This window comes from Rhizobium sp. Pop5 (assembly GCF_024721175.1).
Taxonomy (GTDB): Bacteria; Pseudomonadota; Alphaproteobacteria; order Rhizobiales; family Rhizobiaceae; genus Rhizobium.
Genome location: NZ_CP099399.1, coordinates 1245832 through 1302342, shown reverse-complemented (window position 1 = coordinate 1302342; position 56511 = coordinate 1245832). Strand labels below are relative to the sequence as shown.

The following is a 56511-nucleotide window of genomic DNA, read 5'->3' as shown; positions in this document are numbered from 1 at the left end:
CTGCAATCGTCGCCGGCAGAAGCAGCAGCGAGGATGCGAAGATCGCCGGAATGACGCCGGAAGTGTTCAACTTCAGCGGTAGGTGCGAAGTATCGCCCTGGAACATGCGATTGCCGACCTGGCGCTTCGGATACTGGATCAGCAGGCGGCGCTGGGCGCGCTCGACGAAGACGATGACACCGATGACGAGGATCGCGACGACAATGACGAGCAGGATGAGGCTGGTCGACAGCGCGCCGGTGCGGCCGAGTTCGAGGGTACCGGCAAGAGCTGTCGGAAGACCGGCTGCGATACCGGCGAAGATGATCAGCGAAATGCCGTTGCCGATGCCGCGCGAAGTGATCTGCTCGCCGAGCCACATCAGGAACATCGTGCCGCCGAGCAGTGTCAGCACGGTAGAAACGCGGAAGAACCAGCCCGGATCGACGACAAGGCCCTGGCCGCTCTCAAGGCCGGCGGCGATGCCGTAAGCCTGCAGCGCGCCGAGAATGACGGTGCCGTAGCGGGTGTACTGGTTGATGATCTTGCGGCCCTGCTCGCCTTCCTTCTTCAGGTTTTCGAGCGCCGGCACGACCGAGGTCATGAGCTGCACGATGATCGAAGCGGAAATGTAGGGCATGATGCCGAGCGCGAAGATCGCCATGCGCTGAACGGCGCCGCCCGAGAACATGTTGAAAAGGCCGAGAATACCGCCTGCCTGGCCGCGGAAAGCCTGGGCATAGGCTTCGGGATTGAGACCCGGAAGCGGAATATGGGTGCCGAGCCTGTAGACGAGGAGAGCTGCCAGTGTGAACCACAGGCGCTTCTTCAAATCCTCGGCTTTGGCAAAGGTCGAAAAATTGAGGTTGGATGCCAATTGTTCCGCTGCAGAAGCCATGCGATTCTCCGCGCTACCAATTCCGGCGTCTCTGGGGAAATAGCCGGCCCCGGAATCAGTATGAAAATTATTCAAAACCGGGTTTGGAACGGATTGCAGCGCAACCCCATGCCTCACCCTTGTTTTCCAGTCTTACCGGCATGACGCGGGCGCGCCAGCCAAGTTTTTGTGAGGCCCACATATGGGAGCAAAATCGCCCGGTGTGAAGCACCCCGGGCGATATATCATCAGATTATTATTCGGCAGCGGCTGCCGGAGCCGAAAGCAGAGTTACCTTGCCGCCGGCCTTTTCGATCTTCTCGACCGCAGGCTTGGAGGCGCCTGCAACTTCGAGCGTGATCTTCGCCTTGAGCTCGCCGTCGGCGAGAACGCGAACGCCGTCCTTGGCGCGACGGATGACACCGGCGGCCTTGAGAGCAGCTGCATCAACAGTTGCCTTGGCGTCGAGCTTGCCGGCATCGATCGCTGCCTGAATGCGGCCGAGCGATACAACAACAAAATCGGAAGCGAAAATGTTGTTGAAGCCGCGCTTCGGCAGGCGACGGTAGATGGGCATCTGACCGCCTTCGAAGCCGTTGATGGCGACGCCCGAACGGGACTTCTGACCCTTTACGCCGCGACCGCCGGTCTTGCCGGAACCCGAGCCGATACCGCGGCCGAGGCGCTTGCGGCTGTGGGTCGAGCCTTCGTTGTCCTTGATTTCATTGAGTTTCATGAGCGTTTCCTCCGTCTCACTTCTCGTCGACGACGCGAACGAGATGCTGGACAGCACGGATCATGCCACGAACGGAAGGAGTGTCCTCCAGCGTGCGGCGACGGTGCATCTTGTTCAGTCCGAGACCGATCAGCGTACGCTGCTGGACATCCGGACGGCGAATCGGGCTGCCGATCTGTTCGATCGTGACGGTCTTCGCTTCAGCCTTCTTGGTAGCCTTGGCCATTGGTCAGCTCCTCTTATTCTTCAGAGGCGTTGCCGGAGGCGCTACGACGAGCCTGCAGCGTTGCATACTTGATGCCGCGCTGAGCTGCGATGTCCTTCGGGTGAACCTGGTGCTTCAGAGCGTCGAAGGTGGCGCGAACCATGTTGTAAGGGTTCGACGAACCGGTCGACTTGGCGACGACGTCGTGCATGCCGAGCGTTTCGAATACTGCGCGCATCGGACCACCGGCGATGATACCGGTACCAACCTTGGCCGAGCGCAGCAGAACCTTGCCGGCGCCATGGCGGCCATGAACGTCATGATGCAGCGTACGGCCGTCACGCAGTGGTACGAAGATCAGCTCGCGCTTGGCGGCTTCGGTTGCCTTGCGGATGGCTTCCGGCACTTCGCGTGCCTTGCCATGGCCGAAGCCGACGCGGCCCTTCTGGTCGCCGACGACGACGAGTGCTGCGAAACCGAAACGACGGCCGCCCTTGACGACCTTGGCGACGCGGTTGATCGCGACAAGCTTGTCGACGAATTCGCTATCGCGCTCTTCACGGCTCTGGCGGTCTTCCCGCTGCGGCCTTCTTTCCTGTGCCATTGTCCTCTTCCTTTTTCTTTTCCGGGTGCAATCGGCAAACAAATGTGGACCGCATCAGCCTCCCCTTTCGGAGAGTGCCGCGGTCCGGCGAAAATCCGGCCGGCGCTTGAGGCGTCCGGCCGGAAACTGATCAGAAGGTGAGACCGCCTTCGCGGGCAGCATCGGCGAGGGCCTTGATGCGGCCGTGATAGATGAAGGCGCCACGGTCGAACACGACTTCCGTAACTCCGGCCTTGGAGGCGCGCTCGGCAACGAGCTTGCCTACGACGGCGGCGGCGGCGGTATCGGCACCGGTCTTCAGAGAACCGCGCAGATCCTTCTCGAGAGTGGAGGCAGACGCAAGCGTCTTGCCAGCCACATCGTCGATGATCTGGGCGTAGATGTTCTTCGAGGAGCGATGAACCGACAGGCGCGGACGGCCATTGGCCACCGACTTGAGATGACGGCGCACGCGGTTGGCACGACGTGCAAGTGCTTCTTTCCTGCTAGCCATTTCGCGTGATCCTTACTTCTTCTTGCCTTCTTTGCGGACGATCCGCTCGTCAGCGTACTTGACGCCCTTGCCCTTATAGGGCTCAGGACCGCGATATTCGCGGATTTCAGCGGCGACCTGACCGACCTGCTGCTTATTGATGCCGGAGACAACAATTTCAGTTGGCTTCGGAACGGCGATCGTGATGCCGACCGGCGGCTCATAGATCACGTCGTGGCTGAAGCCGAGGGCCAGCTGCAGGTTCTTGCCCTGCAGGGCGGCGCGGTAACCGACGCCGTTGATTTCGAGCTTGCGCTCAAAGCCGTCCTTGACGCCCTTGAAGATGCCTTCGATCATCGTGCGGGACATGCCCCACTTCGAACGCGCATCCTTGGTCTGGTTCACGGGCGTCACAACGACCGCGTTGTTTTCGAGCTTGAGGCTGATTTCGTCGTTAGCAACGAAAAACAGCTCGCCCTTCGGGCCCTTTGCGGTAACCTTCTGGCCATCGACCGTAGCCGTGATCCCAGCAGGCACCTGAACGGGCTTCTTACCGATACGAGACATGTTTCAATCCTGTCTGTTCGCTATGGAGATCCCTGCCCAATCTTAGAAGACCGAGCAAAGAACCTCGCCACCAACGTTCTGTTCGCGAGCCTGGTGATCGGCCATCACACCCTTCGGAGTCGAAAGGATGGTGATGCCGAGGCCGTTCGCGACCTGCGGAATGGACTTGACCGAGACGTAAACCCGGCGGCCCGGCTTGGACACACGGCCGATCTCACGGATCACCGATGCGCCTTCATAATATTTCAGCTCGATGCTGAGTTCCGACTTGCCATTGCCGAAATCGACAACGGAATAGCCACGGATGTAGCCTTCGGACTGCAGGACATCGAGAACACGTGCGCGGAGCTTGGACGCAGGCGTCGAAACCGACGACTTGCGGCGGGAAGCGCCGTTACGGATACGGGTGAGCATATCGCCCAACGGATCAGTCATTGTCATCTAACCTGCTCCTTACCAGCTCGACTTGACGATGCCCGGCACCTTGCCGAGATTGCCCAGTTCACGCAGCGCAATACGCGACATGCGCAGTTTGCGGTAATATGCGCGCGGACGCCCCGAAACTTCGCAACGGTTGCGAATACGGGTCTTCGATCCATCACGCGGCAGGGATGCCAGCTTGATCGAGGCCTTGAACCGCTCTTCGATCGGAAGAGCCTGGTTCATGATGATCGCCTTCAACGCAGCCCGCTTAGCGGCCTGGTTGGCGACCGTAGTACGGCGGCGCTTGTTCTTTTCAACTGCGCTTGTCTTCGCCATGTCAGGTTCCTTTTCTACGCTCGTCGTTACGGTTATTGACGGAACGGGAAGCTGAACTCTTTCAGGAGAGCCCGTGCTTCGTCGTCGGTCGTCGCCGTCGTGCAAACGATGATGTCCATGCCCCACATCTGATCAACCTTGTCGTAGTTGATTTCAGGGAACACAATGTGCTCCTTGATGCCCATGGCGAAGTTGCCACGGCCGTCAAAGCTCTTCGGGTTCAGGCCGCGGAAGTCGCGAACGCGCGGGAGCGCGATGTTGACCAGGCGATCCAGGAACTCGTACATGCGGGCGCCGCGCAGGGTGACCTTCGCGCCGATCGGCATGTTTTCGCGGACCTTGAAGCCAGCGATAGAGTTGCGTGCACGGGTGATGACCGGCTTCTGACCAGCGATGGCAGCCAAGTCGGCAGCAGCAACGGTCGGCTTCTTGGAGTCAGCCGTAGCTTCGCCCACACCCATGTTGATAACGATCTTGTCGAGCTTCGGGATCATCATCTCGTTGGCGTAGGAGAACTTCTCCTGCATCGCCTTGCGGATGCGCTCGACATATTCCTTCTTGAGCCGCGGCTCGTACTTTGCCTCAGCCATCGATCACTTCTCCAGAACGCTTGGCCACACGGACCTTCTTGCCGTCAACGACCTTGAAACCGACGCGGGTCGGCTTGCCGTCCTTGTCGACGATTGCAATGTTGGACAGGTGAACCGGAGCTTCCTTGGCGATGATGCCGGCTTCCTGGGTCTGCGTCTGGCGCTGGTGGCGCTTGACGACGTTGACGCCACGGACGACCGCACGATCTTCCTTCGGCATAACCTGTACGACTTCGCCGGTGCGGCCCTTGTCCTTGCCAGCGAGCATGACGACCTTGTCGCCCTTACGAATCTTCTGCATCGTTCGCTCCTTACAGTACTTCGGGAGCCAGCGAGATGATCTTCATGTGGTTCTTGGCGCGAAGTTCGCGCGGAACCGGTCCGAAGATACGGGTGCCGATCGGCTCTTTCTTGTTGTCGATGAGGACTGCTGCGTTGGTGTCGAAGCGGATGACGGAGCCATCCGGACGACGGATGTCCTTGGCGGTACGAACGACAACCGCCTTCATCACGTCACCCTTCTTCACGCGGCCGCGCGGGATCGCTTCCTTGATCGAAACGACGATGACGTCGCCGATCGAGGCATACTTGCGCTTCGAGCCGCCCAGCACCTTGATGCACATGACACGACGCGCGCCGGAATTATCCGCGACGTCGAGGTTTGTTTGCATCTGAATCATATCAGGTCGCCTTCTTGGTTTACCGGAATGGTTGGGCCCAAGCCCCCTATTCCGGCTTATGAAAATGTTCGCCGGCCGCTTGCCGAAACGGCAAGCAAAAACACGGCAATAGCTGAATAGCGCGGGGTCGATCGTGCCAGGGTGGTTTCCCGAACGGGACCTTCCGTGCGCTCAAAGCAAAAGAACGCCCGGCATTCGAGCGTTCTGACGCTGCTTCATACAGATATTTCCGCGAGACGCAAGGCCTCGCGCAAAATTCTGTTACTTGCCCTGGGCGGCAATTACCGTCCAGCGCTTGTCCTTGGAGATCGGCGCGCATTCCTCGATGGATACGGTATCGCCGATCTTGTACTGGTTGTTCTCGTCGTGGGCCTTGTACTTCTTGGAACGACGAACGGTCTTCTGGAGCAGCGGATGAGCGAAACGACGCTCAACGCGAACCACTACCGTCTTCTCGTTCTTGTCGCCAACGACGACGCCCTGCAGGATGCGCTTTGGCATATTTTTCTTCCTTTAGGCCTTAACTTCTGCCGCCTTCTGGCGGGCAATGGTTTTCACGCGGGCGATATCCTTGCGGACTTCATTGATGCGCGAGGACTTTTCGAGCTGGCCGGTCGCCTTCTGGAAGCGCAGGTTGAACTGCTCCTTCTTCAGCTTGGCAAGCTCGTCCTTGAGTTGGTCGGCGCTGAGCGCGCGAACGTCTGAGGCTTTCATGAGCTCAATCCCTTACTCTGCAATGCGCTGAACGAAGCGCGTCTTGACCGAGAGCTTGGCAGAGCCCAGACGAAGCGCCTCGCGGGCGATCTCTTCGCTGACACCGTCGATCTCGAACATCATACGACCGGGCTTGACCTTGCATGCCCAGTATTCGACGGAACCCTTACCTTTACCCATGCGGACTTCGGTCGGCTTTGCGGTTACCGGAACGTCCGGGAACACGCGGATCCATACACGGCCGGCGCGCTTCATGTAACGCGTGATCGCGCGGCGGGCCGCTTCGATCTCGCGCGCGTTGACGCGGTTGGGCTCTTGAGCCTTCAGGCCGAATTCGCCGAATGCCAGGTCGGAACCGCCCTTGGCAACGCCCTTGATGCGGCCCTTGAACTGCTTGCGGTACTTAGTACGCTTTGGCTGCAACATTTTCTTACTTCTCCGAGCTTATCTTTCGCCAGCGCTAATTACGCGTTGTCGCGTTCGCGGCGACGATCGCCACGGTCGCGTTCGCGGCTTGCCGGACCCTGTGCGTCGCCTTCCAGCGCGCGACGTTCGGAAGCCATCGGATCATGCTCAAGGATTTCGCCCTTGAAGATCCAAACCTTGATGCCGCAGATACCGAATGCGGTTTCTGCTTCAGCCGTGCCGTAGTCGATGTCGGCGCGCAGCGTGTGCAGCGGCACGCGACCTTCGCGGTACCATTCCGTACGGGCGATTTCTGCACCGCCGAGACGGCCGGCGCAGGTGATCTTGATGCCTTCGGCGCCAAGACGCATCGCGGACTGAACGGCGCGCTTCATGGCGCGGCGGAAAGCCACGCGGCGCTCGAGCTGCTGGGCGATCGACTGAGCGACCAGCGTCGCGTCGACTTCGGGCTTGCGCACTTCAACGATGTTGAGGTGCGTTTCCGAATTCGTCATGTCCGACAGCTTCTTGCGGAGCTTGTCGATGTCTGCGCCCTTGCGGCCGATGATGAGGCCCGGACGCGCCGAGTGGATCGTGACGCGGCACTTCTTGTGCGGACGCTCGATGACCACCTTGGAGATCCCAGCCTGCTTCAGTTCGCTCATGACGAACTTGCGCATCTTCAGGTCTTCGTGCAGCAGCTGGCCGTACTCGGCATTGTCCGCAAACCAGCGGCTATCCCAGGTACGATTGATGCCGAGACGGAAACCGATCGGATTGATTTTCTGACCCATTATGCGGCCTCCTCTGCTGCCTGCACTTCACGAACGACGATCGTCAGGTGCGCGAAGGGCTTTTCGATGCGCGACGCGCGACCGCGGCCACGAGCGTGGAAACGCTTCATGACGATCGACTTGCCGACATAGGCCTCGGCGACGACAAGAGCGTCGACGTCGAGATCGTGGTTGTTCTCGGCGTTGGCGATCGCAGATTCGAGCGTCTTCTTGACGGCGCCTGCGATGCGCTTGCGGGAGAACTCCAGCTCAGCGAGTGCGCGCTCGACCTTCTTGCCGCGGATGGCCGCAGCAACCAGGTTGAGCTTCTGGGGGCTGACGCGGAGCGTGCGGGCGACTGCTTGCGCCTCGTTGTCCTTCAGCCGGCGTTCGGCTTTTGCCTTGCCCATTGTTACTTCCTCTTCGCCTTCTTGTCCGCGCCGTGACCGTAGTAGGTGCGGGTCGGAGAGAATTCACCGAATTTGTGGCCGACCATGTCTTCATTGACACTGACCGGGACATGTTTGCTGCCGTTGTAGACGCCGAAGGTAAGACCGACGAACTGCGGCAGGATCGTGGAGCGACGGCTCCAGATCTTGATCACTTCTGCACGTCCGCCTTCACGAACCTTCTCAGCCTTCTTGAGAAGATAGCCGTCAACGAACGGACCTTTCCATACTGAACGAGCCATTGGAGACTTCCTCTCTTACTTCTTACGCTGATGACGCGAGCGCATGATCATCTTGTCGGTCGACTTGTTCGACCGGGTGCGCTTGCCCTTGGTCGGCTTGCCCCACGGTGTCACCGGATGGCGACCACCGGAGGTGCGGCCTTCACCACCGCCGTGCGGATGGTCGACCGGGTTCATGACGACGCCGCGGTTGTGCGGGCGCTTGCCGCGCCAAACAGTACGACCGGCCTTGCCGTCGTTGATATTGGCGTGATCAGGGTTGGAGACGGCGCCGATCGAAGCAAGGCAGGTGCCATGGACGAGACGCTGTTCACCGGAGTTCAGGCGAAGGATCGCCATGCCCTGGTCGCGGCCGACGAGCTGTGCGTAGGAACCGGCAGAGCGAGCGATCTGGCCACCCTTGCCCGGCTTCATTTCCACGTTGTGGATGATGGAGCCGACCGGGATGAACTGCAGCGGCATGGTGTTGCCGGGCTTGACGTCGACAGCCTTCTCGGAAGCGACGACCTTGTCGCCGGCAGCGAGGCGCTGCGGAGCGAGAATGTAAGCCTTCTCACCGTCGACATAGGTCACCAGCGCGATGAAAGCCGTGCGGTTTGGATCGTATTCGATACGCTCGACCGTGCCTTCCACGTCGAACTTGCGACGCTTGAAGTCGACCAGACGATAGCTGCGCTTGTGACCGCCGCCGATGAAGCGGGCGGTGATGCGGCCGAGGTTGTTACGACCGCCGCTCTTGGTCAGACCTTCCGTCAGCGCCTTGACCGGCTTGCCCTTGTAGAGCGAGGAGCGATCAACGATGACCAGCTGACGCTGGCTCGGGGTCGTCGGATTGAATGTTTTCAATGCCATTTTCTTATTCCTCAGAGACCGGTGGAGACGTCGATCGTCTGGCCTTCAGCCAACGTCACGACAGCCTTCTTCACGTCCTTCTGCTTGCCGACGAAACCGCGGAACCGCTTGGTCTTGCCCTTGCGCAGCAGAGTGTTGACAGCCGTGACCTTGACGCCGAACAGCGCCTCGACAGCAGCCTTGATTTCCGGTTTCGTCGCCTGCTTGGCGACATTGAAAACAACCTGGTTGTTTTCGGATACCAGCGTGGACTTTTCGGTGATCGCCGGAGAGACGATCACATCGTAGTGGCGAAGATCGGTCACTTGAATCGCTCCTCTAGCGCTTCAACCGCAGCCTTGGAAAGCACGAGCTTGCCGCGGCGCACGATGTCGTAAACGTTGATGCCCTGGATCGGCAGAACATCGATGTTCGGGATGTTCTGAGCTGCGAGCTTGAAGTTGCCATCAAGCTCTGCGCCGCCGATGAAGAGGGCGTTGGTCAGGCCGAGCGTCTCGAAAACGGACGCGAGAGCCTTGGTCTTGGCTTCGGCGGCAACCAGGTTGTCGATGACGATGACGTCATCGGCCTTGATCTTGGCCGAAAGGGCGTGGCGAAGGCCGAGCGCGCGGACCTTTTTCGGAAGGTCGTGCTCGTGGCTGCGTACGACCGGGCCATGGGCCTTGCCGCCGCCGCGGAACTGCGGAGCGCGAGCCGAATGGTGGCGGGCGCGGCCCGTACCCTTCTGCTTGTACATCTTGGCGCCGGTGCGCGAAACTTCAGCGCGGCCCTTTGCCTTGTGCGTGCCCTGCTGCTTCTTGGCAAGCTGCCAGCGGATGACGCGAGCGAGAATGTCTTCGCGGGGCTCGAGGCCGAAAATCTCGTCCGAAAGGGAAACCTTCCCGGCGTCTTTTCCCTCGAGGGTCTTGACGTTCAATTCCATTGATCTGGCTCCCTTACTTCGCGGCCGACTTGACGGCGTCGCGCACGATGATCCAGGCACCCTTGGAACCGGGAACAGCACCCTTGATCAGGATCAGACCGCGATCTTCGTCGGTCGAAACCACTTCCAGGTTCTGCGTCGTGACGCGCGTCTGGCCCATGTGACCAGCCATCTTCTTGTTCTTGAAAACCTTGCCCGGATCCTGGCGCGAACCGGTCGAACCGTGCGAACGGTGCGAAACCGACACACCGTGCGTGGCGCGCAGACCGCCGAAACCGTGGCGCTTCATGGCGCCGGCAAAACCCTTACCGATCGTCGTGCCCGTCACGTCGACGAGCTGACCGGCAGCAAAGTGACCTGCCTTGAGCTCCGTGCCGATCTCGAGCAGGTTGTCTTCCGACACGCGGAACTCCTGCAGCTTGGCCTTCGGCTCGACGTTGGCAACGGCAAAATTGCCGCGCATCGCCTTCGACGTGTTCTTCACCTTAGCCTGGCCGGCACCGAGCTGAACTGCGGTATAGCCATTCTTTTCGACAGTGCGCGTGGCAACGACCTGGCAGCCGTCCATACGCAGTACCGTTACCGGGACATGCTCGCCGGCGTCGTTGTAGACGCGGGTCATTCCCACCTTCTGTGCAATCACACCTGAACGCATCGGTTCAATCCTTCCAACTCAGCTCGAGCAAGCTCAGAGCTTGATCTCAACATCGACACCGGCGGCGAGATCGAGCTTCATCAGCGCGTCTACCGTCTGCGGGGTCGGGTCTACGATGTCGAGCAGGCGCTTATGCGTGCGCATCTCGAACTGTTCGCGGCTCTTCTTGTCGATGTGCGGGGACCGGTTGACCGTAAACTTCTCGATGCGGGTCGGAAGCGGAACGGGGCCCCGGACGCTTGCACCGGTGCGCTTCGCCGTCGACACGATCTCGCGCGTAGAAGCATCGAGAATCCGGTGATCGAACGCCTTCAGGCGAATGCGGATATTTTGGCCGTTCATTCGACGTTATCCTTGTGTTTGTTTTCCACATGTCTCTAGGCAAGACACGGGTTGTTCTTTCTTCCTAAGGCGGACCACCGGTTTCAAAGATCGAGAGGGCGCCGAAACGGCGTCCCTATCCAGTCTTCAGGGCCTTTTTAGCCCACCTTATTGTTTGTTTAGTCGCCGCTTCGTTATCCAAAGCAGTGCGCAAATCGCGCTCGCGCGCCATTTGCTACATTTCTGTGTAATAAGCAAGCGGCTTGCACCGCTTGCATCATAATATTGTCATCGATCGGCCGCCCCGCTGGAGCGGCCGAGAGAACTACTCGACGATGCTCGCGACGATACCGGCGCCGACGGTGCGGCCGCCTTCGCGGATGGCGAAGCGCAGCTTTTCTTCCATCGCGATCGGAACGATCAGCTCGACGGCAACCGTGACGTTATCGCCAGGCATAACCATTTCCGTGCCTTCCGGCAGCGTGACGATGCCGGTCACGTCCGTCGTGCGGAAGTAGAACTGCGGACGGTAGTTGGTGAAGAACGGCGTATGACGGCCGCCCTCTTCCTTCGTCAGGATGTAGGCTTCAGCCATGAACTTCTTGTGCGGCTTGACAGAGCCCGGCTTGCACAGGATCTGACCACGCTCGACGCCGTCACGGTTCACACCGCGAACCAGTGCGCCGATGTTGTCGCCAGCCTGGCCCTGGTCGAGCAGCTTGCGGAACATTTCAACGCCGGTCACCGTCGTCTTCGAGGTCGGACGGATGCCGACGATCTCGACTTCTTCACCAACCTTGACGATGCCACGCTCGACGCGGCCGGTCACCACAGTACCACGGCCCGAGATCGAGAACACGTCTTCGATCGGCATCAGGAACGGCTGGTCGATCGGACGCTCAGGCGTCGGGATGTAGGCGTCAACCGCTGCCATCAGTTCGCGGATCGCGTCTTCGCCGATCTTCTTGTCGGAGTCTTCGAGTGCAGCAAGTGCCGAACCCTTGACAACCGGAATGTCGTCGCCCGGGAAGTCGTAGGACGACAGAAGCTCGCGAACTTCCAGCTCGACCAGCTCGAGAAGCTCGGCGTCGTCAACCTGGTCGACCTTGTTCAGGAACACAACGATCGCCGGAACGCCAACCTGGCGGGCGAGCAGGATGTGTTCGCGCGTCTGCGGCATCGGGCCGTCAGCTGCCGAGCAAACCAGGATCGCGCCGTCCATCTGGGCGGCACCGGTGATCATGTTCTTCACATAGTCAGCGTGGCCGGGGCAGTCGACGTGCGCGTAGTGGCGGTTCGGCGTCTCGTATTCGACGTGAGCCGTCGAAATGGTGATGCCGCGTGCCTTTTCTTCCGGAGCAGCGTCGATCTGGTCATACGCCTTGAACTCACCGAAGTACTTCGTGATCGCTGCCGTCAGAGACGTCTTGCCGTGGTCAACGTGGCCGATCGTGCCAATGTTGACGTGCGGCTTGTTGCGCTCAAACTTACTCTTTGCCATTTTCGGCTCTCCGTTTTGCTAGTCCCCGAAGGGATCTAATTCTTGTTATCGGTCAATTGGTATTCCGGTCACTTCTGACCGGAATACTTTGCCTGGATTTCGGTTGCGACGTTCGACGGGACCGGCGCGTAGTGATCGAAGGTCATCGTGTACTGAGCACGGCCCTGCGACATGGAGCGCAGGTTGTCGACGTACTTGAACATGTTCGCCAGCGGAACGTTGGCGCTGATGACAACCGCAATACCACGGCTTTCCTGACCCTGGATCTGGCCACGGCGGGAGTTGAGGTCACCGATAACGTCACCGACGTAATCTTCGGGGGTGACGACTTCGACCTTCATCATCGGCTCGAGGAGCTGAGCGCCGGCCTTCTTGGCTGCTTCACGGAAGCAAGCGCGAGAAGCAATTTCGAACGCCAGGACCGAGGAGTCGACGTCATGGAAGGCGCCGTCGATGAGCGTTGCCTTGACACCGAGCATCGGGAAGCCAGCCAGCGGACCGGAAGACAGAACGCTTTCGATGCCCTTCTGAACGCCCGGGACGTATTCCTTCGGAACAGCACCGCCGACGATCTTGGATTCGAACTTGAAGTCTTCGCCTTCCGGGTTCGGTTCGAAGATGATCTTGACGCGCGCGAACTGGCCGGTACCACCGGTCTGCTTCTTGTGCGTGTAGTCTTCTTCGGTCTGGCGCGTGATCGTTTCGCGATAAGCAACCTGCGGCGCACCGACGTTTGCTTCGACCTTGAACTCGCGACGCATACGGTCGACGATGATGTCGAGGTGCAGTTCGCCCATGCCGGCGATGATCGTCTGGCCGGATTCCTGATCCGTCTTCACGCGGAAGGACGGGTCTTCGGCTGCCAAGCGGTTGAGCGCGAGGCCCATCTTTTCCTGGTCGCCCTTGGACTTCGGCTCGATGGCGATCTGGATGACCGGCTCCGGGAATTCCATGCGCTCGAGGATAACCGGCTTCAGCGGATCGCAGAGCGTATCGCCAGTGGTGGTTTCCTTGAGGCCTGCGAGAGCAACGATGTCGCCTGCGAAGGCTTCTTCGATGTCTTCACGCGAGTTGGAGTGCATCTGAAGCATACGGCCGACGCGCTCTCGCTTGTCCTTGACCGTGTTCAGAACCGAAGAGCCCTTCTCGAGCTTGCCGGAATAGATGCGTGCGAAGGTGAGCGAACCGACGAAGGGGTCGTTCATGATCTTGAACGCCAGCATCGAAAGCGGCTCGGCGTCGTCTGCATGACGCTCGATGTCTGCTTCGGTCTTGAAGTCGATGCCCTTGATCGCCGGAATGTCGAGCGGCGACGGAAGGTAGTCGACGACGGCGTCAAGCAACGGCTGAACGCCCTTGTTCTTGAAGGCGGTGCCGCAGAACATCGGATGGAACTTGACGTCGATGGTGCCGCGGCGAACGAGTTCGCGGATCTTATCGTTGTCGGGCATGTTGCCTTCGAGATAGGCTTCCATCGCAGCTTCGTCGATCTCGACAACCGTCTCGATCAGCTTTTCGCGATATTCTTCGGCCTTGGCCTTCAGGTCATCGGGGATTTCGACGACGTCCCACTGGGCGCCGAGCGATTCGTCGCGCCAGATCAGAGCGTTCATCTCAACGAGGTCGACGACGCCCTTGAAGTCGCTTTCAGCGCCAATCGGCAGCTGCATGACGACAGCGGTCGCGCCGAGACGGGTCTTGATCATCTCGACGGAACGGTAGAAGTCAGCGCCGGTCTTGTCCATCTTGTTGCAGAAGATCATGCGCGGAACATTGTACTTCTCAGCCTGACGCCAGACGGTTTCCGTCTGCGGCTCAACGCCGGCGTTGGCGTCGAGCAGCGCGATGGCGCCGTCGAGAACGCGCAGCGAACGCTCGACTTCGATGGTGAAGTCGACGTGGCCGGGAGTGTCGATGATGTTGAAGCGGCGCATCTTGCCGTCACGGCCCTTCCAGAAGGTCGTGGTGGCAGCGGACGTGATCGTGATGCCGCGCTCCTGCTCCTGCTCCATCCAGTCCATGGTGGCTGCGCCGTCGTGGACTTCGCCGATCTTGTGCGACTTGCCGGTGTAGTAAAGGATACGCTCGGTGGTCGTGGTCTTGCCGGCGTCGATATGCGCCATGATACCGAAATTGCGGTAGTCTTCGATCTTATATTCGCGAGCCATTGTGGACTGCCTTTCGATACCGTTCGGAATTACCAGCGATAGTGCGAGAACGCGCGGTTGGCGTCAGCCATCTTGTGCGTGTCTTCGCGCTTCTTGACGGCGGACCCGCGGTTGTTGGACGCATCGAGCAGTTCGCCGGAGAGACGGTCGATCATGGTGGTTTCGTTGCGCTTGCGGGCAGCAGCAATCAGCCAGCGAATGGCGAGGGCCTGGCGGCGCTCCGGACGGACATCCACCGGAACCTGGTAGGTCGCACCACCGACGCGGCGCGAGCGGACTTCAACGTGCGGGGCAATGTTGTCGAGCGCAGAATGGAAAACCGTGAGCGGCTCCTGCTTGGACTTGCCCTGGACGGCGTCGAACGCACCGTAGACGATGTTTTCAGCAACGGACTTCTTACCATCGAGCATGATGGCATTCATGAACTTGGTCACGACGAGGTCACCGAACTTCGGATCCGGATTGATCTCGCGCTTTTCTGCTTTATGACGTCTGGACATACTTTTCGTCTCTTCAACCGTTAAGGCGCTTCATCACGCGGAGGACCTCGCGCAGCGCCGGATTATTCAAAACCCGAATTACTTCGGACGCTTCGCACCGTACTTGGAGCGACGCTGCTTGCGGTTCTTGACACCCTGGGTATCGAGAACGCCGCGGATGATGTGGTAACGGACACCCGGAAGGTCCTTGACGCGGCCGCCACGGATCATGACGACAGAGTGTTCCTGAAGGTTGTGACCTTCGCCGGGGATGTAACCAATGACTTCGAAGCCGTTGGTCAGGCGGATCTTTGCGACCTTACGCAGAGCCGAGTTCGGCTTCTTCGGCGTGGTCGTGTAGACGCGCGTGCAGACGCCGCGCTTCTGCGGGTTCTCCTGGAGAGCGGGAACCTTATTACGCTTTACGTTCGCCTGGCGAGGCTTGCGGATCAGCTGGTTTACGGTAGGCATTCAACCATCCCTTACGTTTTATCTCAGTACCCTTGCGGGCTTGAACTCGCGCCGTCTCCGGCAATAACGCACGCATTCCGTCAATGCGCAAAATATGGCCCGATCCGCTTCCGCAGATGGACCACAAGGAGCAGAGGACGCATAAAATCATGCGTCATGCGTGCAGCATCATGACTTCAACGTGCGTTTAGAACCTTGTTTGAGGTGAACTCCAGGGCGCGTCGCCCCGAATAGCCAAGCCTCACATGGGATCTGATGGCCGGGGTACTACTGGTTTCCACCCGTCTCGTCAAGGCCGGTTAAGAAATAAACTTGGCCGCATCGCCTTGATATGCGGGCCGAACGCCCTGTTTTCACCCCCGTAGACGAATTCATCGCGCTGCGCCAAGATAAAAACTTGGGCATTGCCGCAAAAGCAGTTAAGGAATCGGCAATTGCGGCGTTAAGCCCTCACAGCAGGATTCGAGCGATCGAATCGAAGAGGCGAAGGACAGGCGATGATCACGACACCTGACAATGACAATAATTTCGACGGGCCGATGATCTTCATCATCATTGGCAAAGGCTATGAGTCCGACGCCAGCGAAGGCATCGATCTGCACATCCTGCTGAAGGCACCAGACGACGACACCGCCGTGCGCGAGGCCTTGAACGCTCTTGCAGAAGAGGGCTTCATCGAGGCCGATCTCGACCAGATCGGCATGCTCACCGAAATTCCGGCCGAAGAGCCGCATGCCTCGGCCTATCAGGGTGCGGTCGACGGCGAGGTCGCGATCATCCGGTTCAACTGAGGAAACTGCCGGCAGCGGCGGCGCAGCCCGCAACGACGCAGCGTCCTCCCTCCCCCGGTCAATCAGAAAATAGCAGAAACGAAAACCGCCCGGATCGCTCCGGGCGGTTTTTCAATTCGTGAACGTCGGCTGCGGATTATTCCGCAGCCGGGGCGTTTTCGGCCATGTCCTGCAGCATCGGGGTGGCGACGGCTGCCCCAGTGCCCTTGCGGCGTTCTTCAAGGATCAGCTCGTCGCGCGACGTGGCGATGCGACGGATCTGGGTCATGGTGCCGCCGGTACCAGCCGGGATGAGACGGCCGACGATGACGTTTTCCTTCAGGCCCTGCAGGCCGTCGGTCTTGCCGGCGATTGCAGCTTCCGTCAGCACCTTGGTCGTTTCCTGGAAGGACGCGGCCGAGATGAAGGACGGGGTCTGCAGCGACGCCTTGGTGATGCCGAGCAGAACCGGATCGCCATGGGCGGGCTTCTTGCCCTGTTCGATCAGGTGGTCGTTGACGTCCTCGAGCTCGATCCGGTCGACGTTGTCGCCGACGATGTAGGTCGAGTCGCCGGCATCGGTGATTTCCACCTTCTGCAGCATCTGACGGACGATCACTTCGATGTGCTTGTCGTTGATGACGACGCCCTGCAGACGATAGACTTCCTGGATTTCGTTGACGAGGTAGGAAGCCAGAGCCTCCACGCCCTTGATCGCCAGGATGTCGTGCGGAGCCGGATTACCGTCGAGGATGTAATCACCCTTTTCGATATAGTCGCCGTCCTGAAGGTGGAAGGGCTTGCCCTTCGGGATCAGGTATTCGACAGGCTCGACACCGTCTTCCGCCGGCTCGATGATGACGCGACGCTTGTTCTTGTAGTCGCGGCCGAGGCGGATCGTACCATCGATCTCAGCGATGATGGCGTGATCCTTCGGACGGCGGGCTTCGAACAGTTCGGCAACACGCGGCAGACCGCCGGTGATGTCCTTCGTCTTGGCGCTTTCGAGCGGCGAACGGGCGAGAACGTCACCCTGGGAGACCTTCGTGCCCGGCTCGACCGACAGAATGGCGTCGACCGAGAGCAGGAAGCGGGCGTCACCACCGCGCGACAGCTTCGCGACATTGCCGCTGGCGTCCTTGATGACGATCGCCGGCTTGAGGTCCGAGCCGCGCGGCGTCGAACGCCAGTCGATGACCTGACGCTTGGTGATGCCGGTGGATTCGTCAGTCGCTTCCAGAACCGAAAGACCATCGACGAGGTCTTCGAACTGAACCGTACCGGCAACTTCCGTCATCATCGGACGGGTATAGGGATCCCACTCAGCCAGACGCTGGCCGCGCTTGACCTTGTCACCTTCATCGACATGCAGCTTCGAACCGTAGGCGACGCGCTGCGAAGAGCGTTCCACGCCACGCTCGTCCAGGATCTGGACGGTCATGTTGCGGCCCATGGCAACGAGGCTGCCTTCGGAGTTGCGCAGTAGGTTGCGGTTCTTGATCTGCACCGTACCTTCGTACGAGGCTTCCAGGAACGACTGGTCGACCACGGTCGCCGTACCGCCAAGGTGGAAGGTACGCATGGTGAGCTGGGTGCCCGGCTCGCCGATCGACTGAGCGGCGATGACGCCGACTGCTTCGCCCATGTTAACAGGCGTACCGCGCGCGAGGTCGCGGCCGTAGCAGACCGAGCAGACGCCCGTCTGGATTTCGCAGGTCAGCGCCGAGCGGATGCGGATCGACTGGATACCGGCCTTCTCGATCTCGACAACGTCAGGCTCGAGGATCATCTTGCCGGCATCGACAATGCGCTCACCCGTAACCGGATGATCGATGTCGTCGAGCGCCGTTCGGCCGAGGATACGGGCGCCGAGCGAGGCGACGACCTGACCGGCATCGACGATGGCCGTCATGGTCAGACCGGTTTCGGTACCGCAGTCGACATGCGTGACGATGCAATCCTGCGCGACGTCCACGAGACGGCGGGTCAGGTAACCGGAGTTTGCGGTCTTCAAGGCGGTGTCTGCCAGGCCCTTACGGGCGCCGTGCGTCGAGTTGAAGTACTCGTTGACGGTCAGGCCTTCCTTGAAGTTCGAGATGATCGGCGTCTCGATGATTTCGCCCGACGGCTTGGCCATGAGGCCGCGCATGCCGCCCAGCTGGCGCATCTGGTTCGGAGAACCGCGGGCGCCGGAATGCGACATCATGTAGATGGCGTTCATCGGCTTCTGGCGGCCAGTGTTCGGATCGAACTCGACAGCCTTAATACGGGCCATCATGTCTTCAGCGACCTTCTCGGTTGCCTTGCCCCAGGCGTCAACGACCTTGTTGTACTTTTCGCCCTGGGTGATCAGACCGTCGTTATACTGCTGCTCGTATTCCTTGACCAGGTTTTCGGTGTCACCAACGATCTTTGCCTTGGTTTCCGGAATGACCATGTCGTCCTTGCCGAACGAAATGCCGGCGCGGCAGGCATGGGCGAAGCCCAGCTGCATGATGCGGTCGCAGAAGATGACCGTGTCCTTCTGGCCGCAATGGCGGTAGACCGTGTCGATCATCTTGGAGATGTTCTTCTTGGTCATTTCCTGGTTGCAGATGTCGAAGGGCACCTTACCGTTCTTCGGCAGCAGTTCGCCGATGAGCAGACGGCCAGGCGTCGTCTCATAGATCTTCGAGTAAGGCTTGCCATCCTCGCCGATCGACTTGAAACGGCCGCGGATCTTGGTGTGCAGCGTCACGACCTTGTTTTCCAGCGCGTGATGCAGCTCGCCGAGATCGGAGAAGGCCATGCCTTCGCCCGGCTCGTTCTGGTTCAGGATCGACAGATAGTAGAGGCCGAGAACCATGTCCTGCGAGGGAACGATGATCGGCGCGCCGTTGGCCGGGTGCAGAATGTTGTTGGTAGACATCATCAGCACGCGAGCTTCGAGCTGGGCTTCGAGCGACAGCGGCACGTGAACAGCCATCTGGTCACCGTCGAAGTCGGCGTTGAAGGCCGTGCAGACGAGCGGGTGCAGCTGGATCGCCTTGCCTTCGACCAGGGTGGGTTCGAAGGCCTGGATGCCCAGGCGGTGCAGAGTCGGCGCGCGGTTCAGCAGAACCGGATGTTCGCGGATGACCTCGTCGAGGATATCCCAAACCTCAGGCTTTTCCTTTTCGACCAGCTTCTTGGCCTGCTTGACCGTCGAGGAGTAACCCTTGGCGTCGAGGCGGGCATAGATAAACGGCTTGAAGAGTTCGAGCGCCATCTTCTTCGGAAGACCGCACTGATGCAGCTTCAGTTCCGGACCGGTGACGATGACCGAACGGCCGGAATAGTCGACGCGCTTGCCGAGCAGGTTCTGACGGAAGCGGCCCTGCTTGCCCTTCAGCATGTCGGACAGCGACTTCAGCGGACGCTTGTTGGCGCCGGTGATGACGCGGCCGCGGCGGCCGTTGTCGAACAGCGCATCGACAGATTCCTGCAGCATGCGCTTTTCGTTGCGGATGATGATGCCCGGGGCGCGCAGTTCGATGAGGCGCTTCAGACGGTTGTTACGGTTGATGACGCGGCGGTAGAGATCGTTGAGATCCGACGTCGCGAAACGGCCGCCGTCGAGCGGAACCAGCGGGCGCAGATCCGGCGGGATGACCGGAACGACCTTCATGATCATCCATTCCGGGCGGTTGCCGGATTCCATGAAGTTCTCGACGATCTTCAGGCGCTTCATCAGCTTCTTCTGCTTGAGATCCGACGTGGTGTCGGCAAGCTCGGAGCGCAGATCGCCAGCGATCTTTTCGAGGTTCATCGATGCGAGCATCTCGTAGATGGCTTCCGCACCGATCATGGCCGTGAACTGGTCTTCGCCGTATTCGTCGACGGCGAGCATGTACTCTTCTTCCGTCAGGAGCTGATGCTCCTTGAGCGCGGTCAAGCCCGGCTCGGTGACGATGTAGTTTTCGAAATAGAGAACGCGTTCGACATCCTTCAGCGTCATGTCGAGCAGCGTCGAAATGCGTGAGGGCAGCGACTTCAGGAACCAGATGTGGGCAACGGGAGCGGCGAGCTCGATATGGCCCATGCGCTCACGGCGAACGCGCGACAGCGTGACTTCGACGCCGCACTTTTCGCAGATGATGCCCTTGTACTTCATGCGCTTGTACTTGCCGCACAAGCATTCGTAGTCCTTGATCGGGCCAAAGATGCGTGCGCAGAACAGACCGTCGCGTTCCGGCTTGAACGTGCGGTAGTTGATGGTTTCCGGCTTCTTGATCTCACCGTAGGACCAGGAGAGGATCTTCTCCGGAGACGCGATCGAAATCCGAATGGAATCGAAATTCTGTGCAGGCACCTGCGGATTGAAAAGATTCATGACCTCTTGGTTCATGCCTGTCTCCTTCATGGGCTAAAGCGCCCTCAAAATGCGATGGTCGGCGGCAATTTCCCGGGAGCCGCCTCCCTCGCCTAAACGAGAATAACCGCAAGATGCGGCGAAACTTCCCTTCCGGGCCACACGGATACGGTGGCCGGCGGGACCGGCGTGCGCCACATTTGGCAGCGCACGCCCTATCAAGTCTTTATTCGGCCGCGTCGGGCAGCTGGGTCGCCTGCGCTTCGTCAAGCTTGGTGTTCTCAAGCTCAACGCTGAGGCCCAGCGAGCGCATTTCCTTGACGAGAACGTTGAAGCTTTCCGGAATACCGGCTTCGAACGTGTCGTCTCCGCGGACGATGGCTTCGTAGACCTTGGTGCGGCCGGCGACGTCGTCCGACTTCACCGTCAGCATTTCCTGCAGTGTGTAGGCCGCGCCGTAGGCTTCGAGCGCCCAGACTTCCATTTCGCCGAAGCGCTGGCCGCCGAACTGCGCCTTGCCGCCCAGCGGCTGCTGGGTCACGAGCGAGTAAGGACCGATCGAACGAGCATGGATCTTGTCGTCGACCAGGTGGTTGAGCTTCAGCATGTAGATGTAGCCCACGGTCACCTGACGGTCGAACTGCTCGCCGGTACGGCCATCGTACAGCGTCGACTGGCCGGTGTCCTTAAGACCCGCCAGACGCAGCATGTCGTTGACGTCGCCTTCATTGGCACCGTCGAAGACCGGTGTCGCAATCGAAACGCCGCGCTTCCACTGGTCGGCGAGACGCAGAACCGACTCATCGTCAAAGTCCTGGACCTGCTCGGCCTTCGGACCTCCACCGACGACGTCGCCGATGGTCTTGCGCAGCGGCTCGATGTTGCCGTTCGCCTTGTAGGCTTCGATCAATTCGCCGATCTGACGACCCATGCCGGCGCAAGCCCAACCCAGGTGCGTTTCCAGGATCTGGCCGACGTTCATGCGCGAAGGCACACCGAGCGGGTTCAGAACGACGTCGACATGCGTGCCGTCTTCGAGGAACGGCATGTCCTCGACAGGCACAATGCGCGAGACCACGCCCTTGTTCCCGTGACGGCCGGCCATCTTGTCGCCCGGCTGGATCTTGCGCTTCACAGCGACGAAGACCTTGACCATCTTCATGACGCCCGGAGGCATTTCATCGCCGCGCTGGACCTTCTCGACCTTGTCCATGAAGCGCTGTTCAAGGCGCGACTTGGATTCGTCGTACTGGCCCCGAAGCGCTTCGAGTTCGCTCTGGACCTTTTCGTCCTCGACGGCGAACATCCACCACTGCGAGCGGGGATATTCGGAGACGACGGCGTTCGACAGCTCGGTGCCCTTCTTGAAGCCCTTCGGGCCCGCGATGGAGACCTGGCCGCGCAGCATGTCGATCAGACGGCCGTAGACGTTACGGTCGAGGATCGCCTGCTCGTCGTCGCGGTCCTTTGCCAGACGCTCGATCTCTTCGCGCTCGATTGCCATCGCGCGCTCGTCCTTTTCAACGCCGTGGCGGTTGAAGACGCGAACTTCAACGATCGTGCCGTAGGTGCCGGGCGGCATGCGCATGGAGGTATCGCGCACATCGGAGGCCTTTTCGCCGAAGATGGCGCGCAGAAGCTTTTCTTCCGGCGTCATCGGGCTTTCGCCCTTCGGCGTGATCTTGCCGACGAGGATATCGCCCGGCTGAACTTCGGCGCCGATGTAGACGATGCCGGCTTCGTCAAGATTCTTCAGCGCTTCTTCCGAAACGTTCGGAATATCGCGGGTGATTTCCTCCAGGCCCAAGCTTGGTGTCGCGCGCCATCACTTCGAATTCTTCGATGTGGATGGAGGTGAACACGTCGTCGGCTACGATGCGCTCGGAGAGCAGGATCGAGTCTTCGTAGTTGTAACCGTTCCAGGGCATGAACGCGACGAGCGCGTTGCGGCCTAGCGCCAGGTCGCCGAGATCGGTCGACGGGCCGTCGGCGAGAATGTCGCCGCGGTTGACCACGTCACCGACGGTGACCAGCGGACGCTGGTTGACGCAGGTGTTCTGGTTCGAACGCTGGAACTTCTGCAGACGGTAGATATCGACGCCGGATTTGCCGGCCTCGAGGTCTTCCGTAGCGCGGATAACGATACGCGTCGCGTCGACCTGGTCGACCACGCCGCCGCGGCGGGCGCCGATGGCAGCGCCGGAGTCGCGAGCGACGACCGGCTCCATGCCGGTGCCGACGAACGGGGCTTCGGCGCGCAGCAGAGGCACGGCCTGACGCTGCATGTTCGAGCCCATGAGCGCGCGGTTGGCGTCGTCGTTTTCCAGGAACGGGATGAGCGCGGCTGCGACCGAAACGACCTGCTTCGGCGAGACGTCCATCAGGTTCATGCTGTCGCGGGGCGCAAGCATAACTTCGCCGGCATGACGGCAGACGACGAATTCGTCGACGAAGGAACCGTCAGGGTTCATCTCGGCGTTGGCCTGGGCGACGTAGTACTTCGCCTCTTCCATGGCGGAGAGGTAGAGTACGTCGTTCGTCACCTTGCCATCGACGATGCGACGGTACGGGCTTTCGATGAAACCGTACTTGTTGACGCGTGCGAAGGTGGCCAGCGAGTTGATGAGACCGATGTTCGGGCCTTCCGGCGTTTCGATCGGGCAGATACGGCCGTAGTGGGTCGGATGAACGTCGCGGACTTCGAAGCCGGCACGCTCGCGGGTCAGACCGCCCGGGCCAAGAGCCGAGAGACGGCGCTTGTGGGTGATTTCCGAAAGCGGGTTCACTTGGTCCATGAACTGCGAGAGCTGCGAGGAACCGAAGAATTCGCGGACGGCGGCAGCCGCCGGCTTGGCGTTGATCAGATCCTGCGGCATGACCGTGTCGATTTCGATCGAGGACATGCGTTCCTTGATCGCGCGCTCCATGCGGAGCAGGCCGAGACGGTACTGGTTTTCCATCAGTTCGCCGACCGAGCGGACGCGGCGGTTACCGAGGTTGTCGATGTCGTCGATCTCGCCCTTGCCGTCGCGCAGTTCGACCAGCATCTTGACCACAGCCAGGATGTCGTCCTTGCGCAGGATGCGGACGGTGTCTTCGACGGAGAGGTCGAGACGCATGTTCATCTTGACGCGGCCGACGGCGGAGAGGTCGTAACGCTCCGCATCGAAGAACAGCGAGTTGAACATGGCTTCAGCCGATTCCATGGTCGGCGGCTCACCCGGACGCATGACGCGGTAGATGTCGAACAGAGCGTCCTGACGGTTCTCGTTCTTGTCAGCCGAAAGCGTGTTGCGGATGTAGGCGCCGACATTGATATGGTCGATGCCGAGAACCGGGATCTCGTCGAAACCATTGGCCAGGATGATGCCGAGCGTCTTTTCGTCGATTTCGTCGCCGGCTTCGAGATAGATCTCACCCGTCGAATAGTTGACGATATCTTCGGCGAGATAGTTGCCGTACAGGTCGTCGTCGCCGGCTTTCAGCGCCTTCAGGCCCTTGTCGGACAGCTGGCGTAGCAGGCGCGGGGTCAGCTTCTTGCCGGCTTCCACGACGACTTCGCCGGTGTCGGCGTCGACCATCTCGGTGATCGCCTTGGCACCCTTCAGCGTTTCCGGCTTAAAGGGAATGCGCCAACCTTCGCCGTCGCGCTTGTAGAGCGACTTCGTGTAGAAGGTGTCGAGGATCTCCTCGCCGTCCATGCCGAGCGCCATCAGCAGCGACGTCACCGGAATCTTGCGGCGACGGTCGATACGGGCGTAGACGATGTCCTTGGCGTCGAATTCGATATCGAGCCAAGAACCGCGATAGGGGATGACGCGGGCCGCAAAAAGCAGCTTGCCAGACGAATGGCTCTTGCCCTTGTCGTGGTCGAAGAAGACGCCCGGCGAACGGTGCATCTGGGAGACGATGACGCGCTCGGTGCCGTTGACGATGAACGTGCCGTTGTTGGTCATGAGCGGCATGTCGCCCATGTAGACGGACTGTTCCTTGATGTCCTTGATCGACTTCGCGCCGGTATCCTCATCGATATCGAACACGATGAGGCGCAACGTCACCTTCAGCGGCGCGGCATAGGTCAGGTCGCGCTGGCGGCATTCGTCGACGTCGAACTTCGGCGGCTCGAACTCATAGGAAACGAATTCCAGCATCGAAGCGCCGGAAAAATCGGTGATCGGGAAAACCGACTTGAAAACGGCCTGCAGGCCCTCGTCGGGCCTGCCGCCTTTCGGCTCTTCAACCATCAGAAACTGGTCGTAGGACGCCTTCTGAACCTCGATGAGGTTCGGCATTTCTGCGACTTCGGGGATCTTACCAAAAAACTTGCGTACGCGCCTGCGACCGTTGAACGAAAGGGTCTGAGCCATCGTCGCTCCTTCAAAATCTTGCACCCGGGCCTGCAACGGACGGGAACCGATGGCCAGTCGATCCCGTCAATCAATGGGTAGTTCAATCTCGTCCGACTCCCGAAAACGCTCAGCTCGGATTGCTGTGCTGCTCTCGGCGCGAGACTATCCTTTTGAAGAACCCATTACCCAAAAGCCGTTTTGACGCGGCTTTTGGGTAATTCGTTCAGAAAAACGGCAAATGGGAGGCAGTAAATACCGCCTCCCAAAAGCAGTCGAAGATTACTTGACGTCGGCCTTGGCGCCAGCGTCTTCCAGCTTCTTCTTGATGTCAGCGGCTTCAGCCTTGGAAACAGCTTCCTTGACAGCCTTCGGAGCGCCTTCGACGAGGTCCTTGGCTTCCTTGAGGCCGAGGCCGGTGATGGCGCGGACTTCCTTGATGACGTTGATCTTGTTGGCGCCGGCATCCGTGAGGATGACGTCGAACTCGGTCTTTTCTTCTTCGACCGGAGCAGCTGCGCCTGCACCACCGGCAACGGCAGCAACAGCTACCGGAGCAGCGGCGGAAACGCCCCACTTTTCTTCGAGAAGCTTCGACAGTTCTGCAGCTTCCAGAACGGTCAGCGAGGAGAGGTCTTCAACGATCTTTGCGAGATCAGCCATTTTCTAGTTCCTTTTGTTCGGTTCGAACTGTTGAGTATGTACAGCGAAAAACCGCCTTAAGCGGCTTCGTCCTTCTTGGCGTAGGCCGAGAACACACGAGCAAGCTGGCTTGCCGGTGCTGCAACAACGCCTGCGATGCGGGTAGCCGGAGTCTGGATCATGCCCAGCAGCTTCGCACGCAGTTCGTCCAGCGAAGGCAGGGTCGCAAGCGACTTGACACCTTCGGCGTTCAGCGTTGTCGTACCCATGGCGCCGCCGAGAACCACGATCTTGTCGTTGGTCTTGGCGAAATCCATGACGACCTTCGGAGCGGTGATCGGATCATTGCTATAAGCAATGAGGGTCTGACCCTTGAAGAGATTGGAAATCCCTTCCGCTTCCGTACCCTGAAGGGCAATTTTGGCCAGGCGGTTCTTCGCGACTTTGACGGTGCCGCCAGCAGCGCGCATCTTCGAACGAAAATCGTTCATCTGTGCGACTGTAGCACCAGCATAGTGGGCCACGACAACCGAGCCCGAAGCCTTGAAGACTTCGTTCAGTTCCGTGACGAATTCGCGCTTTTCCGCTCTTTCCACTGCCTATCTCCAGTTGACGGGACCGAAACCGGGCCCGCCGGGTTGCCTTTTGCCTCCCGGGATCAAAAGAGATCCCAAGCGACGCTTGAGGATCCTGTCCCCCCGCGCTCCCGCGCCAATCAAGGCTAAAGAGACACAAGGCATCCAAGGCTCGAACCGAGTTCCAAGAAGCGAACTTCATGCAATTCGGGTCTTACCCGTCTCATGCAGGCCAAGTGATTAAGGGAAAACCACCTGCAATCTCGGACAGGATTCCGGATTTCTCCGGAATATTCCGGCCCCTTGCGAGGCCGGAAATTCATTCACCGGGCCGAAGCCCGGCCATAAATTTATGCAGTCGGGGCTGCGGTGACCGAGCCGACTTCGATCTTGACGCCCGGGCCCATGGTCGAGGAAATCGCCACGCGCTTGACGTAGTTGCCCTTGGCGCCAGCCGGCTTCGCCTTGATGACGGCGTCGGCGAAGGCGCGGATGTTTTCTTCCAGAGCCTTGGCGTCGAAAGAGGCCTTGCCGATACCGGCATGGACGATACCAGCCTTCTCGACGCGGAACTCGACAGCGCCGCCCTTGGAAGCCTTGACGGCTCCAGCGACGTCCATGGTGACGGTGCCGACCTTCGGGTTCGGCATCATGCCGCGGGGGCCGAGAACCTTACCGAGACGGCCGACGAGCGGCATCATGTCGGGGGTGGCGATGCAGCGATCGAATTCGATCTTGCCGCCCTGAACGATTTCGACGAGGTCTTCGGCGCCGACGATATCAGCACCGGCAGCCTTGGCTTCGTCAGCCTTGGCGCCACGAGCGAAGACTGCGACGCGAACCGTACGGCCGGTGCCGTTCGGCAGATTGACAACGCCGCGAACCATCTGGTCCGCATGGCGCGGGTCAACGCCGAGGTTCATCGAGACTTCGATGGTTTCGTCGAACTTGGCGACAGCCCGTTCCTTGACCATGCCGATGGCGGTCGTCAGAGCGTAGAGCTTGGTCGGATCAACACCTTCGTTGATCTTCTGAGTGCGCTTGCCTGCCATGGTCTTAACCCACCACTTCCAGGCCCATGGCGCGGGCAGAGCCCTCGATCATCGCCATTGCACCTTCGATATCTGCTGCGTTCAGGTCCTTCATCTTGGCTTCGGCGATCGTCTTGATCTGAGCCTTGGTGAGGGTACCAGCCTTTGCGCCCTTGCCAGGCGTCTTGGAACCGGACGTGATCTTCGCTTCCTTCTTCAGCCAGTAGCTGACCGGAGGCTGCTTCATCGCGAAGGTAAACGACTTGTCCTGGTAATAGGTGATGACGACCGGGATCGGCATACCCTTTTCCATTTCCTGCGTGGCGGCATTGAACGCCTTGCAGAATTCCATGATGTTAATGCCACGCTGACCAAGCGCCGGACCAATCGGCGGGGACGGGTTTGCCGATCCTGCCTTGACCTGAAGCTTGAGCTGGCCTGCAACTTTCTTAGCCATATCTCTCTGCCTTTCATGAACGGCCGGTCGCCCGGCCCGTGATGCCGGATCTCTCCGGCGGCTGCGGTTGCGTGGTGCGGATCATTAGGGTCCGGCTAAGACCCCTCACCTTCCACGCGGATGCGGACCAGGTCCGCGGGAAACAGGCCACAACGGCCAGCCTCCGGTTTCTGCAATCAGACCTTCTCGACCTGAGCGTATTCCAGTTCGACCGGCGTTGCGCGGCCGAAGATCGACACTTCCACCTTCAGGCGCGAACGCTCTTCGTCCACATCCTGAACCGTGCCGTTGAACGAAGCGAAAGGACCGTCGGAAACGCGCACCTGCTCGCCGATCTCGAAAGTAATGGATGCCTTCGGCCGCTCGACGCCTTCCTGGACCTGACCGAGAATGCGCTCGGCTTCATAATCCGGAATCGGAACAGGCTTATTGTCAGAGCCGAGGAAACCCGTGACCTTCGGCGTATTCTTGATCAGGTGATAGGCTTCGTCCGTCAGATTGGCGCGAACGAGAACATAGCCCGGGAAAAACTTGCGCTCGCTGTCGACCTTGCGGCCACGGCGCACTTCCACCACCTTTTCGGTCGGCACAAGGATCTTCTCGAACAGATGCTCAAGCCCCTTCTGGCGAGCCTTGTTCTCAATGTCCTCAGCCACCTTCTTTTCAAAATTCGAATACGCGTGGACGATGTACCAACGTGCCGCCATTTTCATCTCCACCCGTATCAGTTGCCGGTATTGAGCACGAAGCTCAGAGCCCAGCCGATCAGCTGGTCAGCGGCAAAGAAAAACAGCGCAGCGAAAACCACCATCACAAGCACCATAACCGTCGAGATCATCGTCTCGCGGCGCGACGGCCATGTGACCTTGGACGTCTCGGAGCGAACCTGCTGCAGAAACGCTAATGGATTGGATTTGGATGCCATCGACTGCCCACGCAATTACGGCGCGTAAAGCTGAAACTATCAGCCCCACGCACCGCGTGTCTGTTGAACCCTAAATAAACACCGATTTCCGAATACACAAGAGGGAAACCGAAGTTTAACGAAATTAGTTGCCACCCATTATTCCCGGTCCGAAACGCTGCGAGCACGCCTGCGCTGTCCCGCATCGAGGAAAGTGGCAGGGGCAGAGGGGCTCGAACCCCCGACCTGCGGTTTTGGAGACCGCCGCTCTACCAACTGAGCTATACCCCTTCATGCCTGTCATTCAACGCCCGGGCCAAGGCCCGCAAATCGCTGCCGAAAAGCATGGCGACCCTTTAAGACCACGGCACGGGATTGGCAAGCACGATTTTCGATTTTCAAAGCCATTCTCATCAGATGCAGGCAATGGCTTCTCGATTTCGTGGCCAAGGCCGGTCAGACCTTCACATACTTCCGCCAATCGTGCTCTTCCTTAAAGCCCAGCACCTCGCGGATCTTGTGGTTTGAGAGCAGGCTTTCATATTCGCCGATCTCGCGGGTAAAGGGCACGTTCGGATAGAATCGCCTTGCGAGTTCCCGCGACGGCGTATTGGCCGAAACGGTGTCGTTGGCGGCATTGAAGACCTGATAGCCCAATCCATCCTTTTCGATGCAGAGATGGCAGATCTGCCCGAGGTCGCGGGCGTCGATATAGCTCCAGGTGATGCGCTTGCGCATTTCGGGATTGGCGAAATAGGTCGGGAACCTCTCATATTCATGCGGCTCGATGACATTGCCGATGCGCAGCGCATAGATGTCGTAGCCCGAGCGTTCGGCAAAGGCGCGCGCCGTCTTCTCGTTGACAACCTTGGAAAGACCGTAGGAATCCATCGGGTTGACGTCGTAGTCCTCCTCAAGGGGGAACTGGTGGAAATCGCGATGGCCCTCGGCAAAGCAGACGCCGTAAGTCGTCTCACTCGATGCGACGACGATCTTCCTGATGCCGAGCTTCACCGCCGCCTCGATGACATTGTAGGTGCCCATCGTGTTGATGCGGAAGGTTTCGTTGTCTGGCTTGATCAGGATGCGCGGTATGGCGGCGAAATGCACGACGGCATCGAAGGGCTGCACGCCCCTGCCCGCATCAAGATCGGGAAAACCCCGATGCATCGACAGCGCATTGAAGACCTGGCCGCTGTCGGTGATGTCGGCGATAAGATTGGTAACGCCGGGGCTATCCAGCGGCACGAGATCGAGGTTGTGAACCTCATAACCGGCATTGACCAGCCATGGCACGGCATGGCGACCTGCCTTGCCCGAACCGCCCGTAAACAGGATACGTTTCTTCATGGAATATCCTCCGTGTCATGAAACCGGAGGCATAGTTAGACGCTTCCGCGCGAAGAGCAAGCGAGCGTCGTGCAAGGGGTTTACCCCCGCCTCGCCAAGAGCACCCTACCGGGAGCGCCTGGCCGATCATTTCCGATCATCGCAGAAGCCTGCGATGCCCTGCAAGGGTCGTCACTTGACGACGCTTACCTCATTGATCTGCACTCCGGCTGCCTGAACAACCTCTTGCGGAATTGCAGCGATGAAAAACATCGTGAAAACATACATTGCGAATATCGTCGCAACGAACGTGGCCTTTGGAATCATCCGGGCTCTCCTTTGCAAGAAGGAGTCTGGACTAAAATGGGTCATTCACAAACCGGTTTCTGAATGTGAGATGAACAAAATACTGTGAGAGGCCAGTTTAACGATATTTTTACAACACCTGTTAAACAGGCCGCAGGCATCAATAACGAAAAACCCCGCTGTTTCCAGCGGGGTTTCGCAATCGAGGACAATCCAAAGATTACTCGACGATGCTCGCGACGATACCGGCGCCGACGGTGCGGCCGCCTTCGCGGATGGCGAAGCGCAGCTTTTCTTCCATCGCGATCGGAACGATCAGCTCGACGGCAACCGTGACGTTATCGCCAGGCATAACCATTTCCGTGCCTTCCGGCAGCGTGACGATGCCAGTCACGTCCGTCGTGCGGAAGTAGAACTGCGGACGGTAGTTGGTGAAGAACGGCGTATGACGGCCGCCCTCTTCCTTCGTCAGGATGTAGGCTTCAGCCATGAACTTCTTGTGCGGCTTGACAGAGCCCGGCTTGCACAGGATCTGACCACGCTCGACGCCGTCACGGTTCACACCGCGAACCAGTGCGCCGATGTTGTCGCCAGCCTGGCCCTGGTCGAGCAGCTTGCGGAACATTTCAACGCCGGTCACCGTCGTCTTCGAGGTCGGACGGATGCCGACGATCTCGACTTCTTCACCAACCTTGACGATGCCACGCTCGACGCGGCCGGTCACAACAGTACCGCGGCCCGAGATCGAGAACACGTCTTCGATCGGCATCAGGAACGGCTGGTCGATCGGACGCTCAGGCGTCGGGATGTAGGCGTCAACCGCTGCCATCAGTTCGCGGATCGCGTCTTCGCCGATCTTCTTGTCGGAGTCTTCGAGAGCAGCAAGTGCCGAACCCTTGACAACCGGAATGTCGTCGCCCGGGAAGTCGTAGGACGACAGAAGCTCGCGAACTTCCAGCTCAACCAGCTCGAGAAGCTCGGCGTCGTCAACCTGGTCGACCTTGTTCAGGAACACAACGATCGCCGGAACGCCAACCTGGCGGGCGAGCAGGATGTGTTCGCGCGTCTGCGGCATCGGGCCGTCAGCTGCCGAGCAAACCAGGATCGCGCCGTCCATCTGGGCGGCACCGGTGATCATGTTCTTCACATAGTCGGCGTGGCCGGGGCAGTCGACGTGCGCGTAGTGGCGGTTCGGCGTCTCGTATTCGACGTGAGCCGTCGAAATGGTGATGCCGCGTGCCTTTTCTTCCGGAGCAGCGTCGATCTGGTCATACGCCTTGAACTCACCGAAGTACTTCGTGATCGCTGCCGTCAGAGACGTCTTGCCGTGGTCAACGTGGCCGATCGTGCCAATGTTGACGTGCGGCTTGTTGCGCTCAAACTTACTCTTTGCCATTTGAATGCTTCCTGTGAACGAAATGGTGGCCCCGGCGAACCGGTTTAGTGCCGCCGTTTAAGGCTTTCGGCGAAATTGCGCAAGACTTAATTGCAGACGCCATTCTTGGCGTGACAGCGCATATGGGAGACAATTCGCCGCCTACAAGGCGATTCGCCAAAACCTCCTCAAGAATCGCTGAAATCCCGGAGAAAACGGAGATATCCACGGATCATCGTCGCGGCGATCGCATGGATTATTCGAGGCGGGAAGCTGGAGCGGGTAGCGGGAATCGAACCCGCGTATTCAGCTTGGAAGGCTGCTGCTCTACCATTGAGCTATACCCGCGGGATGGTCAGATCCGATGACGAATGGTGGAGAGAGTTGGATTTGAACCAACGTAGGCTGAGCCAACGGATTTACAGTCCGTCCCCTTTAACCACTCGGGCATCTCTCCAGTTTTCGTCCGGATCTTGAAGACCAAGTTCGTCAGACTTCGAAGCGTTGCCGCCCGTCGTCTGCGCCGCGTATATGACCGGAGCATTTCAGTCTGTCAACACGATGACAACGGAAAAAACACGAAAAATTTCATTCGTCGCCGAAAGCCGGCACATGAAAGAGGGCCTATGCGGCGGCGAGTGCCCTGGCTATAAAGCCGCATGAGCAAAGATAAGAAATCCGGCGGCAAGACCGCGACAGACCCATCCGCCAAAGATACCCACTACGCCAATCTGCGGAGAGCCCACCGTGACGCCAAACGCGAGCGCGGCGAGATCCCGACGCCTCAACCGCAGAAGCGCAGACGCGGCGCCGAGGACTGGAAGCCGCCAGCGCTCGCCCCCGACCAGGTGCATCTCTACGGCCTGCATACGGTGCGCGCCGCCCTCGACAATCCCGAGCGCAAAAAGATCAAGCTATTCGTAACGCCGAACGCGCTCGCTCGCCTCGATATCGACCCCGGCACGCTCGGCATTCCCGTCGAGACCGTTTCACCGCAGGAGATCGACAAGGTGCTCGGCCCGGAAGCGATCCATCAGGGTGTGATGCTGGAAACACGGCCGCTGCCGATGCGCCGGCTCGAAGCGCTGAAGGACAGCCCTCTCCTGCTCGTCCTCGACCAAGTCACCGATCCTCATAATGTCGGCGCGATCATGCGCTCAGCCGTCGCCTTCAATGCGGGCGCGGTCATCACCACGCAGAGACATAGCCCGACCGAGTCAGGCGTGCTTGCCAAATCCGCCTCCGGCGCGCTGGAGCTGATACCTTATATACAGATCACCAATCTCGCCGATGCGCTCGGTGAACTCCACAAGCTTGGCTTCTCCACGATCGGACTCGATTCGGAAGGGCCGGCGCCGCTCGAAGGCACGTTCTCCGGCGAGAAGGTGGCTCTGGTGCTTGGCTCCGAGGGCAAGGGGCTACGGCAGAAAACTCGCGAGACCGTGGGCGCGCTCGCCCGCCTCGACATGCCAGGCGCAATCAAATCGCTGAACGTCTCGAACGCGGCGGCGATCGCGCTTTATGCGGCGCGGCTCTACTTGAAGGCATAAGCGGTCCACAGGCGGACCGGACAAAGGGGGGAATTGTCATGATCCGTTTCGTTCTTCGGCTCGCCGCTTCGGCGGCGACGCTGCTTGTCTGTGGCGCGGTATACGGGCAGGATATCGATCCCGATATTATCAAGGCGCAGGCCGGAACCTATCTCATTGCCCCTGATAGCGGTGCAGCCGGATGCCGGCTGACGCTCGAAACGGACATGGCGATCGGCGGCCATTCGCTTTCCGGTCAGGATTCCTGCACCAAGCCGCTGCCGGCGCTTGCCGAAGCCGCTGCCTGGAATTTCGACGGCAACGGCGGCCTCATCCTGCTCGATCCGACGCGCAAAGTGCTCGCCCGCTTCGTCGAGAACGAAGGCTCTCCAATGAAGACGGAAGACGGCATGCCGCTCCTGCTGCTCGCAGCGCCCGACGGGATCGATCGTCTGCCGACCTTCGGCAGCCTTGCCGGGACATGGACGATGCAGCGGCCCGACGGCGAAAAGCTCTGCGGCCTGACACTCAAAGGGGATGCCGAAGCGGGCGGCAATGCGCCGCTGTCACTCTCCGGTGACTGCGCCGCCAATGTCGCCAAGCTGAAGCTTGCAGTCTGGCATATCGAGGGCTTCGGCCTCACTTTGATTGGCCATGATGGTTCGTCACTTGCCTTCGACATGCGCCCTGATGGCAATTTCGACAAGTCGAAGCAGGAAGGCGGCAAGCCGCTTTCCCTCGTGCGCCAGTAAATCTCGATCAGCTCGGCGTCCGGCAGGCGGTCGTTCCGTCCATCGGCCTGCGCACCGTCTCACCCGCCGCATAAGACAGTTCGACCGGATAGACGATTACGCTCGGCAGTTTTTCGATTTCCTTGGCGTGCTCAGGACTGCGCCTCATCTCAGCTTTGTAAGCGCTGGTACAATCCGGCAATTGCTTCGGCTGCAGACCCGTGTCGGCGGCGATCGCCTTCGCGCAGGCAGTTCCCTGCAGATAGAGCGAGCAGGAAGCCGTGTAGACGCGGCGGAAATCGAGGGTCAGCTCCCCCTTCCCGCTCCTGATCGCGCCAAAACTTTCGCCTTCCAGGGAATCGTCTAGCAGCCGCTCGCCCGTCGCCGAATCATAGACGACGAAGGGCAACCCGCCGTTCCATCCATCCGCCGCACGGAAGAAGACGAAACCGGCGCTGACGCCCATCACATATCCCGCGGTGTCGTCCTCGATCACCCGCTCGCGCTCGCCCGCGCGCTCGCAAGGCGCGTCGGCGGCAAGCAGCACCAGCTTTTCGGCGCCGACCTCGCCGAGGTCGATCTCCTTAACGGTGAATGTGGAATAACGGCTGCAGGTGATCTTCGGCTTCGCATCTGGATTGAGTTCATCCCTGGGAAGCGCCACGACGTCCACTTTCACTGGTCTATCGAAGGGAGCCGCGCTATCCGATGCGCCGGCAAAAGATATGGACGCCGCAACAATGACCGATGTCGTGACCGCGCGCCTGCACATATTCCCCGCCTCCCCCGATGTTTTCGATATCTGTGACATGGTTTGAACCCGGGTGACAGATGCAAAACTGTGGGCGGCGATCGTCCAGCGCTTAGTCAAAACCGCGAGAGATCCATTTTTACCTTGGAAAGATGCTCTCGCGCACTATGATCGGCCGACGACCGATTGTCGCAATCGATCAGAGGCAAGGAGGAACATCCGCCCCATGGCCATTCGACCACTGATTTTCGGTGTCCTCTTCATCGCGGTCTTCGTCGGGATCATTCTCAGCATCATATGGGTGGACACAACGCATCCTGTCCACCAGCCCGATCCCCTATCGCCGACGGCGCCCGGCCCCGCGACGCCGGGAACGGCGCAATAGAACGGGCAGGAACGCGGACTGCGATCATGCGTTAATCCCGCAACCGAACGAGGATTAAACGCCTATGCGGATGATGATCGCCGTCATCGCCTTCATGGTCGCCTCCGTACTCAGCATCGTGATGATGTCGCCGTCTGGCGCCGGCCAGACCGGCAATGGCGACAGGATCGAAGCAAGCGTCAACGAACCTGTCACGCATTGAGGGCCGGCGGAGCACATGCCTTAGCCGCGATAGAACCGGGGCATCTCGCGATCGTCGTAACGCCACTCACGGCGCTCCCGCCAACCCTCGACACGCCACGGCCGCCAGTGACGACGCTCATACCGCCAGTCGGACGGACGCCACTCGCGGCGATCACGCCAATCCCGATCGTCACGCCAGTCACGGTCATCACGCCAGCGATCACTCCGCCAGCTGTCGTGGATTTGGACGATATCGGCTTGCGCAGAGACTGCCGGGCGGTCGACGGGCATGGCGCTTGCGGGCGCGATGGACGCGAAAGCCGCGCCAGCGGAAATGGCAGCGATCAGAACAATATGCGCGATCTTCATGGCAGGTTCCTCATTGACGATGAGGATAAGATGCACCGCCACGGCTGAATTGCCGCTGAAGCGGTGCTTCATGCGCCGTTCATCGAGACAACGCCAATCGCGGAATGAGGATGGTGCCCCCGGCAGGGTTCGAACCCGCGACCCCCTGATTACAAATCAGGTGCTCTACCAACTGAGCTACAAGGGCAATAGCTGCCCAACTAACAGATTCTGCGATTCTGTAAAGAAAAATCCATCCTCGGGCGACGGCGGAGTGCACCAAGAGCCAGCTATCGGCCGCTCACCCAATCTGTTGTCGTTGACGATTGGCGTCGAAGCGAAACCTCGCACTGCAAAAGTCCTTGTCGCACCAGCCCTTTATCCTTTAGCTAGAGCAGCTTCACAAAGGGCATCGCATGGGCCGTTCATTTCAGACGCTTTCCTTTCTCGCCTCGCCGACGATGGAGGCACTCGCAGCACGCGAAGAGTTGATTCAGCTCTATGGCGACGTGCCGGCGGAGAAAGCCGACGTCATCGTCGCGCTCGGCGGCGACGGTTTCATGCTGCAGACGCTTCATAGCACCATGAACTCCGGCAAGCTGGTCTATGGCATGAATCGCGGTTCCGTCGGGTTCCTGATGAATGATTACCGCACCGACCGGCTTCAGGAGCGCATCTGTTCTGCCGTCGAAAACGCCTTCCGGCCGTTGAAGATGACGACGGCCAATGCCGACGGCACCAACACCACCGCGCTCGCCATCAACGAGGTCTATCTGTTCCGCCAGTCCTATCAGGCCGCCAATCTGAGGGTCGTGGTGGACGGGCGCGTGCGCCTGGAAGAACTGATCTGCGACGGACTGATGGTGGCAACGCCTGCCGGGTCGACGGCCTATAATCTCTCCGCCCACGGACCGATCCTGCCGCTCGAGGCGCCCTTGCTCGCCATGACGCCGGTCAGCGCCTTCCAGGCCGCGACGCTGGAGGGGAGCGCTGCTTCCGAACAAGGTCACCGTCGATATCGATGTTCTCGAGCCGATAAAGCGGCCGGTGAATGCGGTGGCCGACAATACCGAGGTCAAATCGGTGCTGCATGTCCGCATCGCCCAGTCCGAGCATATGACGGCTCGTATCCTTTCCGATCCAGACCGCTCGTGGTCCGACCGTATTCTCGCCGAGCAGTTCAAGGATTGAGACGATGGCAATGCGACAGCTATTGATGACAACGGTTTTCCTTCTGGGATGGTCGGCCGTAGCAGCCCCGGCGCAGGATGCCATCCTGCCGGCATCGGTGATTTTTGCGACCAGCACCGGCTATTGGGAGGACGACGGTCACTCGCCTGCAGTCGAGCGGGCGCCCACAGGTGCCGAGGCCGCTGCCGATCCCGACGGAAAAACCGTGAAGCGTCACGGCTACTACAAGCTCTTTGCCGTCCGCCAGCCGGACAGGACCTCGAAGCTCTATCTGCAGCAGATTGCCCAGACCGCGACCGATCCGGCTGTGGTCTCGACCATCGAGCTGCAGGAATTCAGCGACCTGAAGCCTTATGTCACCGATATACGTCCCGAGAATTCGAACGGTCTGATCAAGGAGCCGGGGCTCTTCGCCACCGTCTATCTCAAGACCGATCCCGCGGCGGAACCCGATGGCTGGACCGTGCTGATCGACGAATTCGGCGACATTACCGTCGAGAAGGCGACCAATTGAACAGCGAGGTCCCGTTCGGAGAGGCATCCGGGAGATGAAGCTCGGCTTTCGCGACGGCGTCCTCTACGACGAGAAAAGGCCGAACTGGAACTCCGACGGCCCGAGACCGATCAGTTGGTCCCTCTGGTACCCCGCCGCTGACGAGGCGGAGGAAAGTGATTTTCCGGAGAGAAGCTGGTTCCAGAAAGCGGCGGTCGCACGCGATGCGCCCATTCGGCCCGCAGCGGGGCCTTATCCTCTCGTTCTTCTCTCGCATGGAACCGGCGGATCTGCCGCCGGGCTGGAATGGCTGGCGCGACGCCTGGTCCATCGCGGATTTGCAGCGCTCGGCGTCAATCATCACGGCAATACCGGAGGCGAGCCCTATCGCGCCGAAGGCTTCGCCTGCCTTTGGGAGCGGGCGCCTGACCTCAGCCACATGCTCGATCATTCCAGCGACTGGCTGGGCGACCTTTCAGACCATATCGATCTATCGCGTGTGTTCGCCGCAGGATTTTCGGCCGGCGCCTACAGCGTGATGCTGTTGCTCGGCGCCGTCGCCCAGTTCTCGCAATTCGAACCGTCGAGGCTGAAGCCGGGCGGTCCGCGCGGCCCGAGGGAATTTCCCGATCTGGCCGATCACATTCCGACATTACTTCGCACCAGCGCCGTGTTTCGCGACTCATGGTCCCGCATGTCATGGTCCTATCGAGACGCGAGAATCAAAGCCGCGCTCGTCTGCGCGCCCGGCCGATCCGTTCTCGGTTTCAGTGAAGAAAGCCTGAAAGCCGTCGATTCGCCCGCCCTTATCCTGGTCGGCGATGCCGACAGTGCGGCGCCAGCGGAAGAATGTTCATCATGGCTGCATGCACGGCTGAAACGCAGCGCTCTTAAAATCCTCGGCGGCGGTCTTGGACATTACGTCTTTGTGCCCGAAGGCACCGGTCTTGGCCTTGCCTTTGCGGCAGAGCTTTTCACCGATCCCCCGGGCATCGAGCGCGCAGCCATTCATGACACGGTTGCCGATCTGTCGGCAGCGCTGTTTCAAGGCACCGATATCGGCGCGACGGCCTGAGCAAAAGAAAAGCCCCGTTACCGGGGCCTTTTCGTCTCGATCTTGCTTTTATCCGTCAATCGACATCGTCGACAACGGCATCGGCGGCACCACTGATGCGATGGGCAAGGGCCGCTTCCATGAACTCGTTCAACTCGCCGTCGAGCACATCGTCCGGCGCTGTGCTGGCGACACCGGTGCGTAAATCCTTGACCAGCTGGTAGGGCTGCAGGACGTAGGAGCGGATCTGATGGCCCCAGCCGATATCCGTCTTCGAGGCGGCTTCGGCGTTTGCAGCCTCTTCCCGCTTCTTCAATTCGGCTTCGTACATGCGGGCACGCAGCATTTCCCAGGCCTTGGCGCGGTTCTTGTGCTGCGAGCGTTCCTGCTGGCAGGCAACGACGATGCCCGTCGGAATATGCGTGATACGCACTGCCGAGTCGGTCGTGTTGACGTGCTGACCGCCGGCGCCCGACGAACGATACGTGTCGATACGGCAGTCGCTTTCGTTGATCTCGATGTTGATAGAGTCGTCGACAACAGGATAGACCCAGATCGATGAGAAGGACGTGTGGCGACGCGCGTTGCTGTCATAAGGCGAGATACGCACGAGGCGGTGCACGCCCGACTCCGTCTTCAGCCAGCCATAGGCGTTGTGGCCCTTGACGAGCAGCGTCGCGGATTTGATGCCCGCTTCTTCACCGTCGTGGACTTCGAGAAGCTCGACCTTGAAACGCTGACGCTCAGCCCAGCGGGTGTACATGCGCAGAAGCATGTTCGCCCAGTCCTGGCTTTCGGTGCCGCCGGCGCCGGAATGGACTTCGAGATAGGTGTCGTTGCCGTCGGCCTCGCCGGAGAGCATCGCTTCCACCTGGCGGCGCGCAGCCTCGGCCTTCAACGCCTTCAGCGTGTCCTCGGCCTCCTTGACGATGCCTTCGTCGCCCTCTTCCTCACCGAGTTCAATCAGCTCGATATTGTCGTTCAGCTGCTGTTCGAGCTGCCCTGACGCCGGTAATGCCGTCATCGAGCTGCTGGCGTTCGCGCATCAGCTTCTGCGCTTCGGTGGCGTCGTTCCAGAGGTTCGGGTCCTCTGCCTTATTGTTCAACCAGTCCAGTCGTCTTATCGCCTGGTCCCAGTCAAAGATGCCTCCTCAGCAGGGTGATAGCCTGCTTGGTTTCATCGACCACGTTTTCGATTTCAGCTCGCATTTTCCTGCTTCTCTGTATCGGTCTTATCAAGTGCTGGTGACATAGAGACGCCTGCGGCGGATGTAAAGAGCCGCTATAGACGTCCAAATTCGACGGCGGTCAGAAGAGGCCGGGCGTGCCGGTCTGAACGGCCTGGTTGGCCTGCGGGGAGGTCTTCAGTATCTCGTCGGGAGCCATGGTGCTGTCCATGCCGATGACGGAGAAGCTGTCGGCTGGGCCGGTACCCGGCTTGAAGGCCTCGATGATGGTGTTCGGATCGCCCTCGACAGCGGCCATGCCGGTCTTGCGGTCGATCGGGATCAGGTTCATGCCCGGCGGGATAACGAACTTCGATTCCGCCATGTCCTTGACGGCAGCCTGCATGAATTCATTGAAGATCGGCGCGGAGAGACCGCCGCCGGTGCCGCCGCGGCCGAGCGGGGCCGGCGTATCGAAGCCCATATAGAGACCAGCGACCAGATCCGGCGTGAAGCCGACGAACCAGGCGTCCTTCTCGTCGTTGGTGGTGCCGGTCTTGCCCGCGACGTCACGACCGCCGAGATCGACCTTGCCGGCGGCAGTGCCGCGCTGGATAACGCCCTGCATCATCGAGGTGATCTGGTAGGCGGTCATCGGGTCGAGGACGGTTTCACGGTTATCGACGACATTCGGCTCTTCCTGATTCTGCCAGTCGCCGGCATTGCAGCCCTCGCAGAGACGCTCCTCATGTTTGAAGATCGTCTTGCCGTAGCGGTCCTGAATGCGGTCGATCAATGTCGGCTTGATCTGCTTGCCGCCATTGGCGATGACCGAATAGGCCGAGACCATGCGCAGCACCGTGGTATCGCCGGCGCCGAGCGACATGGAGAGAACCGGCAGCATGTGATCGTAGATGCCGAAGCGCTCAGCATATTCGGCTACGATGTTCATGCCGAGATCGTTGGCAAGGCGCACGGTCATCAGGTTGCGCGAGTGCTCGATACCCGAGCGCAGCGTCGACGGGCCGCCGACTTCACCGCCGTAATTTTCCGGCTTCCAGACCTGGCCGCCCGAGACGATCTCGATCGGCGCATCCATGATGACGGAAGCCGGTGTATAACCATTGTCCATCGCCGCAGCGTAGACGAAGGGCTTGAACGAAGAGCCCGGCTGACGCATCGCCTGGGTCGCGCGGTTGAATTCGGACTGGCCATAGGAAAAGCCGCCGACCATGGCGAGCACGCGGCCGGTCTTCGGGTCCATGGCGACGAGACCGCCCTGGACCTTCGGCGGCTGACGCAGACGATAGGAAGTCGACGCATCGTCGCCGAGCTTCTCGACATAGACGACGTCACCGGGAGCTACCGCGCCGACCGGCGATTTCGTGGTCTTGCGGGAGCCGTCCGATGAACGGAAAGCCCATTGCATATTCTTGGCGTCGATCGTGCCCCGTTGACGGTCGGTCCCTACCTTGCCTCTCCCGTCCTTGTCCGGTTGCAGGCCGATATCGACGTTGCTGTCGGAGACGGCGAGCACGACAGCGAGTTGCCACTCCGGCACGTCGGAAAGAGCGGGAATATCGGCAAGTGCCTTGCCCCAGTCGCCACTTGCGTCGATCTGGCTGATCGGGCCGTGGAAACCACGGCGCTCGTCATATGTGACGAGGCCGTCCTGCAGTGCCTTGCGGGCTGCAAGCTGCATCTGCGGATCGAGCGAGGTTCGCACCGAAAGGCCGCCTTCATAGAGGGCCTTTTCGCCATACTGGTCGATCAGCTGACGGCGTACGGCTTCGGCGAAATAATCCGAGGCAAAGAGCGAGGGGCCGGAACTGCGGACCGTGACGCCAAGGGGCTGCTTCTTGGCTTCCGCGCCATCGCTCTGGCTGACATAGCCATTCTCGACCATCCGGTCGATCACCCAGTTGCGGCGCGTGATTGCGGCTTCGGGATGGCGGAAGGGATGGTAGTTGGCCGGTCCCTTTGGCAGCGATGCGAGGTATGCCGCCTCGGCAATCGTCAACTCGCTGACAGACTTATTGAAATAGGTAAGGGAAGCGCTGGCGACGCCATAGGAATTGAGGCCGAAGAAAATCTCGTTCAGATAAAGCTCGAGAATCTTGTCCTTGCTGTAGGCCTGTTCGATGCGGAAGGACAGGATCGCTTCCTTGGCCTTGCGCTCCATGGTCTGTTCGCTCGACAGCAGGAAATTCTTTGCCACCTGTTGCGTAATGGTCGAACCGCCCTGCGTCGGACCGCCGGTCAAATAGGCGACCACGGCACGCATGAAGCCTGTGACATCGATACCCGGGTGTTGATAGAAATTCTTGTCTTCGGCCGAAAGGAAGGCTGCCTTGACGCGATCGGGCACGGCCTGGATTGGCAGGAACAAGCGCCGCTGTTTGGCATATTCGGCCATCAGCGCGCCGTTGCCGGCATGGACACGTGTCGTGACCGGCGGCTCATAGCTGCTCAATACGGCATAGTCCGGAAGATCCTTCGTCACGCTCGCCAGATAGACGGCAACAACAGCCGCGGCGCCCAGGAATCCGACGCACGCTATTCCGAAGAAATATCCAAGAAGTCTAACCATATTTTTTCAGCTACCGGTATGTCTAATCATTAGATCGGCGCAGCCGCACAATCGCACAGATCATGTCTCTTTGCACGCTGCGGGGCTTACCCCATGCGCGTTGGCGCTACAAGCCGATTTCGTCTCACTTATTGCGAAACACATAGACCGGAGTAACGGCGCGAATGTGAGGAAAATAGGGCTCTGCCCGCCGCATTCACGGTTGTGCCTGCGTTTCATCGGCAGTGTCGCATCCGAGCAACGCCCTCCCCTTCGGCACTCAGGAAAGGTTTCGCTCAGAATTTGATTCACGCGATGCGCCTTAGCATTTGTTTTTGCACATGTTGCTGCTGCCAACCGCTCGGCAAATGGGGCATCAACCGCCATTCGCCATGACGGCGGCGCGGTATCGCTTGACTGCATCGGTCAGGAGATCGGCGATCTTGCCGCGCCAGGTCTCATCCAACAGCCGTTTCTCGTCATCGGCATTCGACAGGAAACCGAGTTCGAGAAGGATCGACGGCACATCAGGGGCCTGCAGCACGCGGAAGCCGGCATGGCGGTGCGGATTGTTGATCGTGCCAACCTGATCCCTGAAGGAATTCAACACGCTTTCGGCGAGTGAAATCGAGAAGGCCTGCGTTTCGCGCCGCGTCAGGTCAAGCAGGATATCGGCGACTTCGGGCGGCTCGGCAACCGTTTCCTTGCCGGCAATCTGGTCGGAGAGATTTTCGCGTTCGGCAAGGTCGGCGGCGAGTTTGTCAGAGGCCTTGTCAGAGATCGTATAGACGGTCGCGCCACGAATATCCTTCTGTTTCAGCGTGTCGGCGTGCAGCGAAATGAAGAGGCCGGCATGGTTCTGACGGGCAATCAGCACGCGCTGCGAAAGCGACAGGAATTCGTCGTCCTCGCGGGTCAGGAAAGCCTTGATGCCGGGCTCCTTGTTCAGCCGGTCGGTCAAAGCCTTGGCGAAGGCGAGCGTCACCTGCTTTTCCTCGGTCTTGGTGTCGACGCCGATCGCACCGGTATCGATGCCGCCATGACCGGCATCGACGGCGATGACGAAATCGCCGGGAGCAGTCTTCTCCGGCGCCGGAATCGCGCTCGTCGTCTCAGCCGCTTCGGCCCGATCATTCCAGGATTGCGTCCTGACCAATTCGGCAAAAGCCTGCTTGTCGATCATCTCGGCCTCGAGAACGAGGCGATGGCCCTTGCCGGCCTCGTCGGCCTGCACCTTCGCGAGCGCCAGCTTCACCGGGCTTGCCGCCGTCAGCACGATACGCGCGCTCTCCTCGTCCATCTTGCCGTAGCGGATATCCTTGAAGAGGCCGCGGGCGGCGAGATCCTTCGCCGGAAACCCGAAGGCGGTCGCCGGCAGATCGACAACGATGCGTTCCGGATTGGCGATATAATGGACGGAGAAACGCGGTTCGCGGTCGAAATCGATGACGATGCGTGTTCTGGCGTCATCGCCGATAATGCGCGCGCCGTAGGCAAGCAGCGGATCTTTCGTTTGCGCGGAGCCCGCGACCTCAGGCAGGAGGCAAACGGCGACGAGCGCCGCAGCCAGAACCCGCCTTGCGAATGTCGATCGCCGCGTTGCGGATTTCGCCGCGATCCGAGCCCTCTTAAACAATAAACCGCCACACCCTATTTATATCGCGATGGACCAGCCATGACGAAGGCTGACGCCCAGGAGCGAAACACCTTTGCCGCCTGCCGAATCGCAACCGCTTGATCCCCAGCTTCTATGCGTTTCGAAATCCATCAATATTATGGCACATTTGGCTTTTCCCTTGCTATTGTAACAGAGAAAACATACAACGAATTTTAGGGTAGAAGTGCTGACGGGATAGAGTCGCCGCAAGGCTGCCAGCCAGATCAGGACCTGGCGCCACATCGGTCATCGTCCGCCGTCTCATGCGCTTCAACCCCAGAACTGGATCCTGATTTTCCGGCTTTTGTCGGAACTTCATTGGTGGATCAGCCACCACGCTCTCAGGGAGCAAACTCATCGGACCCAAAACGGGTCTTCGTATTTGTCGATCACGCTTGGTTGTTGATGGTTTCGCAGCAGGTTTTATCTGAAGTCTACAGGCCCCGGACCGAAATGGTTCCGGTTGCGGTCTGGCTGCTGCTCTCCTCTTCGCGCCAGGCGCGACTTTCATTATCCGGCGCGGCCACGGTGGACCGCATTCTTTCTGTTTTAACAGCAGTCGGGAATGCGCTCTCGCGGCCACGCCGAGGAGCACAGCTTACATGGCAGACAAAATGCTTATCGATGCGTCTCACGAGGAAGAGACGCGCGTCGTTGTCGTTCGCGGGAACCGCATAGAAGAATTTGACTTCGAGTCGCAGCACAAGAAGCAGATCCGCGGCAACATCTATCTCGCAAAGGTAACGAGGGTCGAACCCTCGCTGCAGGCCGCCTTCGTCGATTACGGCGGCAACCGGCACGGCTTCCTGGCCTTCGCCGAAATCCATCCCGACTATTACCAGATACCCCTCGCCGACCGTCAGGCGCTGCTTCGGGCCGAAGCCGAAGAGCACCGGCGCGACGAGGACGTCGAACACGTCGAAACCGCGCCGATGGTCGACCTTTCGACCCAGGACCAGCCGGATGTCGGCATCGTTTCGGCCGAGGCACCCGAACCGGCTGCCGCAGCGGACGAGGCAGTGACGGAAGAAGTTGTCGCAGCGACGGAGGTCGTAACTTCGCCTGAGGCCGCCGAGGAGGCGCCCGCGAAGAAGGCAAGACCGCGCCGCAGCCGCAAGAAAGTCGCCGAAACGACTCCGACCGAGGATGCCGTTCCCACGGATGTCGAAGCGGAGGGTGCTTCGAACGTCGACAACGAAGATGACGGTTCAACCGGCGGCACGATGGCGGCGATGGTTGAAACCGACACGATCTCCGAGGATATCGACACCAACAAGCGTCGCCACGACGATGACGACGATGACGACGATCACGGCGAAGAGGAAGTCATCGAATCCGTCGGCGCTGAAGACGCCATGGAAGAGGTGCCGGATCGCGTGCAGCGCAAGCCGCGCAAGCAGTACCGCATCCAGGAAGTCATCAAGCGCCGCCAGATCCTGCTCGTACAGGTCGCCAAGGAGGAGCGCGGCAACAAGGGTGCAGCGCTCACCACCTATCTTTCGCTCGCAGGCCGCTACTCGGTTCTGATGCCGAATACGGCGCGCGGCGGCGGCATTTCCCGCAAGATCACCAATCCGCAGGACCGCAAGCGCCTGAAGGAAATCGCCCGCATGCTCGAAGTGCCGCAGGGCATGGGCGTCATCCTGCGCACGGCCGGTGCGAACCGCACCAAGGTCGAGGTGAAGCGCGACTTCGAATATCTGATGCGTCTGTGGGAGAACGTGCGCACGCTGACGCTCGCCTCCACCGCTCCCTGCCTCGTTTATGAAGAAGGCTCGCTGATCAAGCGTTCGATCCGCGACCTCTACAACAAGGATATCGGCGAGATCATCGTTGCCGGCGAGGAAGGCTATCGTGAAGCGAAAGACTTCATGAAGATGCTGATGCCGAGCCATGCCAAGGTGGTTCAGCCCTATCGCGATATCCACCCGATCTTCTCGCGTTCCGGTATCGAAGCTCAGCTCGACCGCATGCTGCAGCCGCAAGTGACGCTGCGTTCCGGCGGTTACCTGATCATGAACCAGACGGAAGCGTTGGTTTCGATCGACGTCAACTCCGGCCGCTCGACGCGCGAACACTCGATCGAGGACACAGCTCTCCAGACGAACCTCGAGGCTGCGGAAGAAATCGCCCGCCAGCTTCGCCTGCGCGACCTCGCCGGTCTGATCGTCATCGACTTCATCGACATGGAAGAGAAGCGCAACAACCGCGCCGTCGAGAAGAAGCTGAAGGAATGCCTGAAGAACGACCGCGCTCGCATCCAGGTCGGCCGCATCTCGCATTTCGGTCTGCTCGAAATGTCGCGCCAGCGCATTCGCGCTTCCGTTCTCGAATCGACGACACAGGTCTGCTCGCATTGCGGCGGTACGGGCCACGTCCGTTCGCAGTCCTCCGTCGCCCTGCATGTGCTGCGCGGCATCGAGGAATATCTGCTGAAGAACACGACGCACAACATCACCGTCCGCACGACGCCCGATATCGCCCTGTACCTTCTCAACCACAAGCGTCAGACGATCGTCGATTACGAAGCTCGCTTCGGTGTCGCGATCATCATCGATGCCGACGGTTCGGTAGGTGCGCAGCACTTCGCGATCGACCGCGGCGAAGCCGTGGAAAACCCGGTCAAGATCGAAAGCCTCTTCAACTTCGCAGCCATTCCCGAGGATGACGACGACGATATCGTCATCGAGGCGGATGAGGAGGAAGACGAAGAGCTCGAGGAAAAGCCGGCCGCTGCCGAACGTGCCGCCACAGTGCGCTCGGAAGGCGAAGGTGACGGCAACCGCAAGCGCAAGCGCCGTAGGCGCCGTCGCGGCCGCAACGGCAATGCCGAGCAGCCGGCATCCGCTGCAGGTGAAGCCGGTGAGGAAGAGGAAGACGGCGAGGACGAAGGCAGCGAAGGCGATGAAAACGCCGCCGCTTCCCCCGAAGCCCGTGCTGAAAGCGAGGAATCGCAGCGCCGCAAGCGCCGCCGTCGCGGCAAGCGCGGCGGCCGCCGCAATCGCGCCGAAGACGGTTCCGAACTGACGGCCGGTGAAGCCGGCGAAGGCAATGGTGGTGACGAAGACGAAGGCGACGATGCTTCGGATGACGCTGCTCCCGCTGAAGCCGAAATCGTCGAGACGATTGCTGAACAGGCCGGCGAAGGCCAGGCCGCAGCGGCCGTCGAAGGTGCGGCCGTCGTCGCCGAAGAGGTGAAGCCCGCCCGTGGCCGCGGCCGCCGCAAACCCGCCGCGGCACCGGTCGAAGAACCGGTAGCGGAAGAAGTAACCGCACCCGCCGTCGAAGCCGAACCGGAAGTGGTCGAAGCCTCTGCCGATCTCGGAGGGTCTGCCCAGGAAGAGGCAAAGCCGGTTCGCGCCAACCGCGAATCCAACATCTCCTCGTCCGAGCCAACGGTGAAATCCACTCGCAGCGAAAATGGCGACAGCGACGACGGCAAGCCGAAGAAAGCCGGCTGGTGGCAGCGCCGCGGCTTCTTCTGAAAGCTGATTTTCGGACGTAGATGATGATCCGGCTGCGGCGACGCGGCCGGATTTTCGTTTATGGAGATGGTATCGTCGATCTTGAACCCCATGACGCCGATGTCTGCGCCAATTCACAGTTCGCCCGATGCTTGGCGACAGCCTCGCTGTCAAAGCAGCTCGCAATTACCGTCAGCTGCGGGAGCGCGGCATCACAGTGCGCAAGACCATCGATGTGATGGTCGGCACATTCTGCATTGAGGAAGGCCATTCACTCCTGCACGATGATCGTGATTTTGATCCGATCGCCGAGCATCTCGGCTTGCGGATTGCTCGATTCCCTCGCGAGCAAGATGGCACCTCTAATGCTCGATATCGCCTGGTTTGAACAGGCGAAGAGCAATCATCATCCTCATTTGTGATCAGGCCGCCGGGGGATAGAGCAGATCGACGATGTAGCTCGCGTCGAAGCGGGAATCGAGCATGCCGTAGGTGGATCGCCAGCCGCCGGCAAGGCGCGTCTCGATGAAGGCATCGGCGATGCGCCCTGCCCCGAGCCGGTAAAGCTCCGCCGCACCGGCGGCAAGAGCCAGTTGCTCGACGAGCAGGCGTGCCGCGCCCTCGTCCTGTTCGCAGAGCGCGATTGCGGCGCGCAGCACGTCGATCGTCTTCTTGCCGGCCGGGCCGAGATCACGAGCTAGGCCAGCAAAAACCGTCTCGAACAGATCCTTGCCGCGGTTGAGCACACGCAGCACATCCAGTGCCATGACGTTGCCTGAGCCTTCCCAGATGGCGTTTACTGGAGCCTCGCGGTAATGGCGGGCGATCGGGCGCTCCTCGATGTAACCATTGCCGCCGATGCATTCCATCGCCTCGTAAATCAGCGCCGGCGCGATCTTGCAGCACCAGTATTTGGCGACCGGCGTCATGACGCGGGCATAGGCCGCCTGCTCGGCATTGCCGCGCGCCTTGTCGAAGGCATCGGCAAGCCGGAAGGAGAGCGCCGTCGCGGCCGCGACATCGAGCGCCATATCGGCGAGCACGCGCGTCATGATCGGCTGGTTGACGAGCATCTTGCCGAAGACGCTGCGGCCGCGCGTATGGTGCACGGCCTCGGCGAGCGAGGCGCGCATGATGCCTGAAGAAGCGAGCGCGCAGTCGAGCCGCGTCAGCGTCACCATGTCGAGAATGGTGCGGATGCCGGCATCCGGGCCGCCGAGCAGGAAACCGAAGGTATCAGTGAACTCAACTTCGGAAGAGGCGTTGGAGCGGTTGCCGACCTTGTCCTTCAGCCGCTGGAACTGCAGGCCATTCGCCGACCCATCCTCCAGAAGGCGCGGCACCAGGAAGCAGCCCATGCCCTCCTTGGTCTGCGCCAGCATGATGAAGGCGTCGCTCATCGGAGCGGACATGAACCATTTGTGGCCGGACAGCCGGTATATGCCTTCGCTGACCTTTTCGGCGGCGCTGCGGTTGGCGCGCACATCCGTGCCGCCCTGCTTTTCCGTCATGCCCATGCCGATGGTCACGGCGGACTTCTGCATGGCAGGCTTGTTCGACGAATCATATTTGCGCGAGAGGATCTTCGGGGCCCAATCTTTCTGCACGGCAGGCGACGCAGAAAGGGCAGCAACGGAGGCGCTCGTCATCGTCAGCGGGCAGAGATGGCCAGATTCCAGCTGCGCCATCAGATAGAAGCGCGCGGCGCGAACCTTGTGGCCCTCATCCTTGGCTTCGGTATCGGCCTGCGGATCCCAGACGGAGGAATGCAGGCCGACCGACATGGAGCGGCGCATCAGTGCATGCCAGGCGGGATGGAATTCAACGACATCGAGACGCTCGCCGCGCGGGCCATGGGTGCGCAGCTGCGGTGTGCCCTGGTTGGCCATGCGCGCCAATTCCTGCGCTTCCGGCGAGGTGACGTAGCGGCCCATGTTTTCCAGATCTTCGCGGATGCCGCGCGGCAAGGCCGCCGTCAGATCGACGATCAGCGGATCGGACCGATAGGCATTGATGCCGGACCACAGGCTCGGCTGGTTGAGTTCTGCGAGTTTGTCGTCAGTCCGGTTGGCGGAGGTCATTATTCGCTTCTAGTGCAAGAGCCCGGCAAAAGGAAACCGGAAGTTATGATTCGCTCATTCTGCTCTATCGGAATTCAGGCGAAAATGCATGGGGACATAAGCCTTTGCCCACAGCGCATGCTTGCCCCCGCGGGCCGCACTCTTTATAGACCCGGCAGAGACAGCAAGAGGCAGGGTCATGGTCTTTTTCCCCCACCGCCACCTCATCGGCATCAAGGGCCTCACCGAGCAGGATATCACCTATCTTCTCGACAAGGCCGACGAAGCCGTCAAGATCAGCCGCCAGAGAGAAAAGAAGACGTCGACGCTACGCGGGCTGACGCAGATCAACCTCTTCTTCGAGGCATCGACCCGCACGCAGGCCTCCTTCGAGCTTGCCGGCAAACGGCTCGGCGCCGACGTCATGAACATGTCGGTCGGCAATTCCTCGGTGAAGAAAGGCGAAACGCTGATCGATACGGCGATGACGCTGAATGCGATGCGCCCCGACGTGCTGGTGATCCGCCATTCGAGTGCGGGGGCCGCGGCTCTGCTTGCCCAGAAAGTTTCCTGCTCGGTCGTCAATGCCGGCGACGGGCAGCACGAACATCCGACCCAGGCACTGCTCGACGCATTGACCATACGTCGCGCCAAGGGCAAGCTTTCGCGCATCATCGTGGCGATCTGTGGCGACGTGCTGCATTCGCGCGTGGCGCGCTCCAATATCCTGCTGCTCAACGCCATGGGGGCGCGCGTGCGCGTCGTCGCGCCCGCCACCCTCCTGCCCGCCGGCATCGCCGAGATGGGCGTCGAGGTCTTCCATTCGATGAAGGAAGGGCTGAAGGACGCCGACGTCGTGATGATGCTTAGGCTGCAGCGCGAGCGCATGTCCGGCGCCTTCGTGCCCTCGGTGCGTGAATACTACCATTTCTACGGGCTCGATGCCGAAACGCTGAAGGCGGCGAAGGAGGATGCGCTGGTCATGCATCCCGGCCCGATGAACCGCGGCGTGGAGATTGCCTCGGAAGTGGCGGACGGGCCGCAGAGCGTGATCGCCGAGCAGGTTGAGATGGGGGTCGCGGTGCGCATGGCGGTGATGGAAACACTGCTCGTCTCGCAGAACCAGGGTCCCCGAACCGGTGGAATGATGGCATGAGCAACCCGATCGTCCTCAAGAGTGTCCGCATCGTCGATCCTTCGCGCAATCTCGATGAAGTCGGGACGATCATCGCAGAAAACGGCGTGATCCTTGCTGCCGGCCACGAGGCGCAGAACCAGGGCGCGCCGCAAGGCGCCGTCATCCGCGACTGCACCGGCCTTGTCGCAACGCCCGGCCTCGTCGATGCCCGCGTCCATATCGGCGAACCCGGCGGCGAGCACCGCGAGACGATCGCCTCGGCAAGCCGGGCGGCGGCGGCCGGCGGCGTCACCTCAATCATCATGATGCCGGACACCGATCCAGTCATCGACGACATCGCGCTCGTCGAATTCGTCAAGAAGACGGCGCGGGATACGGCCGCCGTCCACGTCTATCCGGCAGCCGCCATCACCAAGGGTCTTGCCGGCGAGGAGATGACGGAGATCGGCCTCCTGATGCAGGCTGGCGCCGTCGCCTTCACCGATGCCCATTCGAGCGTCCACAACACGCAGGTGCTTCGGCGGATCATGACCTATGCGCGCGAATTCGGCGCCGTCATCTCCTGCGAAACGCGCGACAAATATCTCGGCGCCAACGGCGTCATGCATGAGGGGCTTTTCGCGAGCTGGCTCGGACTTTCCGGCATACCGAAGGAGGCCGAACTCATTCCGCTCGAACGCGACCTCAGGATTGCTGAGCTGACACGCGGTCGCTATCACGCCGCGATGATCTCGGTGCCGGAATCAGTCGAGGCCATCGAGCGCGCCCGCAGCCGCGGCGCCAAAGTGACCTGTGGCGTCTCGATCAACAACCTCTCGCTCAACGAAAACGACATCGGCGAATACCGCACCTTCTTCAAGCTCTATCCGCCGCTGCGCCCGGAAAGTGACCGGGTGGCGATGGCCGAGGCGGTTGCGAGCGGGGCGATCGATATCATCGTCTCCTCGCACGACCCGCAGGATGTCGACACGAAGCGCCTGCCCTTCGGCGAGGCGGCGGATGGTGCGGTCGGCCTGGAAACCACGCTGGCGGCGGCCCTCAGACTTCATCACAGCGGCCAGGTGAGCCTGATGCGCCTGATCGACGCCATGTCCACGCGTCCCGCTCAAATCTTCGGCCTTGATGCCGGCACCCTGAAGCCGGGTGCGGCGGCCGATATCACGCTGATCGATCTCGATGAGCCTTGGCTTGTCGCCAAAGACATGCTTCTCTCCCGCTCGAAGAACACGCCGTTCGAAGATGCGCGCTTCAGCGGACGGGCCGTCGCGACATATGTCTCGGGAAAGCTCGTCCACGCACTCTAGGAAAGGCTGGACTGATAAGCCACGGAGGGCTGAGGGCGCTTATGTTATCCAATCTCATGTCATGGCAGATTACATTGCCGATCGCGCTTGCGGCCGCCGTCATCGGCTATCTCTTCGGCTCCATTCCTTTCGGCCTGATCCTGACGCGGGCCGCCGGGCTCGGCGACGTACGTAGCATAGGATCCGGCAATATCGGTGCGACCAATGTGCTGAGAACCGGCAACAAGAAACTCGCGGCTGCGACGCTGCTGCTCGACGCGCTCAAGGCATCGGCCGCGGCCTGGGTCGTCGGCTATTTCCTTGGTGAGGAAGCGGCGATCATTGCCGGTTTCTTCGCTTTCATCGGCCACCTGTTCCCGGTCTGGATCGGTTTCAAAGGCGGCAAGGGCGTCGCCACCTATATAGGCACCCTGCTCGGCGTCGCGCCGATCATGGTCGTGCTCTTCGCCGCCGTCTGGCTGGCGGTCGCCTTCACCACGCGCTACTCCTCGCTGTCGGCGCTCATCGCCATGCTCGTCATTCCGATCGCGCTGTGGATACTCGGCAATGAAAAGGTTGCAGCCGTTATGGCGATTATGACCCTGATCTCCTACTGGAAGCACAAGGCGAATATCTCCCGGCTGATGGACGGGACGGAAAGCAAGATCGGGGCGAAAGGATAATGGATGCGCTGAGCGCGGCACCCAAAGGCGTTGTGCTGACCGAACGGCAGAAGATTGCCTGGCTGCGCCTGATCCGTTCCGACAATATCGGCCCAGCAACCTTTCGCGACCTCATCAATCATTTCGGTTCGGCTGAAGCCGCGCTTACGGCGCTGCCGGAGCTTTCGGCAAGAGGCGGCGCCACGCGGGCGATCCGCATCGCCAGCGAGGCCGAGGCGCATCGGGAGCTCGAGGCAGCGCACCGTTTCGGCGCCCGCTTCGTCGGCATCGGCGAGCCGGACTATCCGCAGGCGCTGAAGCAGATCGACGGAGCGCCACCGCTTCTTGCCGTCAAGGGCGCGCTTTCCGCCGCCAAACGGCCGGCCATCGGCATCGTCGGCTCACGCAACGCTTCGGTCGCCGGCTCCAAATTTGCAGCCATGGTGGCGCGCGACTGCGGCCGGGCGGGTTATACGGTCGTCTCCGGGCTTGCGCGCGGCATCGATACCGCGGCACATCGGGCAAGTCTCGACACAGGCACGATTGCGGCGCTCGCCGGCGGCCTCGACCAGCCCTATCCGCCAGAGAATATCGGTCTGCTCGATGAAATAACGGGCGGCAACGGACTGGCGGTGAGCGAGATGCCTTTCGGCTGGGAACCCCGCGCCCGTGACTTCCCGCGCCGCAACCGGCTGATCGCCGGCATCGCGCTCGGCCTCGTTGTCGTCGAAGCGGCCGAGCGCTCGGGATCGCTGATCACGGCGCGGCTTGCTGGCGAATTCGGCCGCCTCGTATTTGCCGTGCCGGGCTCACCGCTCGATCCGCGCTGCCACGGCACCAATGGTCTGCTGAAGGAAGGCGCCTCGATCGTCACCACGCCTGCTGATGTCGTCGAGGCTTTGGCGCCGCTTGTGCAATTCGATGTGTTTCCGTCATCGATGGCGGAGGAACCGGCGCGTGACGGCAAGGCGATGATCGTGCCGCCCGACGATTCTGACCGGAACCGCGTCATCGAGGCTCTCGGGCCGACACCGGTTGAGGTCGATGACGTCATCCGCCACACGGGTCTTTCGGCATCGGCCGTCTATGTCGTTCTTCTGGAACTCGATATTTCAGGCAGGCTGCATCGGCATCAGGGCGGCCTCGTTTCGCTTTCCGACTGAGCCTTGGCGATAACAGCGAGCGGTTTTGCAACTGCAGGAACCGCGTGTCGAACCGACGAGCCACAATCATAGGCCTGCATTTGACGCGCAATCCCCCTCGATTGCACGGTGCGCAAGAAGTAAAAATGTAGCAAACCCCTTGACCGCGGCGATTTCCCTGTCCATGTCGGAAGGCCGGTATCCATGTAGCGCTGAGTGTTGCGCTGGCTTCCACGCCGGCGTAGCTGTTTTTTAGAGAATCATCATGAATGTTGTAGTGGTGGAATCGCCTGCCAAGGCCAAGACGATCAACAAGTATCTGGGTTCTGGATACAAGGTGCTCGCCTCCTTCGGACACGTGCGCGATCTGCCTGCCAAGGATGGCTCAGTCCTCCCCGATCAGGATTTCGAAATGCTTTGGGAGGTCGATGGCGCCTCCGCCAAGCGGATGAAGGACATTGCTGACGCTGTGAAATCCTCCGACAACCTGTTTCTCGCGACCGACCCGGATCGCGAAGGTGAGGCGATTTCCTGGCACGTCCTCGACATGCTGAACAAGAAGCGCGTGCTGAGCGGCAAATCGGTCAAGCGCGTCGTCTTCAATGCGATCACCAAGAAGGCCGTGCTCGACGCGATGGCCGAGCCGCGCGACATCGACGTGCCGCTGGTCGACGCTTACCTCGCCCGCCGCGCCCTCGACTATCTCGTCGGCTTCAATCTATCGCCGGTCCTGTGGCGCAAGCTGCCCGGCGCACGTTCGGCCGGCCGCGTCCAGTCGGTGGCACTTCGCCTGGTCTGCGACCGCGAATCCGAGATCGAGCGCTTCATTTCGGAAGAATACTGGAATCTCTCGGCGCTCCTGAAGACGCCGCGCGGCGACGAGTTCGAGGCAAGGCTGGTTTCGGCGCATGGTAAGCGGCTGCCGCCGCGCGCAATCGGCAACGGCGAGGAAGCGGGCCGCCTGAAGGCCTTGCTTGAAGGTGCAAGCTATATCGTCGACACGGTTGAGGCAAAGCCCGTCAAGCGCAACCCGGGACCGCCTTTTACGACCTCGACGCTGCAGCAGGCGGCCTCCTCCAACCTCGGCTTCTCCGCCTCTCGCACCATGCAGATCGCCCAGAAGCTCTATGAAGGCGTCGATATCGGCGGCGAGACCGTCGGTCTGATCACCTATATGCGAACCGATGGCGTGCAGATGGCGCCCGAGGCGATCGACGCGGCGCGGAGCGCCATCCTCGATCAATTCGGCGAACGCTACCTGCCGGACAAGGCGCGCTTCTACTCCACCAAGGCGAAGAACGCCCAGGAAGCGCACGAGGCGATCCGTCCGACCGATTTCTACCGCTCTCCCGACCGTATCCGCAAATTCCTCGATGCTGATCAGATCCGGCTCTACGACCTGATCTGGAAGCGCGGCATCGCCAGCCAGATGGCGTCGGCGGAAATCGAACGCACGACCGCTGAAATCACCGCCGACAACAAGGGAGAGAAGGCCGGCCTGCGCGCCGTCGGTTCGGTCATCCGCTTCGACGGTTTCATCGCCGCCTATACCGACCAGAAAGAGGACGGCGAGCAGAGCGACGACGGCGACGAGGATGGTCGCCTCCCCGAGATCAATGCGCGCGAGACGCTCGCCAAGCAGAAGATCAATTCCACCCAGCATTTCACCGAGCCGCCGCCGCGCTATTCTGAAGCCTCGCTGATCAAGAAGATGGAAGAGCTCGGCATCGGCCGCCCCTCCACCTATGCGGCGACGCTGGCGACTCTGCGCGACCGCGACTATGTGACGATCGACAAGCGCAAGCTGATACCGCAGGCCAAGGGCCGGCTGGTGACGGCCTTCCTCGAAAGCTTCTTCACCAAATATGTCGAATACGACTTCACGGCCGATCTCGAAGAAAAGCTCGACCGGATTTCCGCCGGCGAGTTGAACTGGAAGCAGGTGCTGCGCGACTTCTGGAAGGATTTCTTCTCCCAGATTGAAGACACCAAGGAACTGCGCGTTACCAACGTGCTCGATTCGCTGAATGAGGCGCTGGCGCCGCTCGTCTTCCCGAAGCGGGAAGATGGCGGCGATCCCCGAATCTGTCAGGTCTGCGGTACCGGCAACCTATCGTTGAAGCTCGGCAGATACGGCGCCTTCGTCGGCTGCTCGAACTATCCCGAATGTAATTACACGCGCCAGCTCTCCTCCGAAAACGGCGGAGAAGCGGAAGGGGTGGCGCTCAACGAGCCGAAGAACCTCGGCACCGATCCGACGACCGGCGAGGAACTGACGCTGCGTTCCGGCCGCTTCGGCCCCTATATCCAGCGCGGTGACGGCAAGGAAGCCAAGCGCGCTTCGCTGCCGAAGGGATGGAAGCCCGAAGATATCGATTACGAAAAGGCGATGGCTTTGATTTCGCTGCCACGCGATATCGGCAAACATCCCGAAACTGGCAAGATGATCTCCTCGGGCATCGGCCGCTATGGGCCGTTCCTCCTGCATGACGGCTCCTATGCCAACCTGGAAACGGTAGAGGACGTGTTCTCGGTCGGCCTCAACCGCGCCGTGACTGTCATCGCCGAAAAGGCGAATAAAGCGCCGGGCCGCGGCGCGCGTGGCACGCCGGCGGCGCTGAAGACGCTTGGCGACCATCCTGACGGCGGCGCCATCACCGTTCGCGACGGCAAATACGGCCCCTATGTCAACTGGGGCAAGGTCAACGCGACGCTGCCGAAGGGCAAGGATCCGCAGGCGATTACCGTCGAGGAGGCGCTGGCGCTGATCGCCGAGAAGGCCGGCAAGGCTCCTGCCGCGAAGACCGCCAAGGCGAAAGCCAAGCCGAAGGCTGCGGCTGCCGAAGCCAAGACCACCAAGACGGCGGCCAAGCCGAAGGCAACGAAGGCGAAAGCGCCGGCAAAATCGAAAAAGAGCTGACGTGAGCAGGATACCGCGCGACAGAACGAACCCGGCGGGCAAGCGCCCTGGCAAGCTCGGCCGCGCGGGCAAGGATGCTTCGGCCGTCGAGCCGCTGAACATCGTCCACGGCGCGCTGCCCTCGCGCGAGGTGATCCTGCGCTTTATCGCCGATCACCCGCAAAAGGCCTCCAAGCGTGAACTCGCCAAGGCTTTCGGGCTCAAGGGCGACAGCCGCGTCGAGCTCAAGCACATGCTGCAGGAGCTCGAGCAGGAAGGCATGCTGCAGAAGAGCCGCAAGTCGCTGATCCGACCCGGCG

The 56511-nt window shown here is 60.5% G+C and carries 55 protein-coding genes, 4 tRNA genes and 4 pseudogenes (2 of these 63 cut by a window edge); 16 read left to right on the top strand and 47 right to left on the bottom strand.

Annotated features, from left to right (window positions below; translation table 11 throughout):
* The 26 genes from secY to rpsL all read right to left on the bottom strand — a co-directional run.
* Positions 1 to 877: the 5' portion of a preprotein translocase subunit SecY gene (secY, locus tag NE852_RS08570; RefSeq protein WP_008521302.1), read on the bottom strand. The gene continues 464 nt to the left of window position 1, outside the view; the window shows 877 of its 1341 coding nt (coding positions 1-877); the start codon lies at positions 875 to 877; its stop codon lies beyond the left edge, outside the window.
* A 235-nt stretch (positions 878 to 1112) separates the two neighbouring features.
* Positions 1113 to 1592: a 50S ribosomal protein L15 gene (gene rplO, locus NE852_RS08565; RefSeq protein ID WP_008521303.1), complete on the bottom strand. Its 480-nt coding sequence runs from the start codon at positions 1590 to 1592 to the stop codon at positions 1113 to 1115.
* Between the two features lie 16 nt (positions 1593 to 1608).
* Entirely contained in the window at positions 1609 to 1818 is a 210-nt protein-coding gene (gene rpmD, locus NE852_RS08560) for a 50S ribosomal protein L30 (RefSeq protein ID WP_003547566.1), read from the bottom strand.
* Positions 1819 to 1831: 13 nt separating this feature from the next.
* Positions 1832 to 2401 carry a 30S ribosomal protein S5 gene (gene rpsE / locus NE852_RS08555; protein WP_003573784.1) on the bottom strand — a complete coding sequence of 190 codons (570 nt, stop codon included), beginning with the start codon at positions 2399 to 2401 and terminating at the stop codon, positions 1832 to 1834.
* A 130-nt stretch (positions 2402 to 2531) separates the two neighbouring features.
* Complete coding sequence (gene rplR / locus NE852_RS08550) at positions 2532 to 2894, bottom strand: 50S ribosomal protein L18 (protein ID WP_008521307.1); 363 nt, start codon at positions 2892 to 2894, stop codon at positions 2532 to 2534.
* A gap of 12 nt (positions 2895 to 2906) precedes the next feature.
* Entirely contained in the window at positions 2907 to 3440 is a 534-nt protein-coding gene (gene rplF / locus NE852_RS08545; RefSeq protein ID WP_008521309.1) for a 50S ribosomal protein L6, read from the bottom strand.
* Between the two features lie 42 nt (positions 3441 to 3482).
* On the bottom strand, positions 3483 to 3881 hold the full coding sequence (rpsH, locus tag NE852_RS08540; protein ID WP_003547562.1) for a 30S ribosomal protein S8: 399 nt from the start codon (positions 3879 to 3881) through the stop codon (positions 3483 to 3485).
* A 12-nt stretch (positions 3882 to 3893) separates the two neighbouring features.
* On the bottom strand, positions 3894 to 4199 hold the full coding sequence (gene rpsN, locus NE852_RS08535) for a 30S ribosomal protein S14 (RefSeq protein WP_003573787.1): 306 nt from the start codon (positions 4197 to 4199) through the stop codon (positions 3894 to 3896).
* 32 nt (positions 4200 to 4231) lie between these two features.
* Complete coding sequence (rplE, locus tag NE852_RS08530; RefSeq protein WP_004674930.1) at positions 4232 to 4789, bottom strand: 50S ribosomal protein L5; 558 nt, start codon at positions 4787 to 4789, stop codon at positions 4232 to 4234.
* Positions 4782 to 5090 carry a 50S ribosomal protein L24 gene (rplX, locus tag NE852_RS08525; protein ID WP_008521328.1) on the bottom strand — a complete coding sequence of 103 codons (309 nt, stop codon included), beginning with the start codon at positions 5088 to 5090 and terminating at the stop codon, positions 4782 to 4784. The genes rplE and rplX overlap by 8 nt, the downstream gene beginning before the upstream one ends.
* 10 nt (positions 5091 to 5100) lie before the next feature.
* Complete coding sequence (rplN, locus tag NE852_RS08520; RefSeq protein ID WP_003573790.1) at positions 5101 to 5469, bottom strand: 50S ribosomal protein L14; 369 nt, start codon at positions 5467 to 5469, stop codon at positions 5101 to 5103.
* A gap of 261 nt (positions 5470 to 5730) precedes the next feature.
* Positions 5731 to 5970 (bottom strand): 30S ribosomal protein S17, encoded by a 240-nt coding sequence (gene rpsQ / locus NE852_RS08515; protein WP_004674926.1) that lies wholly within the window; start codon positions 5968 to 5970, stop codon positions 5731 to 5733.
* 12 nt (positions 5971 to 5982) lie between these two features.
* Positions 5983 to 6183 carry a 50S ribosomal protein L29 gene (gene rpmC, locus NE852_RS08510; protein ID WP_008521335.1) on the bottom strand — a complete coding sequence of 67 codons (201 nt, stop codon included), beginning with the start codon at positions 6181 to 6183 and terminating at the stop codon, positions 5983 to 5985.
* Positions 6184 to 6195: 12 nt separating this feature from the next.
* Positions 6196 to 6609: a 50S ribosomal protein L16 gene (rplP, locus tag NE852_RS08505; protein WP_003573792.1), complete on the bottom strand. Its 414-nt coding sequence runs from the start codon at positions 6607 to 6609 to the stop codon at positions 6196 to 6198.
* Between the two features lie 38 nt (positions 6610 to 6647).
* The gene (gene rpsC, locus NE852_RS08500; RefSeq protein WP_003573793.1) at positions 6648 to 7382 is read right to left on the bottom strand and encodes a 30S ribosomal protein S3; all 735 of its coding nucleotides are present in this window, start codon (positions 7380 to 7382) and stop codon (positions 6648 to 6650) included.
* Positions 7382 to 7771, bottom strand: a complete 390-nt coding sequence (gene rplV / locus NE852_RS08495) for a 50S ribosomal protein L22 (protein WP_004674922.1) — start codon at positions 7769 to 7771, stop codon at positions 7382 to 7384. Before rplV ends, rpsC begins: the two co-directional genes overlap by 1 nt.
* A gap of 2 nt (positions 7772 to 7773) precedes the next feature.
* Positions 7774 to 8052, bottom strand: a complete 279-nt coding sequence (gene rpsS, locus NE852_RS08490; RefSeq protein ID WP_007531666.1) for a 30S ribosomal protein S19 — start codon at positions 8050 to 8052, stop codon at positions 7774 to 7776.
* A 15-nt stretch (positions 8053 to 8067) separates the two neighbouring features.
* Positions 8068 to 8904 (bottom strand): 50S ribosomal protein L2, encoded by an 837-nt coding sequence (gene rplB / locus NE852_RS08485; protein ID WP_008521342.1) that lies wholly within the window; start codon positions 8902 to 8904, stop codon positions 8068 to 8070.
* An 11-nt stretch (positions 8905 to 8915) separates the two neighbouring features.
* Complete coding sequence (locus tag NE852_RS08480; RefSeq protein WP_003547550.1) at positions 8916 to 9209, bottom strand: 50S ribosomal protein L23; 294 nt, start codon at positions 9207 to 9209, stop codon at positions 8916 to 8918.
* Entirely contained in the window at positions 9206 to 9826 is a 621-nt protein-coding gene (gene rplD / locus NE852_RS08475; protein WP_010028977.1) for a 50S ribosomal protein L4, read from the bottom strand. Before rplD ends, NE852_RS08480 begins: the two co-directional genes overlap by 4 nt.
* A gap of 13 nt (positions 9827 to 9839) precedes the next feature.
* A complete protein-coding gene (rplC, locus tag NE852_RS08470) occupies positions 9840 to 10481 on the bottom strand; it encodes a 50S ribosomal protein L3 (protein WP_008521348.1) in 642 nt (213 codons plus the stop codon).
* A 33-nt stretch (positions 10482 to 10514) separates the two neighbouring features.
* Positions 10515 to 10823, bottom strand: coding sequence for a 30S ribosomal protein S10 (rpsJ, locus tag NE852_RS08465; protein ID WP_003547547.1), 309 nt, complete (start codon positions 10821 to 10823; stop codon positions 10515 to 10517).
* Between the two features lie 304 nt (positions 10824 to 11127).
* Positions 11128 to 12303, bottom strand: a complete 1176-nt coding sequence (gene tuf, locus NE852_RS08460; RefSeq protein WP_126924401.1) for an elongation factor Tu — start codon at positions 12301 to 12303, stop codon at positions 11128 to 11130.
* Positions 12304 to 12371: 68 nt separating this feature from the next.
* Positions 12372 to 14471: an elongation factor G gene (gene fusA / locus NE852_RS08455; RefSeq protein WP_008521362.1), complete on the bottom strand. Its 2100-nt coding sequence runs from the start codon at positions 14469 to 14471 to the stop codon at positions 12372 to 12374.
* Positions 14472 to 14500: 29 nt separating this feature from the next.
* Positions 14501 to 14971 (bottom strand): 30S ribosomal protein S7, encoded by a 471-nt coding sequence (rpsG, locus tag NE852_RS08450; protein ID WP_008521364.1) that lies wholly within the window; start codon positions 14969 to 14971, stop codon positions 14501 to 14503.
* A gap of 78 nt (positions 14972 to 15049) precedes the next feature.
* Positions 15050 to 15421 (bottom strand): 30S ribosomal protein S12, encoded by a 372-nt coding sequence (gene rpsL, locus NE852_RS08445; protein WP_003547537.1) that lies wholly within the window; start codon positions 15419 to 15421, stop codon positions 15050 to 15052.
* Positions 15422 to 15918: 497 nt separating this feature from the next.
* Here rpsL and NE852_RS08440 point away from each other — a divergent pair, with 497 nt between their 5' ends.
* Positions 15919 to 16212, top strand: coding sequence for a hypothetical protein (locus NE852_RS08440; protein ID WP_008521380.1), 294 nt, complete (start codon positions 15919 to 15921; stop codon positions 16210 to 16212).
* Between the two features lie 136 nt (positions 16213 to 16348).
* Here NE852_RS08440 and rpoC read toward each other — a convergent pair whose 3' ends face one another.
* From rpoC to NE852_RS08370, 14 genes and pseudogenes are all read right to left on the bottom strand, one after another.
* Entirely contained in the window at positions 16349 to 20557 is a 4209-nt protein-coding gene (gene rpoC / locus NE852_RS08435) for a DNA-directed RNA polymerase subunit beta' (protein ID WP_258156399.1), read from the bottom strand.
* 190 nt (positions 20558 to 20747) lie between these two features.
* Positions 20748 to 24888, bottom strand: a pseudogene (rpoB, locus tag NE852_RS08430) (DNA-directed RNA polymerase subunit beta).
* Positions 24889 to 25149: 261 nt separating this feature from the next.
* The gene (gene rplL, locus NE852_RS08425; RefSeq protein ID WP_008521408.1) at positions 25150 to 25530 is read right to left on the bottom strand and encodes a 50S ribosomal protein L7/L12; all 381 of its coding nucleotides are present in this window, start codon (positions 25528 to 25530) and stop codon (positions 25150 to 25152) included.
* 56 nt (positions 25531 to 25586) lie between these two features.
* Positions 25587 to 26105, bottom strand: coding sequence for a 50S ribosomal protein L10 (gene rplJ, locus NE852_RS08420; RefSeq protein ID WP_008521410.1), 519 nt, complete (start codon positions 26103 to 26105; stop codon positions 25587 to 25589).
* 329 nt (positions 26106 to 26434) lie between these two features.
* Positions 26435 to 27136 carry a 50S ribosomal protein L1 gene (gene rplA, locus NE852_RS08415; protein WP_008521412.1) on the bottom strand — a complete coding sequence of 234 codons (702 nt, stop codon included), beginning with the start codon at positions 27134 to 27136 and terminating at the stop codon, positions 26435 to 26437.
* 4 nt (positions 27137 to 27140) lie between these two features.
* Entirely contained in the window at positions 27141 to 27572 is a 432-nt protein-coding gene (rplK, locus tag NE852_RS08410; RefSeq protein WP_009985507.1) for a 50S ribosomal protein L11, read from the bottom strand.
* 176 nt (positions 27573 to 27748) lie between these two features.
* Positions 27749 to 28279 (bottom strand): transcription termination/antitermination protein NusG, encoded by a 531-nt coding sequence (nusG, locus tag NE852_RS08405; protein WP_004669067.1) that lies wholly within the window; start codon positions 28277 to 28279, stop codon positions 27749 to 27751.
* A 17-nt stretch (positions 28280 to 28296) separates the two neighbouring features.
* Entirely contained in the window at positions 28297 to 28497 is a 201-nt protein-coding gene (gene secE / locus NE852_RS08400) for a preprotein translocase subunit SecE (RefSeq protein WP_008521417.1), read from the bottom strand.
* A gap of 194 nt (positions 28498 to 28691) precedes the next feature.
* Positions 28692 to 28767: transfer RNA gene (locus NE852_RS08395), tRNA-Trp, on the bottom strand.
* 165 nt (positions 28768 to 28932) lie between these two features.
* Positions 28933 to 29826, bottom strand: a complete 894-nt coding sequence (locus NE852_RS08390) for an NAD(P)-dependent oxidoreductase (protein ID WP_008521420.1) — start codon at positions 29824 to 29826, stop codon at positions 28933 to 28935.
* 171 nt (positions 29827 to 29997) lie between these two features.
* A complete protein-coding gene (locus tag NE852_RS08385) occupies positions 29998 to 30132 on the bottom strand; it encodes a hypothetical protein (RefSeq protein ID WP_008521422.1) in 135 nt (44 codons plus the stop codon).
* A 199-nt stretch (positions 30133 to 30331) separates the two neighbouring features.
* A complete protein-coding gene (gene tuf / locus NE852_RS08380; protein WP_126924401.1) occupies positions 30332 to 31507 on the bottom strand; it encodes an elongation factor Tu in 1176 nt (391 codons plus the stop codon).
* A 253-nt stretch (positions 31508 to 31760) separates the two neighbouring features.
* A tRNA-Gly gene (locus NE852_RS08375) sits at positions 31761 to 31834 on the bottom strand.
* 24 nt (positions 31835 to 31858) lie between these two features.
* Positions 31859 to 31943, bottom strand: a tRNA-Tyr gene (locus NE852_RS08370).
* A gap of 202 nt (positions 31944 to 32145) precedes the next feature.
* Here NE852_RS08370 and NE852_RS08365 point away from each other — a divergent pair.
* Positions 32146 to 33036 (top strand): RNA methyltransferase, encoded by an 891-nt coding sequence (locus NE852_RS08365; protein ID WP_008521433.1) that lies wholly within the window; start codon positions 32146 to 32148, stop codon positions 33034 to 33036.
* A 38-nt stretch (positions 33037 to 33074) separates the two neighbouring features.
* The gene (locus NE852_RS08360) at positions 33075 to 33767 is read left to right on the top strand and encodes an AprI/Inh family metalloprotease inhibitor (RefSeq protein ID WP_008521435.1); all 693 of its coding nucleotides are present in this window, start codon (positions 33075 to 33077) and stop codon (positions 33765 to 33767) included.
* A gap of 7 nt (positions 33768 to 33774) precedes the next feature.
* On the opposite strand, the gene NE852_RS08355 is transcribed toward NE852_RS08360, so the two are convergent.
* Complete coding sequence (locus tag NE852_RS08355; protein ID WP_258156398.1) at positions 33775 to 34425, bottom strand: hypothetical protein; 651 nt, start codon at positions 34423 to 34425, stop codon at positions 33775 to 33777.
* Positions 34426 to 34723: 298 nt separating this feature from the next.
* Here NE852_RS08355 and NE852_RS08350 point away from each other — a divergent pair, with 298 nt between their 5' ends.
* Both NE852_RS08350 and NE852_RS08345 read left to right on the top strand, forming a co-directional pair.
* On the top strand, positions 34724 to 34882 hold the full coding sequence (locus NE852_RS08350) for a hypothetical protein (protein ID WP_008521538.1): 159 nt from the start codon (positions 34724 to 34726) through the stop codon (positions 34880 to 34882).
* Between the two features lie 64 nt (positions 34883 to 34946).
* Positions 34947 to 35084, top strand: coding sequence for a hypothetical protein (locus NE852_RS08345; RefSeq protein WP_008521540.1), 138 nt, complete (start codon positions 34947 to 34949; stop codon positions 35082 to 35084).
* A gap of 20 nt (positions 35085 to 35104) precedes the next feature.
* Here the strand turns inward: NE852_RS08345 and NE852_RS08340 are convergent, their stop codons facing one another.
* Positions 35105 to 35506, bottom strand: coding sequence for a hypothetical protein (locus NE852_RS08340; protein ID WP_008521543.1), 402 nt, complete (start codon positions 35504 to 35506; stop codon positions 35105 to 35107).
* A gap of 39 nt (positions 35507 to 35545) precedes the next feature.
* Positions 35546 to 35621 (bottom strand) — tRNA-Thr (locus tag NE852_RS08335).
* Between the two features lie 208 nt (positions 35622 to 35829).
* On the opposite strand from NE852_RS08335, the pseudogene NE852_RS08330 reads away from it, so the two are divergent.
* From NE852_RS08330 to NE852_RS08320, 3 genes and pseudogenes are all read left to right on the top strand, one after another.
* Positions 35830 to 36604 (top strand): annotated as a pseudogene (locus NE852_RS08330) (NAD kinase).
* 4 nt (positions 36605 to 36608) lie between these two features.
* Positions 36609 to 37118: a hypothetical protein gene (locus NE852_RS08325; RefSeq protein ID WP_008521546.1), complete on the top strand. Its 510-nt coding sequence runs from the start codon at positions 36609 to 36611 to the stop codon at positions 37116 to 37118.
* 34 nt (positions 37119 to 37152) lie between these two features.
* Entirely contained in the window at positions 37153 to 38172 is a 1020-nt protein-coding gene (locus NE852_RS08320) for a dienelactone hydrolase (protein ID WP_008521548.1), read from the top strand.
* 55 nt (positions 38173 to 38227) lie between these two features.
* Here NE852_RS08320 and prfB read toward each other — a convergent pair.
* The 3 genes and pseudogenes from prfB to NE852_RS08305 all read right to left on the bottom strand — a co-directional run bounded on the left by prfB (position 38228) and on the right by NE852_RS08305 (position 43522).
* Positions 38228 to 39360, bottom strand: a pseudogene (gene prfB / locus NE852_RS08315) (peptide chain release factor 2).
* A gap of 99 nt (positions 39361 to 39459) precedes the next feature.
* On the bottom strand, positions 39460 to 41907 hold the full coding sequence (locus tag NE852_RS08310) for a penicillin-binding protein 1A (RefSeq protein WP_258156397.1): 2448 nt from the start codon (positions 41905 to 41907) through the stop codon (positions 39460 to 39462).
* Positions 41908 to 42262: 355 nt separating this feature from the next.
* The gene (locus tag NE852_RS08305; RefSeq protein ID WP_258156396.1) at positions 42263 to 43522 is read right to left on the bottom strand and encodes an N-acetylmuramoyl-L-alanine amidase; all 1260 of its coding nucleotides are present in this window, start codon (positions 43520 to 43522) and stop codon (positions 42263 to 42265) included.
* Between the two features lie 623 nt (positions 43523 to 44145).
* On the opposite strand from NE852_RS08305, the gene NE852_RS08300 reads away from it, so the two are divergent.
* Both NE852_RS08300 and NE852_RS08295 read left to right on the top strand, forming a co-directional pair.
* The gene (locus NE852_RS08300; protein ID WP_258156395.1) at positions 44146 to 47028 is read left to right on the top strand and encodes a ribonuclease E/G; all 2883 of its coding nucleotides are present in this window, start codon (positions 44146 to 44148) and stop codon (positions 47026 to 47028) included.
* A gap of 103 nt (positions 47029 to 47131) precedes the next feature.
* Positions 47132 to 47395: pseudogene (locus NE852_RS08295) on the top strand (hypothetical protein); the annotation flags it as partial.
* A 34-nt stretch (positions 47396 to 47429) separates the two neighbouring features.
* Here the strand turns inward: NE852_RS08295 and NE852_RS08290 are convergent.
* Complete coding sequence (locus NE852_RS08290; protein ID WP_258156394.1) at positions 47430 to 49088, bottom strand: acyl-CoA dehydrogenase family protein; 1659 nt, start codon at positions 49086 to 49088, stop codon at positions 47430 to 47432.
* A 178-nt stretch (positions 49089 to 49266) separates the two neighbouring features.
* Here NE852_RS08290 and NE852_RS08285 point away from each other — a divergent pair, with 178 nt between their 5' ends.
* The 6 genes from NE852_RS08285 to rnr form a co-directional block, all read left to right on the top strand.
* A complete protein-coding gene (locus tag NE852_RS08285) occupies positions 49267 to 50223 on the top strand; it encodes an aspartate carbamoyltransferase catalytic subunit (RefSeq protein ID WP_008521662.1) in 957 nt (318 codons plus the stop codon).
* Positions 50220 to 51509 (top strand): dihydroorotase, encoded by a 1290-nt coding sequence (locus NE852_RS08280; RefSeq protein ID WP_008521664.1) that lies wholly within the window; start codon positions 50220 to 50222, stop codon positions 51507 to 51509. The genes NE852_RS08285 and NE852_RS08280 overlap by 4 nt, the downstream gene beginning before the upstream one ends.
* A 41-nt stretch (positions 51510 to 51550) precedes the next feature.
* The gene (gene plsY, locus NE852_RS08275) at positions 51551 to 52171 is read left to right on the top strand and encodes a glycerol-3-phosphate 1-O-acyltransferase PlsY (protein ID WP_008521666.1); all 621 of its coding nucleotides are present in this window, start codon (positions 51551 to 51553) and stop codon (positions 52169 to 52171) included.
* On the top strand, positions 52171 to 53313 hold the full coding sequence (gene dprA, locus NE852_RS08270) for a DNA-processing protein DprA (protein ID WP_008521668.1): 1143 nt from the start codon (positions 52171 to 52173) through the stop codon (positions 53311 to 53313). Before plsY ends, dprA begins: the two co-directional genes overlap by 1 nt.
* A gap of 244 nt (positions 53314 to 53557) precedes the next feature.
* Positions 53558 to 56212 (top strand): type I DNA topoisomerase, encoded by a 2655-nt coding sequence (topA, locus tag NE852_RS08265; RefSeq protein WP_258156393.1) that lies wholly within the window; start codon positions 53558 to 53560, stop codon positions 56210 to 56212.
* Position 56213: 1 nt separating this feature from the next.
* Positions 56214 to 56511: the beginning of a ribonuclease R gene (gene rnr / locus NE852_RS08260; RefSeq protein WP_258156392.1), read on the top strand. Its footprint extends 2075 nt past the window's final position; the window shows 298 of its 2373 coding nt (coding positions 1-298); it begins with the start codon at positions 56214 to 56216; its stop codon lies beyond the right edge, outside the window.

Coding starts and splice junctions, on each gene's coding strand:
- rpsJ (WP_003547547.1), bottom strand. CDS start 10,823: ATGAACGGCCAAAATATCCGCATTCGCCTGAAGGCGTTCGATCACCGG.
- rplK (WP_009985507.1), bottom strand. CDS start 27,572: ATGGCTAAGAAAGTTGCAGGCCAGCTCAAGCTTCAGGTCAAGGCAGGA.
- rpmD (WP_003547566.1), bottom strand. CDS start 1,818: ATGGCCAAGGCTACCAAGAAGGCTGAAGCGAAGACCGTCACGATCGAA.
- NE852_RS08285 (WP_008521662.1), top strand. CDS start 49,267: ATGGTCTTTTTCCCCCACCGCCACCTCATCGGCATCAAGGGCCTCACC.
- rplR (WP_008521307.1), bottom strand. CDS start 2,894: ATGGCTAGCAGGAAAGAAGCACTTGCACGTCGTGCCAACCGCGTGCGC.
- NE852_RS08280 (WP_008521664.1), top strand. CDS start 50,220: ATGAGCAACCCGATCGTCCTCAAGAGTGTCCGCATCGTCGATCCTTCG.
- NE852_RS08360 (WP_008521435.1), top strand. CDS start 33,075: ATGATCCGTTTCGTTCTTCGGCTCGCCGCTTCGGCGGCGACGCTGCTT.
- rplX (WP_008521328.1), bottom strand. CDS start 5,090: ATGCAGAAGATTCGTAAGGGCGACAAGGTCGTCATGCTCGCTGGCAAG.
- NE852_RS08385 (WP_008521422.1), bottom strand. CDS start 30,132: ATGATTCCAAAGGCCACGTTCGTTGCGACGATATTCGCAATGTATGTT.
- rpsS (WP_007531666.1), bottom strand. CDS start 8,052: ATGGCTCGTTCAGTATGGAAAGGTCCGTTCGTTGACGGCTATCTTCTC.
- rpsC (WP_003573793.1), bottom strand. CDS start 7,382: ATGGGTCAGAAAATCAATCCGATCGGTTTCCGTCTCGGCATCAATCGT.
- rplC (WP_008521348.1), bottom strand. CDS start 10,481: ATGCGTTCAGGTGTGATTGCACAGAAGGTGGGAATGACCCGCGTCTAC.
- rplL (WP_008521408.1), bottom strand. CDS start 25,530: ATGGCTGATCTCGCAAAGATCGTTGAAGACCTCTCCTCGCTGACCGTT.
- rpsN (WP_003573787.1), bottom strand. CDS start 4,199: ATGGCGAAGACAAGCGCAGTTGAAAAGAACAAGCGCCGCCGTACTACG.
- tuf (WP_126924401.1), bottom strand. CDS start 31,507: ATGGCAAAGAGTAAGTTTGAGCGCAACAAGCCGCACGTCAACATTGGC.
- NE852_RS08290 (WP_258156394.1), bottom strand. CDS start 49,088: ATGACCTCCGCCAACCGGACTGACGACAAACTCGCAGAACTCAACCAG.
- rpsE (WP_003573784.1), bottom strand. CDS start 2,401: ATGGCACAGGAAAGAAGGCCGCAGCGGGAAGACCGCCAGAGCCGTGAA.
- rplV (WP_004674922.1), bottom strand. CDS start 7,771: ATGGGCAAGGCAAAAGCCGAACGCCGGCTGAAGGACAACGAGGCGCAA.
- dprA (WP_008521668.1), top strand. CDS start 52,171: ATGGATGCGCTGAGCGCGGCACCCAAAGGCGTTGTGCTGACCGAACGG.
- rplD (WP_010028977.1), bottom strand. CDS start 9,826: ATGGAATTGAACGTCAAGACCCTCGAGGGAAAAGACGCCGGGAAGGTT.
- rplN (WP_003573790.1), bottom strand. CDS start 5,469: ATGATTCAGATGCAAACAAACCTCGACGTCGCGGATAATTCCGGCGCG.
- rpoC (WP_258156399.1), bottom strand. CDS start 20,557: ATGAACCAAGAGGTCATGAATCTTTTCAATCCGCAGGTGCCTGCACAG.
- rplF (WP_008521309.1), bottom strand. CDS start 3,440: ATGTCTCGTATCGGTAAGAAGCCCGTTCAGGTGCCTGCTGGGATCACG.
- NE852_RS08310 (WP_258156397.1), bottom strand. CDS start 41,907: ATGGTTAGACTTCTTGGATATTTCTTCGGAATAGCGTGCGTCGGATTC.
- fusA (WP_008521362.1), bottom strand. CDS start 14,471: ATGGCTCGCGAATATAAGATCGAAGACTACCGCAATTTCGGTATCATG.
- rplA (WP_008521412.1), bottom strand. CDS start 27,136: ATGGCAGGCAAGCGCACTCAGAAGATCAACGAAGGTGTTGATCCGACC.
- rpsQ (WP_004674926.1), bottom strand. CDS start 5,970: ATGCCAAAGCGCATCCTGCAGGGCGTCGTCGTTGGCGACAAGAACGAG.
- NE852_RS08440 (WP_008521380.1), top strand. CDS start 15,919: ATGATCACGACACCTGACAATGACAATAATTTCGACGGGCCGATGATC.
- NE852_RS08345 (WP_008521540.1), top strand. CDS start 34,947: ATGCGGATGATGATCGCCGTCATCGCCTTCATGGTCGCCTCCGTACTC.
- rplO (WP_008521303.1), bottom strand. CDS start 1,592: ATGAAACTCAATGAAATCAAGGACAACGAAGGCTCGACCCACAGCCGC.
- rplP (WP_003573792.1), bottom strand. CDS start 6,609: ATGTTGCAGCCAAAGCGTACTAAGTACCGCAAGCAGTTCAAGGGCCGC.
- rpmC (WP_008521335.1), bottom strand. CDS start 6,183: ATGAAAGCCTCAGACGTTCGCGCGCTCAGCGCCGACCAACTCAAGGAC.
- rplE (WP_004674930.1), bottom strand. CDS start 4,789: ATGGCTGAGGCAAAGTACGAGCCGCGGCTCAAGAAGGAATATGTCGAG.
- topA (WP_258156393.1), top strand. CDS start 53,558: ATGAATGTTGTAGTGGTGGAATCGCCTGCCAAGGCCAAGACGATCAAC.
- NE852_RS08340 (WP_008521543.1), bottom strand. CDS start 35,506: ATGAAGCACCGCTTCAGCGGCAATTCAGCCGTGGCGGTGCATCTTATC.
- rpsH (WP_003547562.1), bottom strand. CDS start 3,881: ATGACAATGACTGATCCGTTGGGCGATATGCTCACCCGTATCCGTAAC.
- NE852_RS08365 (WP_008521433.1), top strand. CDS start 32,146: ATGAGCAAAGATAAGAAATCCGGCGGCAAGACCGCGACAGACCCATCC.
- tuf (WP_126924401.1), bottom strand. CDS start 12,303: ATGGCAAAGAGTAAGTTTGAGCGCAACAAGCCGCACGTCAACATTGGC.
- NE852_RS08300 (WP_258156395.1), top strand. CDS start 44,146: ATGGCAGACAAAATGCTTATCGATGCGTCTCACGAGGAAGAGACGCGC.
- secE (WP_008521417.1), bottom strand. CDS start 28,497: ATGGCATCCAAATCCAATCCATTAGCGTTTCTGCAGCAGGTTCGCTCC.
- plsY (WP_008521666.1), top strand. CDS start 51,551: ATGTTATCCAATCTCATGTCATGGCAGATTACATTGCCGATCGCGCTT.
- NE852_RS08325 (WP_008521546.1), top strand. CDS start 36,609: ATGGCAATGCGACAGCTATTGATGACAACGGTTTTCCTTCTGGGATGG.
- NE852_RS08320 (WP_008521548.1), top strand. CDS start 37,153: ATGAAGCTCGGCTTTCGCGACGGCGTCCTCTACGACGAGAAAAGGCCG.
- rpsG (WP_008521364.1), bottom strand. CDS start 14,971: ATGTCCAGACGTCATAAAGCAGAAAAGCGCGAGATCAATCCGGATCCG.
- nusG (WP_004669067.1), bottom strand. CDS start 28,279: ATGGCGGCACGTTGGTACATCGTCCACGCGTATTCGAATTTTGAAAAG.
- rpsL (WP_003547537.1), bottom strand. CDS start 15,421: ATGCCTACCGTAAACCAGCTGATCCGCAAGCCTCGCCAGGCGAACGTA.
- NE852_RS08390 (WP_008521420.1), bottom strand. CDS start 29,826: ATGAAGAAACGTATCCTGTTTACGGGCGGTTCGGGCAAGGCAGGTCGC.
- rplB (WP_008521342.1), bottom strand. CDS start 8,904: ATGGCATTGAAAACATTCAATCCGACGACCCCGAGCCAGCGTCAGCTG.
- NE852_RS08350 (WP_008521538.1), top strand. CDS start 34,724: ATGGCCATTCGACCACTGATTTTCGGTGTCCTCTTCATCGCGGTCTTC.